The sequence below is a fragment of the Cronobacter sakazakii genome (assembly GCF_000982825.1).
Lineage (GTDB): Bacteria > Pseudomonadota > Gammaproteobacteria > Enterobacterales > Enterobacteriaceae > Cronobacter > Cronobacter sakazakii.
Window position 1 is genome coordinate 3,869,836 of the sequence record NZ_CP011047.1, and the last position, 57,178, is coordinate 3,927,013.

General features: G+C 58.0%; 53 protein-coding genes (2 of these 53 running past the window's edge). 26 read left to right on the forward strand and 27 right to left on the reverse strand.

Annotated elements, in window-relative coordinates; all coding sequences use genetic code 11:
* Positions 1–2,837 carry the 5' portion of a DNA translocase FtsK gene (gene ftsK / locus CSK29544_RS18425; RefSeq protein ID WP_029038925.1) on the reverse strand. It extends 1,336 nt beyond the left edge of the window, so only the first 2,837 of its 4,173 coding nucleotides appear in the window; it begins with the start codon at positions 2,835–2,837; its stop codon lies off the left edge, out of view.
* Positions 2,838–2,956: 119 nt separating this feature from the next.
* Positions 2,957–3,451, reverse strand: a complete 495-nt coding sequence (gene lrp / locus CSK29544_RS18430; RefSeq protein ID WP_000228469.1) for a leucine-responsive transcriptional regulator Lrp — start codon at positions 3,449–3,451, stop codon at positions 2,957–2,959.
* Positions 3,452–3,920: 469 nt separating this feature from the next.
* On the opposite strand from lrp, the gene trxB reads away from it, so the two are divergent.
* The 5 genes from trxB to infA all read left to right on the forward strand — a co-directional run bounded on the left by trxB (position 3,921) and on the right by infA (position 9,741).
* Positions 3,921–4,889 carry a thioredoxin-disulfide reductase gene (gene trxB / locus CSK29544_RS18435; RefSeq protein ID WP_007888453.1) on the forward strand — a complete coding sequence of 323 codons (969 nt, stop codon included), beginning with the start codon at positions 3,921–3,923 and terminating at the stop codon, positions 4,887–4,889.
* 115 nt (positions 4,890–5,004) lie between these two features.
* On the forward strand, positions 5,005–6,771 hold the full coding sequence (gene cydD / locus CSK29544_RS18440; RefSeq protein ID WP_029038924.1) for a heme ABC transporter permease/ATP-binding protein CydD: 1,767 nt from the start codon (positions 5,005–5,007) through the stop codon (positions 6,769–6,771).
* Positions 6,772–8,505, forward strand: coding sequence for a heme ABC transporter ATP-binding protein/permease CydC (gene cydC / locus CSK29544_RS18445; protein ID WP_007888465.1), 1,734 nt, complete (start codon positions 6,772–6,774; stop codon positions 8,503–8,505).
* Positions 8,506–8,542: 37 nt separating this feature from the next.
* Positions 8,543–9,247: a leucyl/phenylalanyl-tRNA--protein transferase gene (gene aat, locus CSK29544_RS18450; RefSeq protein ID WP_007888468.1), complete on the forward strand. Its 705-nt coding sequence runs from the start codon at positions 8,543–8,545 to the stop codon at positions 9,245–9,247.
* A 275-nt stretch (positions 9,248–9,522) separates the two neighbouring features.
* Positions 9,523–9,741 (forward strand): translation initiation factor IF-1, encoded by a 219-nt coding sequence (gene infA, locus CSK29544_RS18455; protein WP_001040187.1) that lies wholly within the window; start codon positions 9,523–9,525, stop codon positions 9,739–9,741.
* A gap of 167 nt (positions 9,742–9,908) precedes the next feature.
* On the opposite strand, the gene clpA is transcribed toward infA, so the two are convergent.
* Both clpA and clpS read right to left on the reverse strand, forming a co-directional pair.
* Positions 9,909–12,182, reverse strand: a complete 2,274-nt coding sequence (gene clpA / locus CSK29544_RS18460; protein ID WP_004387935.1) for an ATP-dependent Clp protease ATP-binding subunit ClpA — start codon at positions 12,180–12,182, stop codon at positions 9,909–9,911.
* A 28-nt stretch (positions 12,183–12,210) separates the two neighbouring features.
* Positions 12,211–12,531: an ATP-dependent Clp protease adapter ClpS gene (gene clpS / locus CSK29544_RS18465; protein WP_004387936.1), complete on the reverse strand. Its 321-nt coding sequence runs from the start codon at positions 12,529–12,531 to the stop codon at positions 12,211–12,213.
* A 325-nt stretch (positions 12,532–12,856) separates the two neighbouring features.
* On the opposite strand from clpS, the gene cspD reads away from it, so the two are divergent.
* Positions 12,857–13,087, forward strand: a complete 231-nt coding sequence (gene cspD / locus CSK29544_RS18470; protein WP_004387937.1) for a cold shock-like protein CspD — start codon at positions 12,857–12,859, stop codon at positions 13,085–13,087.
* A 64-nt stretch (positions 13,088–13,151) separates the two neighbouring features.
* Here cspD and macB read toward each other — a convergent pair whose 3' ends face one another.
* Positions 13,152–15,095, reverse strand: coding sequence for a macrolide ABC transporter ATP-binding protein/permease MacB (gene macB / locus CSK29544_RS18475; RefSeq protein WP_029038923.1), 1,944 nt, complete (start codon positions 15,093–15,095; stop codon positions 13,152–13,154).
* Positions 15,092–16,204 (reverse strand): macrolide transporter subunit MacA, encoded by a 1,113-nt coding sequence (gene macA / locus CSK29544_RS18480; RefSeq protein WP_007888473.1) that lies wholly within the window; start codon positions 16,202–16,204, stop codon positions 15,092–15,094. The genes macB and macA overlap by 4 nt, the downstream gene beginning before the upstream one ends.
* Positions 16,205–16,364: 160 nt before the next feature.
* Here macA and CSK29544_RS18485 point away from each other — a divergent pair, with 160 nt between their 5' ends.
* Positions 16,365–17,318 (forward strand): VirK/YbjX family protein, encoded by a 954-nt coding sequence (locus CSK29544_RS18485; RefSeq protein WP_029038922.1) that lies wholly within the window; start codon positions 16,365–16,367, stop codon positions 17,316–17,318.
* A 155-nt stretch (positions 17,319–17,473) separates the two neighbouring features.
* On the opposite strand, the gene CSK29544_RS18490 is transcribed toward CSK29544_RS18485, so the two are convergent.
* A complete protein-coding gene (locus CSK29544_RS18490; RefSeq protein WP_007888475.1) occupies positions 17,474–19,132 on the reverse strand; it encodes an ATP-dependent endonuclease in 1,659 nt (552 codons plus the stop codon).
* A 273-nt stretch (positions 19,133–19,405) separates the two neighbouring features.
* Here CSK29544_RS18490 and CSK29544_RS18495 point away from each other — a divergent pair, with 273 nt between their 5' ends.
* The 6 genes from CSK29544_RS18495 (at position 19,406) to CSK29544_RS18520 (ending at position 27,254) form a co-directional block, all read left to right on the forward strand.
* Positions 19,406–20,305 (forward strand): LysO family transporter, encoded by a 900-nt coding sequence (locus tag CSK29544_RS18495; RefSeq protein ID WP_004387940.1) that lies wholly within the window; start codon positions 19,406–19,408, stop codon positions 20,303–20,305.
* A gap of 140 nt (positions 20,306–20,445) precedes the next feature.
* Positions 20,446–22,098 carry a hydroxylamine reductase gene (gene hcp / locus CSK29544_RS18500; protein WP_007888477.1) on the forward strand — a complete coding sequence of 551 codons (1,653 nt, stop codon included), beginning with the start codon at positions 20,446–20,448 and terminating at the stop codon, positions 22,096–22,098.
* A 10-nt stretch (positions 22,099–22,108) separates the two neighbouring features.
* Positions 22,109–23,077 carry an NADH oxidoreductase gene (gene hcr / locus CSK29544_RS18505; protein ID WP_029038921.1) on the forward strand — a complete coding sequence of 323 codons (969 nt, stop codon included), beginning with the start codon at positions 22,109–22,111 and terminating at the stop codon, positions 23,075–23,077.
* Positions 23,078–23,347: 270 nt separating this feature from the next.
* On the forward strand, positions 23,348–25,066 hold the full coding sequence (poxB, locus tag CSK29544_RS18510) for a ubiquinone-dependent pyruvate dehydrogenase (protein WP_007888481.1): 1,719 nt from the start codon (positions 23,348–23,350) through the stop codon (positions 25,064–25,066).
* A 34-nt stretch (positions 25,067–25,100) separates the two neighbouring features.
* Positions 25,101–26,108: a low-specificity L-threonine aldolase gene (gene ltaE / locus CSK29544_RS18515; protein WP_007888482.1), complete on the forward strand. Its 1,008-nt coding sequence runs from the start codon at positions 25,101–25,103 to the stop codon at positions 26,106–26,108.
* A 129-nt stretch (positions 26,109–26,237) separates the two neighbouring features.
* Entirely contained in the window at positions 26,238–27,254 is a 1,017-nt protein-coding gene (locus CSK29544_RS18520; protein WP_007888483.1) for a 3-beta-hydroxysteroid dehydrogenase, read from the forward strand.
* Positions 27,255–27,316: 62 nt separating this feature from the next.
* Here the strand turns inward: CSK29544_RS18520 and CSK29544_RS18525 are convergent, their stop codons facing one another.
* Positions 27,317–28,147, reverse strand: a complete 831-nt coding sequence (locus tag CSK29544_RS18525) for an N-acetylmuramoyl-L-alanine amidase (RefSeq protein ID WP_007888485.1) — start codon at positions 28,145–28,147, stop codon at positions 27,317–27,319.
* The gene (locus CSK29544_RS18530; RefSeq protein WP_004386731.1) at positions 28,144–28,467 is read right to left on the reverse strand and encodes a heavy metal-binding domain-containing protein; all 324 of its coding nucleotides are present in this window, start codon (positions 28,465–28,467) and stop codon (positions 28,144–28,146) included. The genes CSK29544_RS18525 and CSK29544_RS18530 overlap by 4 nt, the downstream gene beginning before the upstream one ends.
* A gap of 128 nt (positions 28,468–28,595) precedes the next feature.
* Here CSK29544_RS18530 and CSK29544_RS18535 point away from each other — a divergent pair, with 128 nt between their 5' ends.
* The 6 genes from CSK29544_RS18535 to artJ all read left to right on the forward strand — a co-directional run bounded on the left by CSK29544_RS18535 (position 28,596) and on the right by artJ (position 33,244).
* The gene (locus tag CSK29544_RS18535; RefSeq protein ID WP_007866400.1) at positions 28,596–29,123 is read left to right on the forward strand and encodes a lipoprotein; all 528 of its coding nucleotides are present in this window, start codon (positions 28,596–28,598) and stop codon (positions 29,121–29,123) included.
* Positions 29,124–29,325: 202 nt separating this feature from the next.
* Positions 29,326–30,054, forward strand: a complete 729-nt coding sequence (artP, locus tag CSK29544_RS18540; protein WP_004388042.1) for an arginine ABC transporter ATP-binding protein ArtP — start codon at positions 29,326–29,328, stop codon at positions 30,052–30,054.
* Positions 30,055–30,074: 20 nt separating this feature from the next.
* Positions 30,075–30,806, forward strand: coding sequence for an arginine ABC transporter substrate-binding protein ArtI (gene artI, locus CSK29544_RS18545; protein WP_004388043.1), 732 nt, complete (start codon positions 30,075–30,077; stop codon positions 30,804–30,806).
* An 8-nt stretch (positions 30,807–30,814) separates the two neighbouring features.
* Entirely contained in the window at positions 30,815–31,531 is a 717-nt protein-coding gene (gene artQ / locus CSK29544_RS18550) for an arginine ABC transporter permease ArtQ (protein ID WP_007888487.1), read from the forward strand.
* Positions 31,531–32,199, forward strand: a complete 669-nt coding sequence (artM, locus tag CSK29544_RS18555) for an arginine ABC transporter permease ArtM (protein ID WP_014729230.1) — start codon at positions 31,531–31,533, stop codon at positions 32,197–32,199. The genes artQ and artM overlap by 1 nt, the downstream gene beginning before the upstream one ends.
* Positions 32,200–32,512: 313 nt before the next feature.
* Positions 32,513–33,244 (forward strand): arginine ABC transporter substrate-binding protein ArtJ, encoded by a 732-nt coding sequence (gene artJ, locus CSK29544_RS18560; RefSeq protein ID WP_004385167.1) that lies wholly within the window; start codon positions 32,513–32,515, stop codon positions 33,242–33,244.
* Positions 33,245–33,640: 396 nt separating this feature from the next.
* Here the strand turns inward: artJ and rlmC are convergent, their stop codons facing one another.
* The 10 genes from rlmC to ybjM form a co-directional block, all read right to left on the reverse strand.
* Positions 33,641–34,768, reverse strand: a complete 1,128-nt coding sequence (gene rlmC / locus CSK29544_RS18565; RefSeq protein WP_007901342.1) for a 23S rRNA (uracil(747)-C(5))-methyltransferase RlmC — start codon at positions 34,766–34,768, stop codon at positions 33,641–33,643.
* A gap of 52 nt (positions 34,769–34,820) precedes the next feature.
* On the reverse strand, positions 34,821–35,255 hold the full coding sequence (locus tag CSK29544_RS18570; RefSeq protein WP_023899071.1) for a YbjO family protein: 435 nt from the start codon (positions 35,253–35,255) through the stop codon (positions 34,821–34,823).
* Positions 35,256–35,368: 113 nt separating this feature from the next.
* The gene (gene potI / locus CSK29544_RS18575) at positions 35,369–36,214 is read right to left on the reverse strand and encodes a putrescine ABC transporter permease PotI (RefSeq protein ID WP_012125239.1); all 846 of its coding nucleotides are present in this window, start codon (positions 36,212–36,214) and stop codon (positions 35,369–35,371) included.
* Positions 36,211–37,170, reverse strand: a complete 960-nt coding sequence (gene potH, locus CSK29544_RS18580) for a putrescine ABC transporter permease PotH (RefSeq protein ID WP_007901346.1) — start codon at positions 37,168–37,170, stop codon at positions 36,211–36,213. Before potH ends, potI begins: the two co-directional genes overlap by 4 nt.
* 10 nt (positions 37,171–37,180) lie before the next feature.
* A complete protein-coding gene (gene potG, locus CSK29544_RS18585; RefSeq protein ID WP_004385776.1) occupies positions 37,181–38,314 on the reverse strand; it encodes a putrescine ABC transporter ATP-binding subunit PotG in 1,134 nt (377 codons plus the stop codon).
* A 139-nt stretch (positions 38,315–38,453) separates the two neighbouring features.
* Complete coding sequence (gene potF, locus CSK29544_RS18590) at positions 38,454–39,566, reverse strand: spermidine/putrescine ABC transporter substrate-binding protein PotF (RefSeq protein WP_007707336.1); 1,113 nt, start codon at positions 39,564–39,566, stop codon at positions 38,454–38,456.
* Between the two features lie 358 nt (positions 39,567–39,924).
* On the reverse strand, positions 39,925–40,404 hold the full coding sequence (locus CSK29544_RS18595) for a type III secretion system chaperone family protein (RefSeq protein ID WP_004385778.1): 480 nt from the start codon (positions 40,402–40,404) through the stop codon (positions 39,925–39,927).
* Between the two features lie 80 nt (positions 40,405–40,484).
* Positions 40,485–41,387: a 30S ribosomal protein S6--L-glutamate ligase gene (gene rimK, locus CSK29544_RS18600; protein WP_007901351.1), complete on the reverse strand. Its 903-nt coding sequence runs from the start codon at positions 41,385–41,387 to the stop codon at positions 40,485–40,487.
* A 77-nt stretch (positions 41,388–41,464) separates the two neighbouring features.
* A complete protein-coding gene (gene nfsA / locus CSK29544_RS18605) occupies positions 41,465–42,187 on the reverse strand; it encodes an oxygen-insensitive NADPH nitroreductase (RefSeq protein ID WP_007848889.1) in 723 nt (240 codons plus the stop codon).
* A 128-nt stretch (positions 42,188–42,315) separates the two neighbouring features.
* Entirely contained in the window at positions 42,316–42,693 is a 378-nt protein-coding gene (ybjM, locus tag CSK29544_RS18610; RefSeq protein WP_007901354.1) for an inner membrane protein YbjM, read from the reverse strand.
* Between the two features lie 292 nt (positions 42,694–42,985).
* Here ybjM and CSK29544_RS18615 point away from each other — a divergent pair, with 292 nt between their 5' ends.
* Positions 42,986–44,668, forward strand: coding sequence for an aspartate:alanine antiporter (locus CSK29544_RS18615; protein WP_007901356.1), 1,683 nt, complete (start codon positions 42,986–42,988; stop codon positions 44,666–44,668).
* A gap of 277 nt (positions 44,669–44,945) precedes the next feature.
* On the opposite strand, the gene CSK29544_RS18620 is transcribed toward CSK29544_RS18615, so the two are convergent.
* The 4 genes from CSK29544_RS18620 to CSK29544_RS18635 form a co-directional block, all read right to left on the reverse strand.
* Positions 44,946–45,371: a hypothetical protein gene (locus CSK29544_RS18620; protein WP_007901359.1), complete on the reverse strand. Its 426-nt coding sequence runs from the start codon at positions 45,369–45,371 to the stop codon at positions 44,946–44,948.
* Entirely contained in the window at positions 45,364–46,068 is a 705-nt protein-coding gene (locus tag CSK29544_RS18625) for a hypothetical protein (RefSeq protein ID WP_029038918.1), read from the reverse strand. The genes CSK29544_RS18620 and CSK29544_RS18625 overlap by 8 nt, the downstream gene beginning before the upstream one ends.
* Before the next feature lie 111 nt (positions 46,069–46,179).
* Positions 46,180–46,512 (reverse strand): DUF1493 family protein, encoded by a 333-nt coding sequence (locus CSK29544_RS18630; RefSeq protein WP_029038917.1) that lies wholly within the window; start codon positions 46,510–46,512, stop codon positions 46,180–46,182.
* 122 nt (positions 46,513–46,634) lie between these two features.
* Entirely contained in the window at positions 46,635–47,180 is a 546-nt protein-coding gene (locus tag CSK29544_RS18635) for a TetR/AcrR family transcriptional regulator (protein ID WP_029038916.1), read from the reverse strand.
* Between the two features lie 103 nt (positions 47,181–47,283).
* Between CSK29544_RS18635 and CSK29544_RS18640 the strand changes: the two genes are divergently transcribed.
* Positions 47,284–48,510, forward strand: coding sequence for an MFS transporter (locus tag CSK29544_RS18640; protein WP_007901364.1), 1,227 nt, complete (start codon positions 47,284–47,286; stop codon positions 48,508–48,510).
* Here CSK29544_RS18640 and CSK29544_RS18645 read toward each other — a convergent pair.
* Positions 48,503–49,954, reverse strand: coding sequence for a flagellin N-terminal helical domain-containing protein (locus CSK29544_RS18645; protein ID WP_007901367.1), 1,452 nt, complete (start codon positions 49,952–49,954; stop codon positions 48,503–48,505). The two genes, CSK29544_RS18640 and CSK29544_RS18645, sit on opposite strands and share 8 nt — an antisense overlap.
* Before the next feature lie 180 nt (positions 49,955–50,134).
* Here CSK29544_RS18645 and CSK29544_RS18650 point away from each other — a divergent pair, with 180 nt between their 5' ends.
* Positions 50,135–50,947 (forward strand): Cof-type HAD-IIB family hydrolase, encoded by an 813-nt coding sequence (locus tag CSK29544_RS18650; protein WP_007901370.1) that lies wholly within the window; start codon positions 50,135–50,137, stop codon positions 50,945–50,947.
* A gap of 33 nt (positions 50,948–50,980) precedes the next feature.
* Here CSK29544_RS18650 and CSK29544_RS18655 read toward each other — a convergent pair whose 3' ends face one another.
* Positions 50,981–52,213 (reverse strand): MFS transporter, encoded by a 1,233-nt coding sequence (locus CSK29544_RS18655; protein WP_029038915.1) that lies wholly within the window; start codon positions 52,211–52,213, stop codon positions 50,981–50,983.
* Positions 52,214–52,379: 166 nt separating this feature from the next.
* Here CSK29544_RS18655 and CSK29544_RS18660 point away from each other — a divergent pair, with 166 nt between their 5' ends.
* The 3 genes from CSK29544_RS18660 (at position 52,380) to deoR (ending at position 54,554) form a co-directional block, all read left to right on the forward strand.
* Entirely contained in the window at positions 52,380–53,120 is a 741-nt protein-coding gene (locus CSK29544_RS18660; RefSeq protein WP_032976349.1) for a phosphatase PAP2 family protein, read from the forward strand.
* Positions 53,117–53,710 (forward strand): undecaprenyl-diphosphate phosphatase, encoded by a 594-nt coding sequence (gene ybjG, locus CSK29544_RS18665; protein ID WP_007901377.1) that lies wholly within the window; start codon positions 53,117–53,119, stop codon positions 53,708–53,710. Before CSK29544_RS18660 ends, ybjG begins: the two co-directional genes overlap by 4 nt.
* 79 nt (positions 53,711–53,789) lie before the next feature.
* A complete protein-coding gene (gene deoR / locus CSK29544_RS18670; RefSeq protein ID WP_007901379.1) occupies positions 53,790–54,554 on the forward strand; it encodes a DNA-binding transcriptional repressor DeoR in 765 nt (254 codons plus the stop codon).
* Positions 54,555–54,581: 27 nt separating this feature from the next.
* On the opposite strand, the gene dacC is transcribed toward deoR, so the two are convergent.
* Entirely contained in the window at positions 54,582–55,793 is a 1,212-nt protein-coding gene (gene dacC, locus CSK29544_RS18675) for a serine-type D-Ala-D-Ala carboxypeptidase (RefSeq protein ID WP_004388116.1), read from the reverse strand.
* Positions 55,794–56,039: 246 nt separating this feature from the next.
* On the opposite strand from dacC, the gene CSK29544_RS18680 reads away from it, so the two are divergent.
* Positions 56,040–56,666, forward strand: coding sequence for a glutathione S-transferase family protein (locus tag CSK29544_RS18680; RefSeq protein WP_004388117.1), 627 nt, complete (start codon positions 56,040–56,042; stop codon positions 56,664–56,666).
* Here CSK29544_RS18680 and CSK29544_RS18685 read toward each other — a convergent pair whose 3' ends face one another.
* Positions 56,667–57,178, reverse strand: partial view of a PQQ-dependent sugar dehydrogenase gene (locus CSK29544_RS18685; RefSeq protein ID WP_007901380.1) — the 3' end only. 601 nt of this gene lie beyond the right edge of the window; only the last 512 of its 1,113 coding nucleotides appear in the window; its start codon lies off the right edge, out of view; the stop codon is at positions 56,667–56,669.

Genomic DNA, 57,178 nt, shown 5'->3' on the forward strand with positions numbered 1-57,178 from the left:
GAGTAGTTCACCACATCCGCTTTAATGCGGAAATCGGCGAGACGCGCCTCCACCAGACGCGCCATTTGCTCCAGAGCAAAGGTATCCACCGGCTCCACTTCCGCTGGCGGTGACGTAAGCAGATCCAGCGACGGCAACGGCGTAGACGGCTTATGCTTCGGCAGCTCTTCGCCATTACGCATCAGCAGCGGATGGAGCAGGCTGTCACGTGGTGATGATGCCGGTGCCGCTGGCTGTTGAGGCTGCACAGGCGCAACCGCAGGCTGAGCCTGATAGCCCTGAGCGGGCGCGGAAGGCGCCTGATAACCCTGAGTCGGTACCACAGACTGCGGTTGCATCTGAGGCTGATGCGTGGCAGCAGGTTGGGCATAGCCCTGCGGTGCCTGAGGCTGCGGCACATAACCTTGCGGCTGCACGTAGCTTTGCGCGGGCGCTGCGGGCTGCGCAACGTGCGTATGCGGCTGTTGCGGCTGCTGATAATGTTGCTGCGGTTGATGTGCAGGGCGATACGGCTCAGGCTCGACAGGCTCTGGCATAAACAGCGGCTCGCTCGGGCCGTCATTAACCAGTGCTTTCATCGGCGAAAGCGCAATGTCATCAGGCATAAACGGCGCAGCGCCAGACGGTTGCGGCGCAGAATAGCGCTGCTGCTGAGACGCGGCAAACTGACGTGCCAGCTCAGCCTGTTCAGCGGCGTCTTCCTCTTCCGGGCTCATCTCTGCCTGATACGTTTCGCCGTAACGCTGCTGCTGGGACGCGGCAAACTGGCGCGCCAGCTCGTCCTGATACATCGCATCGGCTTCTTCTTCAGAAACGCCCTGCTGCTGTTGCGCCATACGACGCTCCGCTTCTTCACGGGCGCGCTCTTCGGCCATTCGCTGGGAAGGCAGTTTGATGCCATAAGAGGCAAGCTCACGACGCGTCGGCACACGAACGCGATTCGGGCGCGGCAGCTGCGGGCCAATGCCCTCTTTCACCTGCGGACGCGGTGCTTCGCTGGCCGCCGGGGTAAAGGCGAGGCCGGCGGTTTGCGCTGCTGCAGACGTTGCCTGCGATGCAGCCTGAGCAGCCGCCGCAGCGACAGTCGCCTGTGCGGCTACGTTCAGGCCAGACGCGGCGGTACCAGCGGTATCAGAAACCGATGCTGAAGGCGCGGCAGGCGCGGGGTCTGGTGCGCGGACTGGCTCTGGTTTACGGGTAAGCTCTTCCGGCTCAGGAATCGGCTGATACCACGCGGCCAGTTGTTCGCGTTCGCGAGCGCGCTGGGCTTCCACTTCTTCGAAATGATACAGCGGCGGACGCGCGGGTTTAACCTCTTCCGGCGGTGCAACGGGCTCTGGCTCGTGCACCGGCGCAGTTTCATGAGCCGGGGCATACGGTTCTGGCGCAGCGTAAGGCGTTTGCGGTGCAGGATTATAAGGTTCGGAGACCGGCGCATACGGTTCTGGCGCAGAGGTATGCGACTCTGGCGCGTACTGACCACCCTGCGGCTGCGCATACGGATCGTGCACTGGATGCTGATATACCTGCGTAGGAGAGGGCTGCGCCTGATACGGCTGCGGCTGATGAGGCTGTTGCGCAGGTTGATAAGCAGGCGTTACCGGCGCGCTGTGCTGCGCGGGTTGCCAGTACTCTTCTTCCTGTACTGGGGGTTGTGCGGCAGGTGGCTGTGACGGCGCATAGTAATCCGGCTCCGGGGCAATCCCCGGATGCGATTGCGGCGCAGAAGGCGCGGAATGCCATTCAATTTCAGGCGCGACGTCCGGTGCCTGAACGCTTACCGCTTCAGACGGCATTGCCGTTTGCGCAGATGCCCAGACCGGCGCGACCGGCGTAGCAGCCGCGGCAACGGCGGCCGGGTCGGCAATCGAATGACCATTCAGCAGCGGGTCGTTTTCATCATAAAACGCGTCCGGTTCAGTGACTTTATGGCCGGAAAACAGCACATCGTCGGCATCAGCCGGCGTGCCGCGCACACTGTATTGCACCTCGTCGGCGTCATCCATCCGCTTGCCCGAAAAGAGCGCGGCGTCGGTTTTACGGGCGACAGGGTTGCTGAATTTGTCCGCCAGCCGTTGACGGCGGGCTAAAGCGCCACGAAGAATACGCGCGCGACGGGATTCTCCTTTCGCTGGCTTCAGCTCACGCTCATCCTCTTCATATTCGTCGTGCTCTTCATCGTCTTCGTAATCGTCTTCATCCTGCCAGGTGTCGTCACGGCGGGTACGGTTGCTGGCGAACGTCAGTACGGTAAGCACCGCGCTACCGATTTTCTCTGCGATGCTGACCCAGGACCAGCCGGTAAAGAGCGTCAGCCCTGCCGCCCAGACGCAGAGCAGCGCGATGGTGCCGCCGCTGCTGTTGAGCATCGGCTGAAGCGCGGTACTGAGCAGGCTGCCAATCACGCCGCCAGAGGCGAAATACCAGATATCGTCGGCGTTAATCGCCGCCAGTCCGCAGGAAGTCAGGATGAGCGCCAGTACGCCTATCAAGCGCAGCGCCACGGCGAAATAGTCGATGTAATCTTCGTTGCCGCGCTGACGCCAGGCAAACCAGCAGCCGCCCACCATGATCACAGGAATGGTGTAAGCCATCACGCCGAAAATAAAGAACAGCGTGTCCGCAAGCCACGCGCCAGGCGCGCCGCCCAGATTATGGATAGGCTCATGCCAGGCCGTTTGTGACCAGCTCGGATCGGAAGGATTAAAGCTTAACAGGGCGGCCATCAGCCAGACGGCAAACAGCACTACAAGGATCAGCAGCGCCTCGAGCAGTCGTCGCCCGCTGCTTAATTTAGTGAGTGTGACTTCTTTGTCTTCGGTGTATTCCTGGCTCAAGACAGGCTCTCCAGGTCCATGAGGTAAAACGGACAGCAGTGGCGAGAAACCCCGCCACTGCTGCTGTATGGATTAACAGGAGTGTAATCAAACTACGCCCGGTTTGCACCTGTTCTGTGTTAGCGGGTTTTAATGACCAGACGATTACTCTGCTTCACTTCTTCCATGACGACGTAAGTACGGGTGTCGTTCACGCCCGGCAGACGTAGCAGGGTCTCGCCCAACAGCTTACGGTACGCGGACATATCCGGCACACGGGTTTTCAACAGGTAGTCGAAATCGCCCGAAACCAGATGGCACTCCTGGATTTCTTCCAGCTTTTGTACAGCAGCATTGAACTGCTCAAACACATCCGGCGCGCCACGATTCAGAGTAATCTCAACAAATACCAGAAGTGAGGCATCCAGATAATGCGGGTTCAGCAGAGCCGTATAGCCCTGAATAAAACCCTGTCGTTCCAGGCGACGAACGCGCTCTAAGCACGGCGTCGGTGAAAGACCCACTCTTTTTGAAAGCTCGACGTTAGAAATGCGCCCATCCTTTTGCAGCTCATTAAGAATGTTACGATCGATACGGTCGAGATCTTTGCCAGGGCGCTTCTTGCTATCTACCATTATTATTGTCTCTCTGTATTCCTTCCCTACACCTGCCATTACCCGTTGCACTTCACTGTTCAGGGCGTCAGTTAGAAGACCGTTGCCCACTGGCAGCTATCGACATTACGTATGGCGTCTGTCCACGCCATGCGTGAATTTCAATAGCCCGGAAATTGGCACAAGCTTGCGCCAGAATGCGCGGCAACCAAAGCCAACCCTTTTTTCTTCCTCGAATGTTTTCGCAAAAGCGCAGGGGATTGTCAAAGCAAAACATCGATTTTTAGTAGAACGTGCCAGAGACTGGTTGCGAGCGGCGATTATTCCTCATTTTACTGCCTTATATGCCGCGCTTTTTAATCAGTAAAAATAATGACGCTATCGGCCGCAGCTATTGCATGAATCGTTAACAAAATTGCCACACTCTTTTTTTAGCCCCGTAAATTCCCTACAATCCAGCCCATTGTCTGCCAACAACAATGAGGATCTCATGGGCACGGCTAAACACAGTAAGCTGTTAATTCTTGGCTCCGGCCCGGCGGGATACACCGCTGCGGTCTACGCGGCGCGCGCCAACCTGAAGCCGGTTCTGATTACCGGGATGGAAAAAGGCGGTCAGTTGACCACCACCACTGAAGTGGAAAACTGGCCGGGCGACCCGCACGATCTGACCGGTCCGCTGTTGATGGAACGCATGCACGAGCATGCCGCGAAGTTTGAAACAGAAATCCTGTTCGACCATATCAATAAGGTCGATCTGCAAAATCGTCCGTTCCGTCTTATCGGCGACAGCGGCGAATACACCTGTGACGCGCTTATCATCGCCACCGGCGCCTCCGCGCGTTATCTGGGCCTGCCGTCTGAAGAAGCTTACAAAGGCCGCGGCGTCTCCGCCTGCGCCACCTGTGACGGGTTCTTCTACCGCAACCAGAAAGTCGCGGTTATCGGCGGCGGCAACACTGCGGTTGAAGAAGCGCTGTATCTGGCGAATATCGCCTCTGAAGTACACCTGATCCACCGCCGCGATACTTTCCGCGCCGAGAAAATCCTGGTGAAACGTCTGATGGATAAAGTGGAAAGCGGCAACATCATGCTGCACACCCACCGCACGCTGGAAGAAGTGACCGGCGACCAGATGGGCGTCAGCGGTCTGCGTCTGCGCGACACCGTGAACCCGGAAAACGTCGAGACGCTGGATGTCGCAGGCCTGTTCGTCGCGATCGGCCACAGCCCGAACACCGCGATTTTTGAAGGCCAGCTGGAGCTTGAGAACGGCTACATCAAAGTGCAATCCGGTATTCACGGTAACGCAACCCAGACCAGCATTCCGGGCGTCTTCGCCGCAGGCGATGTGATGGATCATATTTACCGTCAAGCGATCACCTCCGCCGGCACCGGCTGTATGGCCGCGCTGGATGCCGAACGCTATCTTGACGGTCTTGCTGAAAAGCAGAGCTAATTCCGCACGTTAAACAAGGCGACGAATCAGTCGCCTTTCTTTTATCCCCGTTGTAACATTGCCTGCTATCTCGCCTTGCGGCGAGCACTCTGGATTTTACTGCTCAGTGCATGCAATGAATAAAACCCGTCAACAAGAACTGACCCGCTGGCTTAAACAGCAAAGTGTTATCTCCCGCCGCTGGCTCAGCCTGTCGCGCCTGCTTGGCGTGGTGAGCGGTTTGCTTATCGTCGCGCAGGCTTGGCTGCTGGCCGATCTCCTTAACGATCTGATAATCAAAGGCATCCCGCGCGAGGCGCTGCTGCTGCCGTTTGTGCTGTTGATTTTGGTCTTCGTATTACGGGCCTGGGTGGTGTGGCTGCGCGAAAAAGTTGGGTTTCACGCCGGGCAACATATCCGCGCCCGCATTCGCCAGCAGGTGATGAACCGCCTTCAGGAGGCAGGGCCTGCCTGGATCCAGGGGAAACCCGCCGGTAGCTGGGCGACGCTTATCCTTGAGCAGATTGACGATATGCACGATTTTTACGCCCGCTACCTGCCGCAAATGGCGCTGGCGGCGAGCGTGCCGCTGCTGATTGTGCTGGCTATTTTCCCTTACAACTGGGCGGCGGCGCTGATCCTGCTTGGCACCGCGCCGCTGATCCCGCTGTTTATGGCGATGGTCGGCATGGGTGCCGCCGATGCCAACCGGCGCAATTTCCAGGCGCTGGCGCGCCTGAGCGGCAACTTCCTTGACCGCCTGCGCGGTATGGAAACCCTGCGTCTTTTCAACCGCGGCGCAGCGGAAACGCACAACATTCAGGCCGCCTCGCAGGATTTCCGCCAGCGCACCATGGAAGTATTGCGCCTCGCGTTCCTCTCCTCCGGCGTGCTGGAGTTTTTCACCTCGCTTTCCATTGCACTGGTGGCGGTCTATTTCGGCTTCTCTTATCTGGGCGAGCTGAATTTCGGCCATTACGGCACCGGCGTGACGCTGTTCGCCGGTTTCCTGGCGCTGATTCTGGCACCGGAATTTTTCCAGCCGCTGCGCGATCTCGGCACCTTTTATCATGCCAAAGCGCAGGCTGTCGGCGCGGCGGATAGCCTGAAAACGTTCCTTGAAACCCCGATTCAGCATGCTGAGAAAGGCACACTGGAGCTTCCCGGCTGCGAGCCGATTTCGCTTGAGGCACAGGGCCTGACCATTCTTTCGCCGCAAGGGAAACGTCTCGCCGGGCCGCTGAATTTCACGCTGCCCGCGGGCAAACGCGTGGCGCTGGTGGGGCAAAGCGGCGCGGGGAAAAGCTCGCTTTTAAACCTGCTGGCCGGGTTTCTGCCCTATGAAGGCTCGCTGCGCGTTAACGGTGTTGAACTGCGAGAGCTGGAGCCGGAAAGCTGGCGGCGTCAGTTGAGCTGGGTGGGACAAAACCCGCAGCTGCCTGCCGGAACGCTTAAAGAAAATGTTTTACTGGCCGATCCCGAGGCGAGCGACGCGCAGCTCCATGCGGCGCTGGATAAAGCCTGGGTGAGCGAATTCTTACCGCTACTGGCGCAGGGCGTTGACACGCCGATTGGCGATCAGTCCTCCGGCCTCTCTGTGGGCCAGGCGCAGCGCGTGGCGGTTGCCCGTGCGCTGTTAACGCCGTGCCGTTTGCTGCTGCTGGATGAGCCTTCCGCAAGCCTTGATGCCGGTAGCGAGCGCCGCGTGATGCAGGCGCTGGAGACCGCGTCGCTGGCGCAGACCACGCTTATGGTCACACACCAGATTGATGATATCGCCGCCTGGGATGAAGTCTGGGTAATGCGCGACGGGCGCATCGTGGAGCGCGGCGACGTCGCCACGCTCAGCGAGGCCGATGGCTATTTCGCGGCGCTGCTGGCGCATCGTCAGGAGGAGATTTAAATGCGCGCGTTACTTCCCTATCTGGCGCTCTACAAACGCCATAAATGGCTGCTGTCGCTCGGCGTCGTGCTGGCTATCGTGACGCTGCTCGCCAGCATCGGCCTGCTGACACTCTCCGGCTGGTTCCTCTCCGCCTCTGCGGTCGTAGGCATGGCTGGCCTGTACAGCTTTAACTATATGCTGCCTGCCGCTGGCGTGCGCGGAGCGGCGATTATCCGCACCGCCGGGCGTTATTTCGAGCGTCTGGTGAGCCACGAAGGCACGTTCCGCGTGCTGGAGCACTTACGCGTCTATACCTTCAGCCGCCTGCTGCCGCTTTCTCCGTCCGGGCTCGCGCGTTTTCGTCAGGGCGAACTGTTGAATCGTCTGGTGGCGGATGTCGATACGCTGGATCACCTCTATTTGCGCGTGATTTCACCGCTCATCGGCGCGCTTGCGGTTATCGCGGTCGTGACGCTTGGCTTAAGCCTGTTGGATGTGACGCTGGCGCTGACGCTCGGCGGGATCATGCTAGCGACGCTGCTGCTGCTCCCACCCCTCTTCTATCGTGCCGGTCGACCGGTGGGCGAAGCGCTGACGATGCTTCGCGCCAGCTATCGCCAGCAGCTGACCGGCTGGTTGCAGGGTCAGGCGGAACTGTCGATTTTCGGCGCGGCCGGGCGTTATCGCGAACAGCTGGATACAACCGAACAAGTCTGGCACGAGGCGCAGCGCCGCCAGGCCGGGCTGACAGCGCTTTCGCAGGCGATGATGACGCTGATTAGCGGCATGACGGTCGTACTGATCCTCTGGATGGCCGCAGGCGGCGTTGGTGGCAATAGCACGCCGGGTTCGCTTATCGCGCTGTTTGTCTTCTGCGCGCTGGCCGCCTTTGAAGCGCTCGCGCCAGTCGGCGGCGCGTTCCAGCATCTTGGTCAGGTTATCGCCTCCGCGCGTCGCGTGAGCGACGTCATTGATCAGCCTGCTGACATCACCTTTGCAGAGTCGGGCAAAGATGCGCCGCGTGAGGCCTCGCTGTCGCTGCGTAACGTGAGCTTCAGTTACCCGGGCCAGCCGCAGCCTGCGCTGCGCGATATTACGCTTGACGTCGCACCGGGCGAGCATATCGCGATTCTCGGGCGCACCGGCTGTGGTAAATCGACGCTGTTACAGCTTATTACCCGCGCCTGGGACCCGACTTCCGGCGACGTGATGCTTGATGGCGTCTCCATCACCGGTTACCGCGAAGCCGCGCTGCGCGCCACCATGAGCGTCGTACCGCAGCGCGTGCATCTCTTTAGCGCCACGCTTCGCGACAACCTCCTCCTCGCCGCACCGCAGGCCGATGACGCCGCACTCGGCGCAGTACTCGCTCGCGTGGGGCTTGAAAAACTGCTGGACGATGAAGGACTAAACGCCTGGCTTGGCGAAGGCGGACGCCAGCTCTCCGGCGGTGAGCTGCGCCGTCTCGGCATCGCCCGCGCGTTGCTGCACAACGCGCCGATGCTTTTGCTGGATGAACCGACGGAAGGGCTGGATGCCGAAACCGAGCGTCAGATACTCGCTCTGGTAAAAGAAGTCGCCGTACAAAAAACGCTGCTGATGGTGACCCATCGTCTGCAAGGGCTGACGGCGTTCGATCGCATCATTGTCATGGACAACGGGCAGATTACTGAGCAAGGTAGTCACAAGGAATTACTGGCGCAGCAGGGACGTTATTATCAGTTTCGCGCGCGTTCAGTACACTATCATTGATTGATATTTGACACTGTTGTCATGGAGCGCCGTTGTGATGCGTCTGGTGCAGCTTTCTCGTCATTCGATTGCTTTTCCCTCGCCTGAGGGGGCGTTACGTGAACCCAACGGCTTACTGGCATTAGGCGGGGATCTCAGCCCCGCTCGTCTGATGATGGCCTATCAGCAGGGCATTTTTCCATGGTTCTCGCCGGGAGACCCGATCTTGTGGTGGTCCCCGGACCCCCGCGCGGTGATCTGGCCTGAGCGGTTGCACATCAGCCGCAGCATGAAGCGCTTTCACCGCCGTTCGCCCTATCGCGTGACGCTGAATCACGCGTTTAACGCTGTTATCCAGGGCTGCGCCAGCGACCGTGACGACGGCACCTGGATAACCAACGATGTGGTGATCGCCTGGCAGCGCCTGCATGAACTGGGCCATGCGCACTCTGTTGAAGTCTGGCAGGACGATACGCTCGTGGGCGGCATGTATGGCGTGGCGCAGGGCGCGCTGTTTTGCGGCGAATCGATGTTCAGCCGCCGTGAGAACGCCTCGAAAACCGCGCTGGTGGTGTTTTGCGACTACTTTGTCGCGCAGGGCGGCAGGCTGATTGATTGTCAGGTGCTCAACCCGCACACCGCGTCGCTGGGCGCAGTCGAGATCCCGCGCCGCGATTATTTACAACGCCTGGCGGAGCTTCGCCCGTTGCCGCTCGAAAAACGCTGCTGGGTGCCGCAAACCCTTTTTACGCCCGCAGGATAGCAGAATGTTTTCGGCACATTTTTTGTCAGGGTGTTATACTTACGCACGCAGAAAATGACTGCCATTACCCTGCCGCCGTTTTGGGACCCTCCGTTAACGCAACGCTTTGGATCTCACGCTCCCCGTTACGCTTGCGCTGCCCGCGCGGTTTTGTCGTGGGAGCGGGAAGGCGCAGCGGTACAACGGGCATTTCGCCCGCAAAACTTTACTTAATGGGTGAACTTGGGCATTATCTTGCCGGTTCAAACTATGGTAGTGATACCCCAGAGGATTAGATGGCCAAAGAAGACAATATTGAAATGCAGGGTACCGTTCTTGAAACGTTACCTAACACTATGTTCCGCGTAGAACTGGAAAACGGTCACGTGGTAACTGCCCATATCTCCGGTAAAATGCGCAAAAACTACATCCGCATTCTGACGGGCGACAAAGTGACTGTTGAGCTGACCCCGTACGACCTGAGCAAAGGCCGCATTGTCTTCCGTAGTCGCTAAGTTTGTACAGGCTTCTTAAGCGAAGCCAGGCCGCGCCGCCGTTTGCCGCGCCAGCCTGAAAAAAAGCGCCCTTTTGCGGCGCTTTTTTTATGCGTGTCTTGCCTGAAAAAGCGATAAAAAAACGCCGGATATCGCTATCCGGCGTTGTGTCTTATATACGCATGGCGTTAGTGCGCGGCTTCAGGCTTATGCTTCTGCGCGCTCTGGAAGCTGTACGTCAGTTTATCGCCTTCTTTATCCAGCGCGACGGAGACCTGGCCGCCATCCACCAGCGAACCAAAGAGCAGCTCGTTGGCCAGCGGTTTTTTCAGGTTGTCCTGAATCACGCGGGTCATCGGGCGTGCGCCCATCGCACGGTCGTAGCCTTTCTCCGCCAGCCAGTCACGCGCTTCCTGGCTAACTTCCAGGGAGACGCCTTTCTGGTCAAGCTGCGCCTGCAGTTCAACGATGAACTTGTCGACAACCTGATGAATCACCTCGGTAGAGAGATGGTTGAACCAGATAATGTTGTCGAGACGGTTACGGAACTCCGGCGTAAAGATCTTTTTGATCTCCTCCATCGCGTCGGTGCTGTTGTCCTGACGGATAAGCCCAATCGATTTACGCTCGGTTTCACGCACGCCGGCGTTGGTGGTCATTACCAGAATCACGTTGCGGAAATCCGCTTTACGCCCGTTGTTATCGGTCAGCGTGCCGTTGTCCATCACCTGCAGCAGCAGGTTAAAGACATCCGGGTGCGCTTTTTCGATTTCATCAAGCAGCAGTACCGCATGCGGATGTTTGATGACCGCGTCAGTCAGCAGACCGCCCTGATCAAACCCAACGTAGCCCGGAGGCGCGCCAATCAGACGGCTGACGGTATGACGTTCCATATATTCGGACATATCAAAGCGCAGCAGTTCAATACCCAGCGCTTTGGACAGCTGCACCGTCACCTCGGTTTTCCCGACGCCGGTCGGGCCTGCGAAGAGGAAAGAACCTACCGGTTTACGGTCATGCCCCAGCCCCGCACGGCTCATTTTGATGGCTTCGGTTAAGGCCTCAATGGCTTTATCCTGACCAAACACCAGCATTTTCAGGCGATCGCCCAGGTTTTTGAGCGTATCGCGATCGCTTTGCGACACGCTCTTCTCCGGGATACGCGCGATGCGAGCCACCACGGTTTCGATATCCGCCACATTGACGGTTTTCTTACGCTTGCTGACTGGCATCAGACGCGCACGCGCGCCCGCTTCGTCGATAACGTCGATGGCCTTATCCGGCAGATGACGGTCATTGATATATTTAACCGCCAGCTCCACCGCCGCGCGTACCGCTTTCGCGGTGTAACGGACGTCGTGGTGCGCTTCATATTTCGGCTTCAGGCCGTTAATGATCTGTACGGTTTCCTCAACGCTCGGCTCGGTGATGTCGATTTTCTGGAAGCGACGCGCCAGCGCGCGGTCTTTTTCGAAAATGTTGCTGAACTCCTGATACGTCGTGGAGCCCATGACCCGGATTTTGCCGCTGGAGAGCAGCGGTTTAATCAGGTTTGCCGCATCGACCTGGCCGCCGGAGGCCGCGCCCGCGCCGATGATGGTATGGATTTCGTCGATAAACAGGATGCTGTTGTTATCCTGCTCAAGTTGTTTAAGCAGCGCCTTGAAGCGTTTTTCAAAATCGCCGCGGTATTTAGTGCCCGCCAGCAGCGAGCCGATATCCAGCGCGTAGATAGTGCAGTCGGCCATCACTTCCGGCACGTCGCCCTGCACGATACGCCAGGCGAGCCCTTCGGCGATGGCGGTTTTCCCGACGCCCGATTCACCCACCAGCAGCGGGTTGTTTTTCCGGCGACGGCAGAGCACCTGAATGGCGCGCTCCAGCTCTTTGTCGCGGCCAATCAGCGGATCGATGCCGCCAACGCGGGCAAGCTGATTGAGATTGGTGGTGAAGTTTTCCATACGCTCCTCCCCGCCTGCCTGCTCTTCGTTGACCGGATTGTCATTGCCCGGCGCCTGGCCCGGCTCGTCTTTACGGGTACCGTGGGAGATGAAATTCACCACATCGAGGCGACTGACTTCATGTTTACGCAACAGATAGGCCGCCTGAGACTCCTGTTCGCTGAAGATAGCCACTAAGACATTGGCACCAGTCACTTCGCTACGGCCGGAGGACTGGACGTGGAACACGGCGCGCTGCAACACGCGCTGGAAGCTGAGCGTCGGCTGAGTGTCGCGCTCCTCTTCGCTCGCGGGCAGTACGGGTGTGGTTTGTTCAATGAAGGCTTCGAGTTCCTGACGCAGCGCCACCAGATCCACGGAACAGGCTTCAAGCGCCTCCCGTGCCGATGGGTTACTGAGCAGAGCCAGTAACAGATGCTCGACGGTCATAAACTCATGTCGGTGCTCGCGCGCTCTGGCGAAAGCCATGTTTAAACTGAGTTCCAGTTCCTGGTTGAGCATAGGGCACCCCCTCAATAGTTTGCCTTAATCAGGCTTTTTCCAGCGTACACAACAACGGATGGTCGTTCTCCCTCGCATATTTGTTCACCAGCGCCACTTTGGTTTCCGCCACTTCCGCGGTGAAAACGCCACAGATGGCTTTCCCCTGATAGTGAACCGTGAGCATCAGTTGCGTTGCACGTTCTACATCATAAGAAAAGAACTTTTGTAGCACGTCAATAACAAATTCCATCGGCGTGTAATCGTCGTTCATTAATATAACTTTATACATAGATGGCGGCTTTAGCGCTTCGCGCAGGTCATCTTCCGCCAAATGGTCAAAATCCAGCCAACTTTTGTCTTTACTCATTGCCAGTCGTCATCATGGTTAAACAGTACAGCCAGCGTGTTTTCCGGCGCTCTGGTTGAGTGTAATACGCATCCTGAATCTACCCTAATGTTCAGCAAGCAACCAGCTATCACTGGTATTCGCGAGCTCTGTCACATTAATGAAAATAGCGTTAACTGCTTCAAAATTTTGACTCAATCCCACCTGCCAGACCCCGGTGAACGCTTGACGAAGAGTGCGATTTCTCTAAATTGTACAAGCGTGAGTTGGCGAGGTTTTGAACAGCCCCCCTCACCCACCGGTTCAATCCATCTTACTCAATAAGACTTATGAAGGATGTCGAAGCATGGAGACGGGTACTGTTAAATGGTTCAATAACGCCAAAGGGTTTGGGTTCATCTGCCCTGAAGGCGGCGGCGAAGATATCTTTGCGCACTACTCTACAATCCAGATGGACGGCTACAGAACGCTGAAAGCCGGACAAGTCGTGAGGTTCGATGTGCATCAGGGTCCCAAAGGCAACCATGCCAGCGTCATTGTCCCTCTTGAAGCAGAAGCCGCATCCGCAGTTGCGTAACTCTTCTGTTTCATTGTGTACATCCTGCTCCTGAAATGCCAGTCCCGTGGACTGGCATTTTTATTTATTCACGGGCAAGCGCATCCACAGGATTGAGTCTGGCGGCGTTGCGGGCGGGCAGCCAGCCAAACAACACCCCCGTCGCGCTGGAGCACAAAAATGCGGTCAGCAGCGCCACGGGCGAAAAACCAATCTCCCAGCCTGGTAAAATGAGCTGTAGCGCAAACGCGATCAGCAGTGAGAGACCAATCCCAAGCGCGCCGCCCACCAGACAGACCAGCACAGCCTCAATCAAAAACTGCTGTAGCACATCGCTTTTGCGCGCGCCGACCGCCATACGAATGCCGATTTCCCGGGTGCGCTCGGTCACTGACACCAGCATGATATTCATCACCCCGATGCCGCCCACGACCAGCGAAATCACCGCCACCAGCGTCAGAAACAGTTGAAGAGTACGTGTGGTCTTTTCGGCGGTTTTCAATACGCCGTCCATATTCCAGGTGAAAAAGTCTTTTTTACCGTGACGCAGCGTTAGCAGGCGCGTGAGCTGCTGCTCCGCCTCACTGCTGTCGTAGCCCTCTTTCACCCGCACGGTAATAGAGTTCAGCCACGACTGGCCCATAATCCGCCCGGACATCGTGCTGTAAGGCATCCATACCCGCAAAATTTTGCTGCTGCCAAACATCGACTGTTTCTCTTCCGCCACGCCAATGACGGTCGCGGGCATATTGCCGACCAGCACCACTTCGCCTACTACGTTTGCCTTATTCGGGAAAAGCTGGCGGCGCGCGTTACTGTCGATAACCACCACCTGCGCGCGGCCGCGCAGTTGTTCGTCGTTAAAGGTGTTGCCCTCGCTGAAGGTCATGCCGTAGACGTTGAAATATTGCCCGCTCACGCCGTTAGCGCTGGCGGCGACATCCACATTGCCATAGCGCAGGCGCAGGTTTTGCGACACCGTCGGCGTGGCGGAACTCACCCACAGCTGACGCTGTATCGCCTGCAGGTCGTCATACTGCAACGCCTGCTGGTATTGCGGATCGTCATCGCCAAAATCCTTACCAGGGTAAACATCAATCGTGTTCGTCCCGATGGAACGGATATCCTCCAGCACCATCTGTTTAGCGGCGTCCCCCACCACCACAATAGAAACCACCGACGCAATACCGATGATAATCCCGAGCATCGTCAGCAGCGTGCGCATCTTGTTGGCAGCCATCGCAAGCCAGGCCATCGTCAGCGCCTCACGGAAGCTGTTAATAAACTGCCCGAGCGCTGGCGCGTCCTGCGGTTGCGCAGGCAGCCGGGCTGCGTCGCGTTTCCCGACCGGCGGCGGGTTGCTGATTATCTCCCCGTCGCGAATTTCAATAATGCGCTCAGCCTGTGCGGCGACGTCAGGATCGTGGGTCACGATAATCACCGTATGCCCGCGGTCGCGTAGCTGTTTCAGGGTGGCTATTACCTCTTCGCCGGAGTGGCTGTCGAGCGCGCCGGTCGGTTCGTCGGCCAGGATCACCTGCCCGCCGTTCATCAGCGCGCGGGCGATACTCACGCGCTGCTGCTGCCCGCCGGAAAGTTGCGAGGGCTGATACCCGACACGCGCCTCAAGGCCAAGCCGCGCCAGTAATTCTCGCGCCCGCGCCTGACGCGCGGCGCGCCCGGTGCCGGCATAAATGGCGGGGACTTCGACATTCTGCGCGGCGGTCAGGTGTGAAAGCAGATGGTAGCGCTGAAAAATAAAACCGAAATGCTCGCGCCGCAGGCGGGCAAGCGCGTCGTCATTAAGCGTTGCCACATCCACGCCCGCGACCTTATAGCTACCGCTGCTGGGCTTATCGAGACAGCCGAGAATATTCATCAGCGTCGATTTACCGGAGCCGGACGCGCCAACAATCGCCACCATTTCACCGGCGTTAATGGTTAGCGTGACGCCTTTTAGCACCTCGACATCCGTTTCACCCGACGGATAGCTGCGGCGAATAGCACGCAGCTCAAGCAGCGCCGTCATTGCTCGCTCCCGCTCGCGCGGCCAATCACCACTTCATCACCCTCTTCAAGGCCCTTAACCACTTCTACCTGCGTGTCGTTACGCGCGCCGATGGTGACTTCGCGCTCGCGGGTTTCGCCGTTGCGCAGCAGCGTGACGTTATAGCGATTATCGCCGACCGGCTCGCCGAGCGCCGCCAGCGGAATAGTCAGCACATCGTCGACCCCGCCGAGCTGAATATGCACCTGCGCGGTCATATCGAGGCGCAGCACGCCCTGCGGGTTCGGCACTTCAAAACGCGCGTAGTAAAAAATGGCGTCGTTGATTTTCTCGGGTGTGGGAAGAATATCTTTAAGCCGCCCTTTGTAGCGGGTCAGCGGATCGCCAAGCACCGTAAACCAGGCTTTCAGCCCCGGTTTGAGATGAATCACGTCGGCTTCAGAGACCTGCGCTTTCACCAGCATCGTGCTGAGATCGGCAAGCGTGAGAATATTCGGTGCCTGCTGCGCGGCGATGACCGTCTGGCCCTGCAGCGTAGTTATCTGCGTCACCTCACCGGCAATCGGCGCGGTAATACGGGTGTAATCCAGGTTGGTTTTGGCCGTGCTGAGCGAGGCCTGATTACGCTTAATTTGCGCGTCGATCGTGCCAAGCTGCGCCTCTTTGACGGCAAGCTCGGTGGCCGCCGTATCGAGATCCTGGCGCGAAATGGCCTGCGTACGGGCAAGCTGCTGCTGGCGGGAGAGCGTAACGCGGGCGAGTTTCATCTCCGCCTCGGCCTGGCGGCGCTGGGCGCGCAGCTCCATCAGCGTCGCTTCCACTTCTTTGATCTGGTTTTCAGCCTGCTCAGGATCGATAACACCAAGCAGCTGATCTTTTTTCACTTTATCGCCGATATTGACCGACAGCGTTTTCAGCTGGCCACTCACCTGCGCGCCGACATCGACTTTACGCAGCGCGTCGAGCTTACCGGTCGCAAGTACGCTCTGCTGCAGGTCCCCTTTACGCACCAGCATGGTCTGATAACGGGGCAGCGGCGCGTTCAGTGTCTTCCACAGCCATACCGCGCCGATGATGATAACCAGAGCCAGCACCACGTAGCGCTTCTTAATCCTTCCCTTAAGCTTCATATCTTTCCTGACATTTCGGACGAATAAACAGAGTGTGCTCTCCCATTCTAAACGCAATCTCAACCAAACCCTATGCAGCTCGTAAATAAACCACGGCGTTGATATTGCGTTGAGTGATGATTTGTTTCCATAACCTCAGACTTCATTACGAGACCAGGTTATGTCCGCACTTGCCGAAATTTCCATACAGCCGCCAGCCCATAGCGCCTGGCAACTCTTTCGCCTGCTTGCGACAGGCCAGAAAACGCCGGGGCTCGCATGGGAGAACCCCGCCTATCGGCGGAAATTCATGCTGCGCTCGCTGGCAACGCCCTTCGCCACCCGACGCTGGCTTTCAGTGCTCGCCCGTCAGCCGATGCTTGACGCCTTGCTGCATGCCCAGCCGGGCCTGCCGTGCCGTCTGCACAGGCCCTGGCTGTCGGTCAATGTGTCGCGAAAAGCGGCGCTGGCCGCGCTGGAATATCATTACCAGCATATCGAGCGTCTTTTGCCCGACACGCTGATGCAAGGGCACCTGACGCGACAGGGCAGCACGCTTGCCACGCTTAGCGGAAAAAACGACGCGCAGTATCGTCTCGACCTTGCCGCCATCGCCGACCTCGACAAAGAAGGCGAAACGACGGTGATTTTCCGTGACGCTAACGGCGTCGTACTTGCCGAAATGACCTTTACGCTTTGCGAAGTCGACGGCCAATCTGCACTGTTTATTGGCGGCTTACAGGGTGCCAAAGCCTGGGTTGAACACGATCAGATCCAGCTGGCGACCAAAGCCTGCCACGGCCTGTTTCCTAAACGCCTGCTGCTTGAGGCGGTCTGCCTGCTGGCGCAGCACTTTGGTGTAAGCCAGATACTCGCGGTCAGTAACGAGACACATATCTACCGTAGCTGGCGCTATGCGAAGAAGAAAAAGGATAAACTGCACGCCGATTATGACAGCTTCTGGGAATCGCTCGGCGGTGAAAAGGACGCCCGGGGGCTTTACCACATGCCGTTGCAGATAACCCGTAAATCGCTTGAGGAGATAGCCAGCAAAAAACGCGCGGAATATCGTCGTCGTTATGAGTTGCTGGAGAGTATGACGGCGCAAATCGCCGCGCGGTTTAACGAGCGGTAATCGGCGGGCGGGTGCGCGCGTTTACCTGCCTTACAATGTTATTCGTCACCTCACGCGGCGAGTGCGCTTCGCTTACCCGTCCTACAAATCATCGCCAACCGCTGGCGGGTACGCTTCGCTTACCCGCCCTACCAGATGTACTCATTGCCAAAAAGCTAATCCGCGCGACCGCGGGCGAGCCACAGCACGCGCGAGAACATTTTGCGCAGCAGCGGTGGCACCGCATCCATCCCGCGACGGGCGGCTTCCATCGCCACTTCAATCGCCAGATCGGGTTTCGACGAGCGGTGAATGGCTTTAACAATCACCCGCCGCATATTCATATGCACCGTTTCCGGCACCTGCGCGACGCGGTAAAACACGGCGTCAAAGCCTTCGCGATACATAAAATGTTCCATATCCGGCGCGGGAAGCTCGGTCAGATGCTGACGCACCTGTTCACCGTCGTTATTCACGATACTTTTTACCGTCGCAGAATATTTGCGCCCGGCATCGTCGCCATCCACCAGTACATGCCACTCAATGCCCATACGTCGGGCAAATTTGATAAGTGGTTTTAAGCCCGACTGGGCGAACTCAATAACTTTGATGCCTTCGGCCTCGAAGTGGTAACCGCACTGGCGCGCCAGCTCGTTCATCATCCAGACTTCCGTTTCCCCTTCCACCAGCAGCCAGCAGCGCGCGAACAACGCTGATGGCCGGTTAAAGCGGATATGAAACGCGATGCGGCGGCTATCTTCGGCATTCATGCCGCCAGGCCCCAGCCGCCACGCCGCCACCTTGCCCGACGCACGCACCAGCCGGCAGACATGCTCAACCGGGGTCATCGACAGCAGCTCGCCGGAGTTGGTGGTGGTGAGCTTTTGCAGCGGCAGCAGGTTCAGCAACTGCCAGGCTACGGAGAGCATAATGGGGTGTAGCCGTGTTTCAGGATCTTCCACCAGCAGCAGCGGCCGGGCGTATTTATCGAGCCGAACGTTGCCTTTGGCCTGCAACAACGTGGCGAACAGCCCCAGCAGGATAACCCGGTAAGCCCGCCCGCCGGGCTTATCAATCATGCGGTTGATGATATCGAGATAACGCCAGCTGCGCTGTTCGTCGTGCGAATGACGACGCATCAGGCGGTAGCGCGGGCCTGCGGTGCCCTGCTCGGAAAAGTAGTGCTCCAGCAGTTGCACCATCGCCGACAGCCCCTGACGAATCTGTTCATCCGTGAGGTTTTGCGGGCGGGAGACCAGCTCGCGTGTGAGAAATTCCAGCTCGCGCGCCGTCACTTCCACCTGGGGCGTATGGGCAATGGTGTTGTCGTGCAGACGACGCATAAAACGGGCGTCACGCAACCGCAGTACCGGATTCAGACGGATAAGCTGCCGCGCCAGCGCATCGATATCGTCCAGCGCGAGCGGTTCACCCTCGGCGTTAAGAAAGCTACGTAGCGTGAGCACGCTGTTATCGTCGTTAAGCTCGCCTTCCAGCCGGTAGAAAATCCGCTCAAAGCCATCGCCGCCCGGCGTCATTAATGGGCGTAAACCGCGAAAACGGCGGCGCTGAAAATCCCCCGGCTCGGTTTCGCGAAAAATAAGAATGACATGCAGATGTCGTTCGCGTCCGTGAATATCTCCCGGTGGAAACCAGAAGTCGTTGCGCGTAAAGGAGTAGAGCGTTTCACCCGGATTCAGCAGCAGCGTCAGCGCATCCAGCAGGCTTGATTTCCCCCACGCGTTTTCGCCAATCAGCACATTATTATGTTCAAGCGTTAACGATAAGCGGTTAATTCCACGAAACCCGGCGATTTCCACGCGTTCAAGAAACATCTCTCCTCCGGCTGCATCTGCATGGCTGCGTGTCGGCAGTATAGCTATTCAATCAGTGCCTTAACAGAGAAAGACGGGGCGTAAACGCCGCATTGCGAGGCGTCTCGAAATAATAAAAGCGTGATAATCAAGCCGGTAATAAATAGCTTTCATCATGCGCTAACGCAATGAAATACGGCTAATAACCGCCGCTTTACTCGCCTGGATGAATTCTGTAGGGTGTGGCGGCACGCTTATTCCCGCACTTACGTTATCTCAGGGACCGCTCACCTCATGTTGTCAGGACTGTTAATTATCTTAGTGCCGCTGATTCTCGGCTACCTTATTCCCCTGCGTAAAGCAGGCGCGCTGCGGCTTATCAATCAGCTGTTAAGCTGGCTGGTGTACATTATTCTTTTCTTTATGGGCATCAGCCTGGCCTTTCTCGATAATCTGTCGGCGAATCTGCTGGCGATCCTGCATTATTCTGCCGTCAGCATTACCGTCATCATGCTGTGTAATATCGCAGCCCTCCTGTGGCTTGAACGGGCCATTCCGTGGCGTCATCAGCACCGCCAGGAAAAGCTGCCGTCGCGCCTCGCGATGGCGCTGGAATCTCTGAAACTGTGCGGCGTGGTTGTGCTTGGTTTCCTGCTGGGGCTGACCGGCCTTGCGTTTCTTAAACACGCCACTGAAGCCAGCGAATACACCTTAATTTTTCTGCTGTTCCTGATTGGTATTCAGCTTCGCAACAACGGCATGACGCTAAAACAGATTGTGCTGAACCGCCGCGGCATGATGGTCGCCATTGTGGTGCTGGGTAGCTCGCTTATTGCAGGTGCCGTGAATGCGCTGCTGCTCGATTTACCGCTTCGCACGGGATTTGCAATGGCGTCCGGTTTTGGCTGGTATTCGCTCTCCGGCATTCTGATGACGGAATCCTTCGGCCCGGTGATTGGCAGCGCCGCGTTTTTTAACGATCTGGGCCGTGAGCTCATCGCGATTATGCTGATCCCGGCGCTGGTGCGCCGCAGCCGCTCTGCCGCGCTTGGCATCTGCGGGGCGACGTCGATGGATTTCACGCTGCCGGTGCTGCAACGCAGCGGTGGCCTGGAGCTGGTGCCTGCCGCCATCGTCCACGGGTTTATTCTGAGCCTGTTAGTGCCGTTGCTGATGGCGTTTTTCGCTGCCTGATACTCCTTTGGCGGTAGTTCTCTGCCGCCAAAATTGCGTTAAATCAATCTCTCTTCAGGTTCCTGAAAAATCCCTTTTCACCCTGCGCGCCGAAGCCTAACCTTAAACATGTATATTAAATATAACTTTAAGGTGTCATCATGTTTTGCGTGCAATGTGAACAAACGATTCGTACTCCGGCAGGTAACGGCTGCGCGTATGCGCAAGGGATGTGCGGGAAAACCGCTGAAACCTCCGACCTTCAGGATCTGCTGATTGCGGCTTTGCAGGGGCTTTCCGCCTGGGCGGTAAAAGCACGCGAGCTTGGCATCATCGATCATCAGGTAGATAGCTTCGCGCCCCGCGCGTTTTTCTCAACCCTTACTAACGTTAACTTCGACTCGCCGCGCATCGTGGGTTACGCCCGTGAGGCTATCGCCCTGCGCGAGGCGCTGAAAATCCAATGCCAGGCCGTTGATAAAAGCGCGCAGGTGGATAACCCGATGGCCTCGCTGACGCTTTCAAGCGACGATCTGGGCGATTTACAGCGTCAGGCCGCCGCGTTCGCGCCGAATATCGATAAGGCCTTGATTGGCGAGAATATTCTCGGTCTGCGCCTGCTTTGTCTCTACGGCCTGAAAGGCGCGGCGGCCTATATGGAGCACGCGCATGTGCTCGGGCAGTACGACAACGCCATTTATGGTCAATATCACAAGATGATGGCGTGGCTCGGCACCTGGCCTGCGGACATGAACGCGCTGCTGGAGTGCGCGATGGAAATCGGCCAGATGAACTTTAACGTCATGCGTATTCTGGACGCCGGTGAAACCAGCAAATATGGCCACCCGACGCCGACGCAGGTTAACGTCAAAGCGGTGGCGGGCAAATGCATTCTGATTTCCGGCCACGATCTGAACGATCTCTATAACCTGCTGGAACAGACGGAAGGCACCGGCGTGAATGTTTACACCCACGGCGAAATGCTGCCTGCGCACGGCTACCCGGAACTGCGTAAATTTAAGCATCTGGTCGGCAACTACGGCAGCGGCTGGCAGAACCAGCAGGTTGAATTCGCCCGCTTCCCCGGCCCGATTGTGATGACCTCCAACTGCATTATCGACCCGACCGTCGGCAGTTATGACGATCGCATCTGGACCCGCAGCATCGTCGGCTGGCCGGGCGTGAGTCATCTTGAAGGCGACGACTTCGGGCCGGTGATCGCCCAGGCGCAGCAGATGGCGGGCTTCCCGTATAGCGAAATCGAACATCTCATCACCGTCGGCTTCGGGCGTCAGACGCTGCTTGCTGCCGCCGACACTCTGATCGATCTGGTGAGCCGCGAAAAACTGCGCCACATCTTCCTGGTCGGCGGCTGCGATGGCGCGCGCGGTGAGCGCAGTTATTTCACCGATTTCGCCACCCAGGTGCCGAGCGATTGCCTGATCCTGACGCTCGCCTGCGGCAAGTACCGCTTTAACAAGCTCGATTTCGGCGCGATCGAAGGCCTGCCGCGTCTGGTGGACGCAGGCCAGTGTAACGACGCCTACTCCGCCATTATTCTCGCCGTAACGCTTGCTGAAAAACTGGGCTGCGGCGTGAATGATTTGCCGCTGTCGCTGGTGCTGTCATGGTTTGAACAAAAAGCGATTGTGATCCTGCTGACGCTGCTGTCGCTCGGCGTGACCAATATCGTCACCGGCCCGACCGCGCCAGGTTTCCTGACGCCGGATCTGCTGGCGGTGCTGAATGAGAAATTTGGTCTGCGCCAGGTGACTACTGTTGAGCAGGATATGCGCGCGCTGTTAGGCGCGTAAGGAGGAAAGAATGACAATGCCGACCCCACAATGTCCGTGGCGAATGCAGGTCCACCATATCCGGCAGGAGACGCCGGATGTCTGGACGCTCTCGCTGCTGTGCCACGATTTCTATCCGTATCAGGCCGGGCAGTATGCGCTGGTGAGCATTCGCAACAGCGCCGAGACCCTGCGCGCGTATACGATTTCTTCAACGCCCGGCGTTAGCCCGTTGATTACGCTGACGGTGCGCCGCATCGACAATGGCGAAGGCTCCGGCTGGCTGACGCGCGAGGTTAAACGCGGCGATTATCTGTGGCTGTCTGACGCGCAGGGCGATTTTACCTGCGCCGACAAAACCGAAGATCGCTTCCTGCTGCTGGCGGGCGGCTGCGGCGTAACGCCGATCATGTCGATGCGCCGCTGGCTTGCGGCATATCGCCCGCAGGCGGATGTTCAGGTGATTTATAACGTGCGCACGCCGCAGGATGTGATTTTCGCCGACGAGTGGCGCGATTACCCGGTGACGCTGGTGGCGGAAAGCGGCGACGCGCCGGGTTTTGTACACGGGCGTCTCACTCGCGAGATGCTGATGGCGGTGCCGGATCTTACCCGCCGTACCATAATGGTGTGCGGCCCCGCGCCGTATATGGATTTTGTAGAGCAGGAAGTGAAAGCGCTTGGCGTGGCGCGTTTTTATAAAGAGCAGTTTTTCACGCCGGTGTCCGAGGCCGCGACCAGCGGGATTAAGTTCACCACGCTTACGCCCGCCCGCGAGTTTTATGGCGCGGTCGGCACCACGCTGCTGGCGGCGCTTGAGAGCAATCACGTGCCGGTGAATGCCGCATGCCGTGCGGGCGTATGCGGCTGCTGTAAAACGCGGGTGCTGTCTGGCGAGTACAGCGTGACGAGCACCATGACGCTGACGGAGCAGGAGATTGCCGACGGCTACGTGCTGGCGTGTTCGTGTCATCCGGCAGGCGATCTGGTTCTGGCGTGATGTGATTTTTGCGTGGCGGGTTTGTGTGGCGGCGGGTGCGCTACGCTTACCCGCCCTACGTAAAATCAACGCGATAAATTCTGTAGGGTGGGTAAGCGAAGCGCACCCACCATAACCATAAAACCAATCCAACGCCCCCTGTAGGGTGGGTAAGCGCAGCGCACCCACCATGCCCGTAAAACTCACCCAACTCACGGCTACGTCCCTTCCTGCCTGCGATTTTGAACTACGCTTGTAACCGTTATCACTACTTCTCACTAAGGAGGGAGCATGAAACAGACCGTCGCGTCATATATCGCTAAAACCCTGGAGCAGGCGGGCGTGAAACGCATCTGGGGCGTAACGGGTGATTCGCTCAATGGCCTCAGCGACAGCTTAAACCGCATGGGCACTATCGAGTGGATGTCCACCCGCCATGAAGAGGTCGCGGCGTTCGCGGCGGGTGCCGAAGCGCAACTGACCGGTGAGCTGGCGGTCTGCGCGGGCTCCTGTGGGCCTGGCAACCTGCACCTCATCAACGGCCTGTTTGACTGCCACCGCAACAATGTCCCCGTGCTGGCCATCGCCGCGCATATTCCCTCCAGTGAAATCGGCAGCGGCTATTTCCAGGAGACGCACCCGCAGGAACTGTTTCGCGAATGCAGCCACTATTGCGAGCTGGTCTCAAGCCCGGAGCAGATCCCGCAGGTGCTGGCCATCGCGCTGCGTAAAGCGGTGCTGGAGCGCGGCGTCTCGGTGATTGTTCTGCCTGGCGACGTGGCGCTGAAACCTGCGCCGGAAGAGGTCAGCCCCGGCTGGTATCACGCGCCGCAGCCGGTCATCGTGCCGCCGCATGACGAACTCAAAAAGCTCGCCCAGCTGCTGCGTTACTCCGATAACATCGCGCTGATGTGCGGCAGCGGCTGCGCGGGCGCGCATCAGGAGCTGCTGGAATTCGCCCGCACGCTGAAAGCGCCCATCGTCCACGCCCTGCGCGGCAAAGAGCATGTCGAGTATGACAACCCGTATGACGTGGGTATGACCGGGCTTATCGGCTTCTCGTCCGGCTATCACACTATGATGAACGCCGACACGCTGATCCTCCTCGGCACCCGCTTCCCCTACCGCGCGTTCTACCCTACCCACGCCAAAATCATTCAGATTGATATCAACCCCGGCAGCATCGGCGCGCACAGCAAAGTGGACATGGCGCTGGTGGGCGATGTGAAAGCAACGCTCGCCGCCCTTCTGCCGCTGCTGGAAGAGAAAACCGACCGGCACTTCCTGGACAAAGCGCTGGAAGATTACCGCGACGCGCGCAAGGGGCTGGATGACCTGGCGCAGCCGAGCGAGAAAGCGCTGCATCCGCAATATCTGGCCCGCCAGATAAGCCATTTCGCCGCGCCGGACGCCATTTTCACCTGCGATGTCGGCACGCCGACGGTATGGGCCGCGCGTTATCTGGAGATGAATGGCCAACGCCGCCTGCTCGGTTCGTTTAACCACGGTTCGATGGCGAACGCGATGCCGCAGGCGATAGGCGCTCAGGCGAGCGCGCCGGGGCGTCAGGTGGTGGCGATGTGCGGCGACGGCGGTTTCAGTATGCTGATGGGCGATCTGCTTTCGCTGGTGCAGCTCAAGCTGCCGGTGAAAGTCATCGTCTTTAATAACAGCGTGCTGGGCTTTGTGGCGATGGAGATGAAAGCGGGCGGCTATCTGACCGACGGCACCGATCTGCACGCCACCAACTATGCGCGCATCGCCGAAGCCTGCGGCATTCCGGGCATTCGCGTTGAGAAAGCGAGCGAACTGGACGACGCCCTTTCGCGCGCCTTCAGCACCGACGGCCCGGTGGTGGTGGACGTTACCGTCGCCAAAGAGGAGCTGGCGATGCCGCCGCAAATCAAAATGGAGCAGGCCAAAGGCTTCAGCCTCTATATGCTGCGCGCCATCATTAACGGCCGCGGGGATGAGGTTATCGATCTGGCGAAAACCAACTGGTTCCGGTAAAAGAGTCTTTTCTGTTCACTGAAAAGGATATGCCGTGATCGATTTACGCAGCGATACCGTCACGCGCCCGGGCAAAGCGATGCTGGAGCGCATGATGGCGGCCCCCACCGGGGATGATGTTTATGGCGACGACCCAACCGTCAACGCGCTTCAGGACTATGCCGCGCGTTTAAGCGGTAAAGAGGCGGCGCTGTTTCTGCCAACAGGCACCCTGGCCAACCTGGTGGCGCTGCTGAGCCACTGCGAGCGCGGCGAGGAGTATATCGTCGGCCAGCTCGCGCATAATTATCTGTATGAAGCAGGCGGCGCGGCGGTGCTCGGCAGCATTCAGCCGCAGCCGATTGAGGCCGACGGTGACGGTACGCTGCCGCTGGACAAAGTGGCGGCCAAAATCAAACCCGACGACATTCATTTCGCCCGCACCCGACTGCTGAGCCTGGAGAATACCCATAACGGCAAAGTGCTGCCGCGTGACTATCTCCAGCAGGCGTGGGACTTCACCCGCGAGCGCGGTCTCGCGCTGCACGTGGATGGCGCGCGCATCTTTAACGCGGTGGTGGCGTATGGCTGCGAGCTGAAAGAGATCGCGCAGTATTGCGACACCTTCACTATCTGCCTCTCGAAAGGGCTTGGCGCGCCGGTGGGCTCGCTGCTGGTCGGCAGCCATGACTATATTAAGCGCGCGAAACGCTGGCGGAAAATGACCGGCGGCGGTATGCGTCAGGCAGGTATTCTCGCCGCAGCCGGCCTGTATGCGCTGGAGCATAACGTCGCGCGTCTGAAAGAGGACCACGACAACGCGGCCTGGCTTGCCGCGGCGCTGCGCGACGCGGGTGCAGAAGTGCGCCGTCACGACACCAATATGCTGTTTGTCAGCGTGCCGCAGGCGCAGGTCGCCGCGCTGGGCGCGTTTATGAAATCGCGCAATGTGCTGATTAGCGCCGCGCCGGTGACGCGTCTGGTGACGCACCTTGATGTCAACCGCGAGCAGCTTGAAACCGTCGTGGCGTACTGGCGGGAATTTTTACAGCAAACGGCATAACGCGTTTACAGCGCTGCGGCGAGGGGAATATTCAGCTGCGCTAAAGCGCATTGTTACGTTGTTCCCATTGCATCAGCGCTGATTTCACGGAAGAATGCGCGGCTAAACGTTACAGCACAGTGGATCGATATGAAGGTACTGGTCACGGGCGCCACCAGCGGTTTAGGCCGAAACGCGGTCGAATATTTACGTCATCAGGGCGTCCAGGTCAGAGCCACCGGGCGCAACGAGGCGATGGGCAGACTGCTTGAGAAAATGGGCGCGGAGTTTATTCACGCCAATTTAACCGAACTGGTTTCATCGCAGGCGAAAGCGATGCTGGCCGGTATCGATACGCTCTGGCACTGTTCCAGCTTTACCTCTCCCTGGGGCCCGCAGGAGGCGTTCGATCTCGCGAACGTGCGCGCCACCCGCCGCCTCGGCGAATGGGCCGTCGCCTGGGGCGTGCGCAATTTCGTGCATATCTCCTCGCCCGCGCTCTATTTCGATTACCACCACCATCGCGATATCCGCGAAGATTTCCGCCCGCACCGGCTGGCTAACGCTTTTGCACGCAGCAAAGCCGCCAGCGAAGAGGTCATTCAGCTGCTGGCGCAGGCCAACCCGCAGACGCGCTTTACCATTCTGCGTCCGCAAAGCCTGTTCGGGCCGCACGATAAAGTCTTTTTCCCGCGCCTGGTGCAGATGATGCGCCATTACGGCAGCGTGTTGCTGCCGCGCGGCGGCGAGGCGATGGTCGATATGACCTATCACGAAAACGCGGTTCATGCGATGTGGCTTGCAAGCAGCAGCGCCTGCGACGCCCTGCCGTCAGGCCGCGCTTATAACATCACCAACGGCGAAGCGCGCCCGCTGAAAAGCATCGTGCAGAAGCTGATTGATGAACTGGGGATGTCGTGCCGTATCCGCTCGGTGCCCTACCCGATGCTGGATATGATGGCGAGAAGTCTGGAGCGGCTCGGCAAGCATTCCCATAAAGAGCCAGCGCTGACCCATTACGGCGTCTCCAAGCTGAACTTCGATTTCACGCTGGATATCAGCCGCGCTGAAAATGAGCTCGGCTATAAGCCGGTGGTGTCGCTGGATGAAGGCATCGAGCGCACCGCGTACTGGCTGCGCGATCACGGCACGCTGCACCGCGGATAACACCCATCACCAGTAAAAAAACGCCGCATTGCGCGGCGTTTTTTATTTCGGGCTGTGGAATCTCACCCCTGACCATATTTCTCCAGCAGCGCCCCGGCGATGGCCTCGCTTTGCGCGTCCGGCAGGCCATCGTAGCGTGCGGGGCGAAAGTGCATCTGAAACGCCTGAATCACACGTTTGCGCTGCGCCTCGCTCATCTGCGGCGTCACTTCATAGCCGTAGCGCGCCAGCAGATCCAGCAGCGTTGCTTCATCCACCGGCGCGTAAGGGTTACGCCCGGCGAGATAAAACGCCACGCGCGATTCATCCGGCCATGCCCCGATCCCTTGTGCCGCCAGCGCCTGCCACGGAAAGAGCGGCCCCGGATCGTCTTTGCGCTGCGGCGCGATATCCGCATGCGCCACGACGTTTTGCGGGGCAATCTGGTAGCGCTGAATGATGTCGCGCGCAAGCTTGCTGAGCACGGCTATCTGCGGCGGGCTGAACGGGAAGTACTGCTTCTGACCGTCGATTTTCCGGTAGCCGTAGTTTTCCAGCTCAATGCCCACGGAGGTATCGTTCAGGCGCGTGGCTCCACGCCAGAAACTGATGCCCGCATGCCACGCCAGCTCGCGCTCCGGCACCAGCTGCCAGATAACCGGTTTGCCGCCTTTTTGCGGCGGGTTCGCCGGGATCAGATAGTGCGAGCTGACGTGCCGGTCGGTCAGCGTGGCAAGCGAGGTGTCAAAATCATCGGCGGTGTAGTGAATAACTAGCACTTTGATGCGCGGATACGCCGCCTGCGCCGCGCGGCGCGTATCCACTCTATAGTCGCCGCGATCGACAATCCCTTTTTCGCCCGCGCAGCCCGCGAGCAGTGCCGCCAGTAACAGCGGCCAGCCACGCAGCTTCATCGACGGGTTTTCACCGCCGTACCGGAAACGCTCACCATCAGCATGCTGCCGTCTTTGCCGACGGTTTCATAATCGATATCGATCCCGACAACCGCATCGGCCCCCAGCGACGCCGCCTGGTCGCCCAGCTCGCGAAACGCGATTTCACGCGCCTTGCGCAGCTCTTTTTCATACGCGCCGGAGCGGCCGCCGACGATGTCGCGGATGCCTGCGAAGAAGTCGCGAAAGATATTCGCGCCGAGGATCGCCTCGCCGGTGACGACGCCGCAATACTCAACAATGACTTGTCCTTCCAGGGTTGGGGTGGTGGAAAACTGCATGGTTCTCTCCTTTTGGCTATCAATGCGTTAGCTGACGATACCAGACGCAATTCGGTCGCGATACGCTATGCTAAAAAAGTCCTGTGACAAGAAACGTAGTCCTGCTTACCGGAATAAGGAAATAAAAAATGCGCCATTCAGTTCTGACTCTGGCTCTTCCGTGCGCCCTGCTGCTGAGCGCCTGTACGACCGTGACGCCCGCCTTTAAGGATATCGGCTCGCGAAGCGGTCCGTGTGTGGAAGGCGGCCCTGATACCGTGGCGGAACAGTTCTACCAGCATCGCATCGAACAGCGCAGCCAGGGGCTGACGAACCTGACGTCTCTGCGTCCCTATTTAAGCGATTCGCTCTATCAGTTGCTGGATAAATCGAACCGTGAGAACCATGCCGGGAACGGCTTCTTGCGTACCGATCCGTTCTCCAGCCGCACCGAAACGCCTGAGCGCGTGCGCGTCGCCAGCGCCTCGCGTATCCCGAACACCGACGCACGCAATATTCCGCTGCGTGTGGAGCAGCAGCGCGGCGAGACAAAATGGCTTGATGAAGTGCTGATGGTGCGCGAAGGCCAGTGCTGGACGGTGGACGATGTGCGCTATCTGGGCGGCACCGTACATGCGCCAGCGGGCACGCTGCGCCAGTCGCTGGAGCGTCGCTAAGCGCGCTGGGGGTGGCGTGCGATAAACCGTCTGGCTTAGCGCCATCTGGCCGACATTTATTCTTGCCCCACCCCCACCCCGCTATTTCGTGCTGGTTTTGTACCGTAAATGTGGAGAATATTAAGTTTTAACGCACTAATATTGCATAACTATTCTGCCAACGGTACTATTCGCGGTCTCAATTGCTATTCAACTGCTACGCATGAGTATTCAACTAAACGGCATAAACTGCTTCTACGGCGCGCATCAGGCGCTGTTTGACATCACGCTCAGCTGCCCCGAGGGCGAAACGCTGGTGTTGCTTGGCCCAAGCGGCGCGGGTAAAAGCTCGCTGCTGCGGGTACTCAATTTGCTGGAGATGCCGCGTTCCGGGCAGCTCAGCATTGCGGGCAACCAGTTTGATTTCGCGAAGGCGCCGGGCGACAAAGCGATTCGCGAACTGCGCCGCAACGTCGGCATGGTCTTCCAGCAGTACAATCTGTGGCCGCACCTGACGGTGCTGGATAATCTTATCGAGGCCCCGTGCCGGGTGCTCGGGCTCAGCAAAGAGGCCGCGCGTAAGCGTGCCGATAAACTGCTGGAACGCCTGCGCCTGACGCCGTATGTCGATCGTTATCCGCTGCACCTTTCCGGTGGTCAGCAGCAGCGCGTGGCGATTGCGCGCGCGCTGATGATGGAGCCGCAGGTGCTGCTGTTCGACGAACCGACGGCCGCGCTCGACCCGGAAATCACCGCGCAGATAGTCAGCATCATCCGCGAGCTCTCCCAGACCGGGATCACGCAGGTGATTGTGACGCATGAAGTGGAAGTGGCGCGTAAAACCGCCAGCCGGGTAGTCTATATGGAAAATGGACATATTATCGAGCAGGGCGACGCGAGCTGCTTTAGCGCCCCTGCGACCGAGGCGTTTAAAAACTATCTTTCCCACTGAAGATGACCGGAATAATGACAATGAAAAACGTATTGATTGCCGCGCTTCTCGCAAGCGTTAGCCTTTCCGCCGCCGCAGCACAAACTATTCGTTTCGCAACCGAAGCCTCTTACCCTCCGTTTGAGTCCATGGATGCGGGCAACAAAATCGTCGGTTTCGACGTCGATCTGGCCAACGCGCTCTGTAAAGAGATCGATGCGACCTGCACCTTCACCAACCAGGCGTTCGACAGCCTGATCCCGGCGCTGAAATTCAAGCGTGTGGACGCGGTCATGGCTGGCATGGATATCACGCCTGAGCGCGAAAAACAGGTGCTGTTTACTACGCCGTACTACGACAACTCCGCGCTGTTCGTGGGTTTACAGGGTAAAAACAGCAGCATCGAACAGCTGAAAGGCAAGCGCGTGGGCGTGCAGAACGGCACCACTCACCAGAAATACATCACCGACAAACACCCGGAAATCACCACGGTGCCGTATGACAGCTACCAGACCGCGCGCCTGGATCTGCAAAACGGCCGTATCGACGCCGTATTCGGCGACACTGCCGTTGTGACCGAGTGGCTGAAAACCAACCCGAAACTGGCCGCCGTTGGCGATAAAGTGACGGACAAAGACTATTTCGGCACCGGCCTTGGCATCGCGGTTCGTCAGGGCAACACCGAGCTTCAGCAGAAATTCAACACTGCGCTGGAGAAAGTGAAGAAAGACGGCACTTACAAGGCCATCTACGACAAATGGTTCCAGAAGTAATCGCCTGAATGAACGATATGTTACCTTTAGCAAGCGCCGCCGGGATGACCGTCGGCCTTGCCGTTTGCGCGCTTGGCCTGGGGCTGGTGCTGGCGATGCTGTTCGCCGTGCTGGAATCGGCGAAGTGGCGGCCGGTCGGCTGGCTTGCCACGGCGCTGGTTACCCTTCTGCGCGGCCTGCCGGAAATTCTGGTGGTGCTGTTTATCTATTTCGGCTCCTCGCAACTGCTGCTCACCCTCTCGGACGGCTTTACGATCCCGCTTGGTTTCACGTCCATTCCGGTACAAGTGCAGATCGATAATTTCGACGTCAGCCCGTTCCTGTGCGGTGTGATTGCCCTCGCCCTGCTCTATTCCGCCTATGCCTCGCAGACGCTGCGCGGCGCGCTGAAAGCGGTGCCGCACGGCCAGTGGGAATCGGGCCAGGCGCTGGGCCTGTCGAAATCGGCGATTTTCTTTCGTCTCGTGATGCCGCAGATGTGGCGCCACGCGCTGCCGGGGCTTGGCAACCAGTGGCTGGTGCTGCTGAAAGACACCGCGCTGGTGTCGCTGATTAGCGTGAACGATTTGATGCTGCAAACCAAAAGTATTGCCACCCGCACCCAGGAGCCGTTTACCTGGTACATTATCGCGGCGGCGATTTATCTGGTGATCACCCTGATAAGCCAGTACATCCTTAAGCGTATCGACCTGCGCGCCACGCGCTTTGAGCGGAGGCCGGGCTGATGCTGGATTACTTACCAGAGCTGTTAAAAGGGCTGCACACCAGCCTGACGCTCACCGCGGCGTCGATAGCCGTAGCACTGGTGCTGTCGGTGATTTTCACGATTATCCTGACGCTGAAAACGCCGGTGCTGGTCTGGATTGTGCGCGGCTACATTACGCTCTTTACCGGTACGCCGCTGCTGGTGCAGATCTTCCTGATTTACTACGGGCCGGGGCAGTTCCCGTCACTGCAGAATTTTCCGTGGCTGTGGCATGTGCTCTCCGAGCCGTGGCTGTGCGCGCTGGTGGCGCTGTCGCTGAACTCGGCGGCGTATACCACGCAGCTCTTTTACGGGGCTATCCGGGCGATCCCGGAGGGCCAGTGGCAGTCCTGCGGGGCGCTGGGCATGAGCCGTAAAGATACGCTGGCGATCCTGCTGCCGTATGCGTTCAAGCGCGCGCTGTCGTCCTATTCCAACGAAGTGGTGCTGGTGTTCAAGAGTACGTCGCTTGCCTACACCATTACGCTGATGGAAGTGATGGGCTACGGGCAACTGCTGTATGGCCGCACCTATGATGTGATGGTGTTTGGCGCGGCGGGCGTGATTTATCTTATCGTCAACGGCCTGCTGACGCTTCTGATGCGTTTGATCGAGCGCCGCGCGCTGGCGTTTGAGCGCCGCAGTTAGTTCTCTCTGCCCTCTCCCTTTATGGGAGAGGGTTTTCTGTTTGTTTTATGGCGGGTGCGCTGCGCTTACCCGCCCTACGCAAATCTGAATCTTCTTTTGTAGGGTGGGTAAGCGACGCGCACCCGCCAGTCTGAAAACCTGAATATTCTTTGTAGGGCGGGTAAGCGCAGCGCACCCGCCATCTCCCCTCACCCGCACAACCAAATAAAATACTTATACGTTTTTATTGCATATAAATTCACATAATGGCATGGTGTCAACACGCCGGGTAAACGGTGACATAAAATAAGATTGACAGACGGGAGCTTCACGCATGAAAAAAATCATTCTGGCCGCCATGCTCGCTGGCGTCGCATTCCACGCCGCGGCAGCGGATAAAATCAGCTTCGGTTCTTCGGCAACCTACCCACCTTTTGAGTCGCTCGACGCCAGCAATCAGATCGTCGGTTTCGACATCGATCTCGCCAAAGCGTTATGCAAACAAATGCAGGCGGAATGCACCTTCACCAACCATGCTTTCGACAGCCTGATCCCGGCGCTGAAATTTAAAAAATATGATGCCGTTATCTCTGGCATGGATATCACGCCGGAGCGCCAGAAACAGGTCGCCTTTACCGCGCCGTATTACGCCAACTCTGCCATCGTTATCGCTAAAAAAGGCGCATATAAATCTTTCGATGATCTGAAAGGCAAACGTATCGGTATGGAAAACGGCACCACGCACCAGAAATATCTCCAGGATAAACACCCGGAAGTGAAAACCGTGGCGTATGACAGCTACCAGAACGCGATTATCGACCTGAAAAATGGCCGTATCGACGGCGTCTTCGGCGATACCGCCGTGGTGAACGAATGGCTGAAGAACAATCCGCAGCTCGGCACCGCGTCAGAAAAAGTCACCGACCCGCAATACTTCGGCACCGGCCTTGGCATTGCGGTACGCCCGGATAACGTTGCGCTGCTGAAAAAACTTAACGACGCGCTGGCGGCCATTAAAGCCGATGGCACTTATCAGAAAATCAGCGACCAGTGGTTCCCGCAGTAAACGCCGCATTTACCTTTCAAGGCCCGCCACGCGGGCCTTCATTTTTTATATGGCGCGTAAATGGATGTGAAGATAAGTGACGGGTGTTATGCAGGCCCAGGCGGCGGGTGCGCTGCGCTTACCCGCCCTACGACTCCGAATAAGCCTTACCATCTTGCATAGGGTGGGTAAGCATCAGCGCACCCACCTTTGCGTTCTGGCGGGTGCGCTTTGCTTACCCGCCCTACAACCCCGAATGAGCCTTACCATCTTGCGTAGGGTGGGTAAGCGTCAGCGCACCCACCTTTGCGTTCTGGCGGGTGCGTTTGCTTACCCGCCCTACAACTTCAATGAGCCTTACCATCTTGCGTAGGGTGTGTAAGCGTTAGCGCACCCACCACTCAAAAAAACCGGTGTTTACTCCCGCACCAGCAGCGTCAACACCTCGTAATGCGCCGTATGCGGGAACATATCGAATAACTGCACGCGGGCGATGCGATAACCCGGCAACTCGCCGATGTCTTTCGCCATCGTCTGCGCGTTACAGCTGGAATAGATAATATAGCGCGGGGCCATATGGCTCAGATATTCACACAACGCCTTCCCGATACCGCGCCGCGGCGGGTTAACGAGAACGAGGTCAGGCACCGCCTGCTGGCCGGTCGCGAAATCGGTCGAATCCAGCGCCTGAAAATGCACGTTGCGAAGCCCCAGTGCCTGCGCCGACGCACGAGCGCTGGCAATCGCTTCCGGCGCGATTTCGATGCCGGTCAGCGTCATCTCCGGCGTGGCGCAGTGCAGCCCGAAGCCCCCGACGCCGCAAAACAGATCCCACATATGATTCACCGGTAGCGCGCGCACCCAGTCGCGCGCCGTGGCGTACAGGGCGCTCGCGACTGTCGGGTTGGTCTGGAAAAAGCTCTGCGGACGGATCCACAGCGGCACGCCGTTGAAGCTTTCCGCGAGCGCCTGCTGTTGCGTCAGCCAAATCTCCTCGTCGCCTTCCATAATCGCCATATGCACCGGCTGAATATTGGCGGTCACGACCTTAAGCTGCGGCAATTCCGCCAACAGCCCAGGCAGCGCGGCGCGCAGTTGCTCAAGTTTCTCCTTCGAGCGCAGCACAAAACGCAGCATCAGCCCGCCGTCGAGCGTACTTTGCGTCAGCAACAGATATTTCAGCTCGCCGCGTTTGCGGGCGACGTTGTACGGCGTCAGCCCCGCGCGGGCGATAAAGGGCTTCAGCGCCGCAAACACGGCGTAAAACGACGCCGGATAGAGCGGGCATTCGGTCAAATCCACCGGCGTGCCGTCGCGATGCAGCATGCCGAGCAGCGGTTTTTCCACGCTCCCGCTCACTACCATTTTCGCTTTATTGCGAAACGCCTGCTCCGGCCCGCTTACCGGCGCGCCCCACTCGCCCACGTGCAGCGCTGCCAGCAGCGTTCGCAGGTCGGTCATTTTGGCGGCAAGTTGGGTGTCGAGGGGCTGTTCAATCCACTGACAGGAGCGGCAGCGCCCGGCGTCATAGAGTGCGCAGTGCATAGCTAAAAACCTTAAGAAAAACGCGGACCGGCGATTCTATCACGCCGCAGGATTACTGTAGCCGGAAAAAGCGTCGGCTGCGGGCAGGAATAAACAGCAGCGCCAGCACCAGCAGATCCGGCAGCTTTTGCATCACCAGCGAATGGAAAATTTCGCGCCGCGAGCCGCCTGCGATACTGAACAGCTCCGGGTATCCCCAGCCAAGAGAGGCCGCCCACAGATAGCCGGTCGCGATAATCTGGGTAAGCAGAAAGACCCAGCGGCCCCAGGCGCGGCCCTTGAGGATCACAAACGCGCAGCGGAATTCGATACAGAGTAAAACGAGGCTTGCGAAGAAAATCAGCGTCAGGCTCCAGGTCTGCACGCTGCGGTGGATAAAATCCATCACGCCGCGCACGCCCAGCAGATTGAAAATCATCAGCAGATCCAGACAGCGCGTAGAAATAATGCCTATCGCCGCCACCTGTACCAGCGTAGGAGCGTTCATTCGGGCGTGTGATTGTCGCGCTTTGCTGAAAATGTCCAAATCTCGCCTTCCCTGTGAAACAGCGCCGCGTCGTGCGCGGCGCCGGGTGCACATGATTGCAGATTTTAGGCGGTTCAGCTACGCCTTGCACGCTGGACATCGCGCAGTCGCTGCTTTTCTGCCCGCGCCATAAAAAACCAGGCGATCAGACCGATAACACCAACCACGCCAAGGATAATCGACGCCAGCGCGTTGATCTCCGGGTTGACGCCCATACGAACGCTGGAGAAGACCAGCATCGGCAGCGTCGTGGCCCCTGGGCCCGACACAAAGCTTGCGATAACAAGGTCATCAAGCGAGAGCGTAAAGGCGAGCAGCCAGCCGGAAACCACGGCAGGCATGATCATCGGCAGCGTTATGACAAAAAACACTTTCAGCGGCGTTGCCCCGAGATCCATCGCCGCCTCTTCTATCGATCGGTCCAGCTCACGCAGGCGCGAGCTTATCACCACCGACACATAAGCGGTACAGAACGTGACGTGCGCCAGCCAGATGGTGAGCATCCCGCGATCGGACGGCCAGCCGATCGCATGGCCGAGCGCCACAAAGAGCAGCAGCAGCGACAGGCCGGTTATCACATCCGGCATGACCAGCGGCGCGGTCAGCATGAACGCGAAACCATTGGAGCCGCGAAAGCGCCCGAAACGCACCATCACCACCGCCGCGATGGTGCCCAGAACCACTGCCATCGTCGCCGCGCAGGCGGCAATCGTCAGGCTCAGCCCCACGGCGTTAATCATCGCCGAATCGTGAAACAGCTCGCCGTACCAGCGGGTCGACCAGCCCGCCCACACCGTCACCAGTTTCGAACTGTTAAACGAATAGACCACCAGCATCAGCATCGGCGCGTAGAGAAACGTAAAACCGAGAATCAAAATCAGAATGCGCCACGGGGAGCGCACCACAGGCAGATTATTCATGCATGGTCTCCCATCGTTTTGTTCTGATATTTGTGGAACCACATGATGGGCACAATCAGCACCACTAGCATGGTGATCGCCACCGCCGAGGCCACCGGCCAGTCGCGGTTATTAAAGAACTCCTGCCAGAGCACGCGGCCTATCATGATGCTGTCCGGCCCGCCGAGCAGTTCCGGGATAACGAACTCCCCTACCGCCGGGATAAACACCAGCATCGAGCCCGCGATGATCCCGCCTTTGGTGAGCGGCACGATGATGCTGAAGAAGGTTTTCAGCGGACGCGCGCCCAGATCGAGCGACGCCTCGACCAGCGAGTAGTCGATGCGGGTTAGCGCGGTGTAGATTGGCAGCACCATAAACGGCAGATACGCGTACACAATCCCGATGTAAACCGCGAGATTGGTATGCAGGATGGTGAGCGGCTGATCGATAACCCCGAGCCTCAACAGCACGTTATTCAGCACGCCGTTCTCTTTAAGGATGCCCATCCAGGCGTAAACGCGGATAAGAAACGACGTCCACGACGGCAGGATCACCAGCAGCAGCAGGATGTTGCGCGTCGACGGCTTGCTGTGCGCCACCGCCCAGGCGAGCGGATAGCCGAGCAGCAGACAGAACAGCGTTGAGATAGCCGCCACCTGTAACGACTGCAAATACGCCTCGAAATAGAGCGGATCGTCGGTCAGTTGCAGGAAGTTGCCGATATTCAGCGTCACCGATAATTGATCGTCCGCCCAGCTCACCAGATCGGTATACGGCGGGATCGCGCGCGCCATCTCTGCAAGGCTTATCTTGAAGACGATTAAAAACGGCAGCATAAACAGCAGGATCAGCCACAGATAAGGCAGCGCGACCACAAGCTTACGGCCATGCGCCATTTGCAGGCGCGCGAGCCAGAGCCGGAAACCGCCGGGCGCGGCAGACGGCGACTCGCTTTGACGTTCAATAGTGCTCATCTGTCGCTCCTTACACCGTCAGCACAACGCAGCTGTCCGCGTCCCAGCACAGGCGGACTTCATCACCCCAGGTGGGCGCGCCTTTGCGGTAGCGGTGCGCGTTCTGCAACTGCGCGCTGATCATCTGCCCGCTGTGCAGCCGCACGTGGTAGATAGAGAGATCGCCAAGATAGGCAATATGCACCACTTCACCCACGCCAAAGTTAAAGCCATCGGCGGGCGGCTCGTCGCAGAGCATCACTTTCTCCGGGCGCAGCGCCACGTGAACCGGCACGCCGTCCACCACCGAGGCGTCCGGATCCACTTTCAGCGGATGCACCAGCCCCGGCGCGTCGATGATTAATCCGTCGTCGCGACGTTCACGCAGCAGCCCGTCGAAGACGTTCACCGAGCCGATAAACTCCGCGCTGTAGCGGGTGGTGGGATGCTCGTAAATCTCTTCCGGCTCACCGATTTGCACAAACTTGCCGCGGTTCATGATGGCGATGCGGCCTGCCATCGTCATCGCCTCTTCCTGATCGTGCGTCACCATCACGCAGGTCACGCCGACGCGCTCAAGAATATCGACGACTTCAAGCTGCATACGGTCGCGCAGCTTTTTATCGAGCGCGCCCATCGGCTCGTCGAGCAGCAGCAGTTTCGGGCGTTTGGCGAGGCTGCGGGCCAGCGCCACGCGCTGCCGCTGGCCGCCGGAAAGCTGGTGCGGCTTACGCTTCGCGAACTCCTGCATATGCACCAGGCCGAGCATCTCTTCGACGCGGCCTGCTATCTCCGCCTTCGGCAGTTTGTCCTGTTTCAGGCCGAAAGCGATATTCTGCTCAACCGTCATATGCGGAAAGAGCGCGTAGGACTGGAACATCATATTGATGGGGCGCTGGTAGGGCGGCACGTGGGAGAGATCCACGCCATCCAGCACAATCTGCCCGGCGGTGGGAATTTCAAAGCCCGCGAGCATACGCAGAAGCGTTGATTTTCCGCACCCGGAGGCACCGAGCAGCGCGAAAATTTCGCCTTTATAGATGGTCAGGCTGACGTCATCGACGGCGTGCTGGCCGTCGAACGATTTGGTCAGGTTACGGATTTCCAGCAGCGGGGTCAGCGCCTTGCGGGGTTTCGCCTGTGGGCGGGGAATAGCGTCGTTCACTACATTGCTCTCCGGCAAAAAGCAAAAGTACCTGTGCGGCCCGGTTGCCGCACAAATGGCAGAACAGAGGCGCGTGTCCTCTGTTCTGTTATGGGGCAGTTGCACCGCCCCGATGCACACCATTTACGGCAAAACGGCCTTATTTACCGCTTTTCACTTTGGTCCAGGCGCGGGTTCTGACGCGATCCAGCTTCGGCTCCTGCACTTTGAGGGTGAAGAGTTTGGCCATCACGTCCGGCGGCGGGTAGATGCCCGGATTGTCGCGCACCTCTTTGCTCACCAGCGGCGTGGAAGCTTTGTTGCCGCTCGCGTAGTAGACGTGGTCGCTGATGTGTGCCATGACGTCCGGGCGCATCAGGTAGTTGAGGAACTGGTACGCTTCGTCTTTGTTTTTGGCGTCCGCCGGCATCGCGAAGACGTCAAAGAACGCCAGCGCGCCTTCTTTCGGAATGGTGTAAGAGATATTGACGCCGTTCTTCGCCTCTTTCGCGCGGTTCGCCGCCTGCCACACATCGCCCGCCCAGCCGATGGCCACACAGATGTCGCCGTTCGCCAGATCGTTGATGTACTGGGAGGAGTGGAAGTAACGGATATTCGGACGCAGCTTCAGCAGCAGATCGGTCGCCGCACCGCTGTAGTCATCCGCTTTGCTGCTGTTCGGATCTTTGCCGAGGTAATTCAGCACGGTCGCGAAAATTTCTTCCGGGGCATCCAGGAAGGAGACACCGCAGCTTTTGAGTTTTTCGAGATTTTCCGGTTTCAGCACCAGATCCCAGCTATTCAGCGGGGCATCGGTGCCGAGCGCGGCTTTCACTTTGTCCACGTTATAGCCGATGCCGGTGGTCGCCCACAGGTAAGGCATCGCGTATTTGTTATCAGGGTCGTGCTTTGCCACCAGCTTGAGGATTTCCGGATCGAGATTTTTCCAGTTCGGCAGTTTGCTCTTATCAAGCGGCTGGAACACGCCGGCGGTGAGCTGGCGCTCAAGGAAGCTTGCGGACGGCACGACGAGGTCAAAACCGGTGCTGCCCGCCATCAGTTTGCCTTCCAGCACTTCGTTGGAATCGAACACGTCATAGACGACTTTAATGCCGGTCTCTTTAGTGAAATTCGCGATCGTGTCCGGGGCAATATAGTCTGACCAGTTATACACATGCAGCGTTTTCTGTTCAGCCGCCAGGGTCGTCGCAGAAACGGCCATCAACGCACCGGCAACCACACCCGATAACCATTTTTTACTCTGGGTGGACATATCTGTTTTCCTTCTGAATAAAGGGTAAAAGTCCGCGTCGGCGCGAACTAAATTTACGCAATTAAACATATGCAATATTCATGCATAGATGGTCATTCTGCACAGAAAAAAGAGCGCGGCTCTCCGGCAGACATTGCACGCTGTATGCAGCTTCGCAAGGATAACTGTAGCCTGACCCCGAGGCTATAGCCCGGAATAAAAAACTCCATTTAACAATTTTTTAGCCAGATTTGGTCTATGTGATAAGCCAAAATAGCGATGTGAGCGGTGATTTATGCTATCGCAACAGTTTATTTACAGGATAAAAACGGGAAATACGCAGCCGCCCTGGTGGCGACTGCGCTAAAAGCAGGCGGGATCAGTGAAGAAAATGGTTATTCACTTCGGGTTCCCCTTTTTCATCCTCTTCGGGGGTATAAATCAGGTGATGCGCGCGCGCTTCCATAAGCACCATCGAGGTCTGCTGTTCGCTCTGGCGGTAAAACGCTTCGAACTGTGCCACCGTCACGCCCATTTCCACGAGCAGCGTCTGACACACCACCAGCTTCGGCAGGTTATCATCCTGGATATCGAGAAAAGCCTTTAAGGTCAACGAACCGGCATTAATGGCTGAGAGATCGGCGGCGACCGTCAGCAGCGCCGAGGGCTTGATTTCCGCCATCGCGGAAAACATCACCACGTTGTCCACCAGATCTATCTTGGCGTCGAATACGCCTTCGAAATTCTGCATATGGGGAAGATGGAGCGCCTGGCAGGTATCACACTCGAAAAAGCTCACGCCGAGGTTATCGAGCCAGCGGCGCAGGGTGTCCAGCGTCGGGACGACGAGTGAATCCATAAAACCTGTAGCCTCTTAGTCAACAAACATGTCAATCGGATAGCTTACGCAAAAAACGGGCGTTATACCATGATGCCAGGTTAACCACCGGTTTTGAGGCAGTAGTCTGGGCGCGCGTGGCGTTCGATCCAGTTGATCATCTGCCCGGCGATATCCATACCGGTGGTTTTCTCAATGCCTTCCAGGCCCGGCGAGGCGTTGACTTCCATCACCAGCGGGCCGCGGTCAGCGCGCAGAATATCGACGCCTGCAACATCAAGCCCGAGCGTGGCGGCGGCTTTAATCGCGATGTCGCGCTCGCGCTCGCTAATCTCCGCAATACGTGCCACGCCGCCGCGGTGCAGGTTCGAGCGGAAATCGCCCTCTTTCGCCTGGCGCTCAATGGCCGCGACCACGCGGTCGCCCACCACCAGGCAGCGGATATCGCGCCCTCTGGCTTCTTTAATATACTCCTGCACGAGAATATGCGCGTTGAGCCCGCGAAAGGCGTCAATCACGCTTTCGGCCGCCTGGCGGGTTTCGGCCAGCACCACGCCGATGCCCTGCGTGCCTTCCACCAGTTTCACCACCAGCGGCGCGCCGCCCACCATATCGATAAGATCGCTGGTGTCGTCCGGCGAATGGGCAATGCCGGTGATGGGCAAATCGATGCCCTGACGCGCCAGCAGCTGCAGCGAGCGCAGCTTATCGCGCGCGCGGGTAATGGCGACCGATTCATTCAGCGGATAACTGCCAAGCATTTCGAACTGGCGCAGCGCGGCGGTACCGTAAAAGGTGATGGCAGAGCCAATGCGCGGGATCACCGCATCGAAATGCGGCAGCTGACGGCCTTTATAATGCACGCAGGACGCCGCAGGGTTGATGGTCATATAACAGGAAAGCGGATCGAGAATTTCCACCTGATGGCCGCGCCGCGTGGCGGCTTCGCGCAGGCGTTTACAAGAATAGAGCGTACCGTCCCGGGACAAAATGGCGATTTTCACCCTGCACCTCTCTGAACACGTCGTGAAAACCGGCCTATCATACACGCCCCCGCGCGGGCGGGGGAGTGTAAAAAGGCTTAGCGTGTCGCCCAGCCCTGCTTGTGCAGATAGTCGAGAATAAACGGACGGTTCTCTTTAATGATGGTGCGGCGGATCTGATCGCTCCAGGTGTCGCGGCGGGCGTTGCTGTCGCGATGCAGGTAGTAGTCGGCTATCTCTTCGTCATATTCAGCAAGCAGTTCACGGTCGACCGGCTGGTAGCGGTTTTCGTGCACCATCAGGCCCGCAGGCATACGCGGTTTCACCTGCGGATTGTCCGCCGGCCAGCCGAGGCACAGGCCAAACAGCGGCAGCACATGTTTCGGCAGGCCCAGCAGTTCTGTGACCGCTTCAATGCTGTTACGAATACCGCCGATGTAAACCCCGCCGAGGCCAAGCGATTCCGCCGCGACCAGCGCGTTTTGTCCGAGCATCGCGGTATCTACCACGCCAAGCAAAAGCTGTTCAGCCAGCCCCAGTTGCGCATCCGGGCAGATTTGCAGATGACGGTTGAAATCGGCGCAGAAAACCCAGAACTCGGCGGCTTTCGCGACGTGCGGCTGACCGCCGGTCAGCGTCACCAGTTGCTCACGCATCGCGCGGTCGGTTACACGAATAATGGAGCTGCACTGCAGGAAACTGGAGCTGGAGGCGGACTGCGCCGCGTGGATAATCGCTTCACGCTGGGCGTCGCTGATGGGCTCATCGGTATAGTGGCGAATGGAACGGTGCGAGCAAAGCAGCTCAATCGTTGGCGTCATCACGTTTTCCTTATTCCTGGTGTGTTGAAAAGCAAGCGAAAGCTTGCCCAAACACATCAGTATAATCGTAATGCGCCGGATGGCGGTTAACGGAACGTTGCGTTAAGAAACGAAAATGAAACCGGCCGTTACAGCCGGCGTCTGCTATCCCCGCGATGGCGCAGCGTAAGCAGGAACAGCCAGCAGAGCGAGCCGATAGAGCACCAGAACAGCGCGCTGAAAATCCACGCCAGCTCCTGCCAGAAGGAGCGCGCTTCCCCGCCCCACAGATGCAAAAGCACCAGGCAGAGCGGCGCGGCGATAAGCGCGCCTGCCAGCGGCTTAAGTTCACGGCCCCGTCTGGCGCAAACACCCGCCACAGCGCCAGGCAGCATAAAAGATAAAATCCCCAGATCCATCGTTCCGGCACCTGGCGCGAACGTACCCGGCACCATTTTTTGTGCCATGAATACCGCCAGAAACAGAATAAAACAGCAGGCGGTCGCAGCCCGGCTATGACGTCGCATCAACAAATATCCCCCTGATAGTGCCTGTATCAACCTGATCTCCTCTCCGCCGGTGCGGATGTTTAGTCAGATAAAGCATGGCGGCAGTCCGTGCCTCATAATTAACTGCGGGTAATAGAATATTCTTGCTGGCCGATACTATTCATAACGATTAAACTAGCGGCGGCTAAAAGCTTATGCAGACGAAATAATGGCTCCGGAAAAAGCGAACTTCCGGTAAAACATAAGCAAAATCCTAGCCCAGAAGCCTCTCCTTTTCAACAACTTACTGGTAAACAAGAAGTTAGCCTCCGTGAATATAAACGTCGCAGATTTGTTAAACGGGAATTACATCCTGTTATTATTTGTGGTGCTGGCGCTCGGCCTGTGTCTTGGTAAATTACGCCTGGGTTCTGTGCAACTGGGTAATTCCATTGGCGTTTTAGTCGTTTCATTATTATTAGGCCAGCAGCATTTTTCGATTAACACCGACGCGCTTAACCTCGGCTTTATGCTGTTTATTTTTTGCGTCGGTGTCGAAGCCGGCCCTAACTTTTTTTCTATTTTCTTTCGCGACGGTAAGAATTATCTGATGCTGGCGCTGGTCATGGTCGGCAGCGCTCTGCTCATTGCGCTCGGGCTTGGCCGCGCGTTCGGCTGGGATATCGGCCTGACCGCCGGGATGCTGGCGGGTTCAATGACCTCCACCCCCGTGCTGGTGGGCGCGGGCGACACATTACGCCACGCTGGTATGGAAGGCGCACAGCTTGCCCAGGCGCTGGATCACCTGAGCCTCGGCTATGCGCTGACGTACCTTATCGGGCTGGTAAGCCTGATTTTCGGGGCGCGCTACCTGCCGAAACTCCAGCACCAGGATCTGCAAACCAGCGCCCAGCAAATTGCGCGCGAGCGCGGTCTCGATACCGACGCCAACCGCAAAGTCTATCTGCCGGTTATCCGCGCCTATCGCGTGGGGCCGGAGCTGGTCGCCTGGGCCGACGGCAAAAACCTGCGCGAGCTTGGCATCTATCGCCAGACCGGCTGTTACATCGAGCGTATTCGCCGCAACGGCATTCTTGCGAGCCCGGACGGCGACGCGGTCTTGCAGATGGGCGATGAGATTGCGCTGGTAGGCTACCCGGACGCCCACGCGCGCCTCGACCCGAGCTTTCGCAACGGTAAAGAGGTGTTCGACCGCGATCTGCTCGACATGCGCATCGTCACTGAAGAGATCGTGGTGAAAAACCACAACGTGGTGGGCCGCCGTCTCGGCCAGCTCAAGCTCACCGACCACGGCTGCTTCTTAAACCGCGTCATCCGTAGCCAGATTGAGATGCCGATTGACGACAACATCGTCCTTAACAAAGGCGACGTCTTACAGGTGAGCGGCGACGCACGACGCGTGAAAACCATCGCCGACCGTATCGGGTTTATCTCCATCCACAGCCAGGTAACGGACCTTCTCGCCTTCTGCGCCTTCTTTATTGTCGGCCTGATGATCGGGATGATCACTTTCCAGTTCAGCTCGTTCAGCTTCGGTATCGGTAACGCCGCCGGTCTGCTGTTCGCCGGGATCATGCTCGGCTTCCTGCGCGCCAACCACCCGACGTTCGGCTATATCCCGCAGGGCGCGCTGATGATGGTGAAAGAGTTTGGCCTGATGGTGTTTATGGCGGGCGTGGGCCTGAGCGCGGGCAGCGGCATCGGCCACGGCCTCGGCGCTGTGGGCGGCCAGATGCTGTTTGCGGGTTTGATAGTGAGCCTGCTGCCGGTGGTGATTTGCTTCCTGTTCGGCGCGTATGTGCTGCGCATGAACCGCGCGCTGCTGTTTGGCGCGATGATGGGCGCACGCACCTGCGCACCTGCGATGGAGATCATCAGCGATACCGCGCGCAGCAATATCCCGGCGCTCGGCTACGCGGGCACCTATGCGATAGCCAACGTGCTGTTGACGCTTGCCGGTACGTTTATCGTCATCATCTGGCCCGGCACATAAAAAAACGAGAAATTTTGCAGATGGCGCGAACTTTTCGAAAAAGCATCAGTCTCAATTAGTGCCACTGCTTTTCTTTGATGTCCCCATTTTGTGGAGCCCATCAACCCCGCCATCTTGGTTCAAGGTTGATGGGTTTTTTGTTGTCCGGGGTTTGGTATTGCCGCTTATGCACTTATGTCTCAGTGACCAAACATGGCCTCGGATGCCACTCAAGGGTCTTTCGGTTCTTACCACCCGTTCAAAAACTATTTTCCTGGTAAAAAAACCGTTTTACTGTCTATGTAAAATCAATAACGACCTGAACCATGACCATATTTTTGTCCTTGAAAGTTCCAACATAGAGCGTTTCTTGTGGATCACTGCCGCGCCAGCAAGTTGCCTCGATATCGCAGGTTGCCTGTTTTTTATAGCCTTTAGAGGTGAGGTAACGGTCCACCTGCCTGGTATCAGATGTCCCATAGAATTTGACCACATGCACCTGAGAAGCAGGCCCGCTAACATTGATAAAGCTAAATTCGTATTTTTCAGAAATCCGTGGCATTTCCTGTAAGATTTGGGGCGTGAAGAAGCGATACTCCCTTTCATCTTTTTCGGTATAGTAAGCACTTTCTGTAAATTCCATTTTGATATACGGAATAGCACAGCCGAATGCACCAGCCAAAAGCACAACCAGACCAATAAAGACTTTTGTCTTCTTACGCATAAGGTAGCGAACCTCCTTTAGCCCTATCGATATAATTCCCGTTCATAGTGTTAATTTTAACAATGCCAGAGCGGAAGTCATGCCATGGAGTGACAGTTCGCATAAAATAAGGCAGATATCCCTTACGCGGTTTTGCGTTAGGAAACCGTTCTGGGTCAGGAAAAAGCCATGGTCTGAAATCATCACTCTTCCAGTTACCAATTTTACCGTAGTAGTCCCAGCGAGTTAAAGCATCCTCTCTACTGACTGGCCGCAACAAGTCGAAAGGATTATATATAGCGACTACACGATAAAAGCCCAACAAATCTGAAATCAAATCTTCACCACTAAATCCACTGTCTGTAAATAAACGGATAAAAAATGAACTTTGTAATCCTTCAAACTTTCCGGCCAGAATCATCATCATGGCTAAGGCGATGCTCAATTGCTCGTTATAAGTACGTCCGCGTTTGATAGTCCAGGTAAGGAACTTTCCCATTTTTATAGACCTTGTGGGATCAACCATCGATTGCGAGTAAGACACGTTGTATTCTTTTTTGCCAGATGACTCCCCGACTGCAAAATCCCTTAATAATTTCCTTATATCGTTACCCTGTGCGTGGCCTAAATCAATCCAGCCCAGAACCTCAGTATAGACAAGCCCATATTTAAGACCAGAACTCAACTTCCCATCTACAATATCTTCACGCTTACTCATCCTTAATAAACCTCACTTATCACATTTGCAAAAAATGTGATTTAAAAAAGGATGGATTTTCGTGCGCATTCCTGCATTTTTAATAATAGCTAACGCTGAATCAGATTATAACTACTCCATACAATTCCCATCCAACCATCGTCCCGCCTTCACCGACTCCACAAACATCCTGATTGTCAACGGCGGTTTATCTTGTATCACTGGCTTGCGTGAAAACAGGCGTGGAATTTTCCATGGATAATAAACGGTGAGATCAAAGCGGCTGTGCTCTGTACGGAAGTGACTAAAAAGCGCCTGTGCCATCTCGGCGATATCCTCAGCGTCAAACGTTTCCTGCAAAGGGCTGTCGATATCATGCTGTTGTGTTTTAAGTGTAAAAGACGTCACCAGTGGCAATTCTTTTAAGATCATTGCCTGAATCTCTTTATCAGATACCGTCCTCATCCGTTTCTGTCCTTTTTATACCCGTGTATTAAAGTGATATTCCGCTTAAGAGATTTTGCATTTTTTTAATTAGCCTTAATTGACCAGAAGTATCTTTCCTGGTTTCGTGTATCCAGTTCCTGTCACCCCTCCCCCACAATTCTCCCGACCATACTGCGGATGGTTTCGCGGTTCAGCGGCTCGCGGTCAACGACGTAGTGCAGCGTCATCCCTTCGACAAACGCATCAAGCGCGCGGGCGGTCGCCGGGTCGAACCAGGTTTCGAGCGTCTGCTGGCTGCGGCGCATCCAGTCCTGCATGATGATTTTAAGTTGCGGCTGGCGGCTCGCGTAGGCGTAGAGCTGGTACATCAGCTCCATATTTTCAGGCGTCGTCACCTGCGCGCCGCAAATCAGCGCCGTTAATGCCTCGCAGGCTTCCTCGCGGCTCTGCGCCTGCGCCATCAGCGCCTGATACTGGCGCGACATGCTCTCGGCGAAACGCGTAAACGCCTCCGCCAGCAATGCCTCCAGCGAAGTGAAATAGTAGGTGACGGAGCCCAGCGGCACGCCTGCCTCAAGGGCGATTTTGCGGTGCGTAATATGATGAAAGCCGTGAGTGGCGATGCAGGCGAGCGTCGCTTCCAGAATGCGCTCGCGGCGTTGCGGGTCGTTTTGTCGTGTCGCCATAGGGTGTCGAATTCTCAGCCGGAAAGCATTTTCTGTATGTGTACAAATGTACACAACCTTGCTACGTTTTAAAGGTTTCTTTTTCACTCCAGGCGAATGGGCTATGTCATCCGACGTGAATCACTCTTCCGCGCTGCGTCACCGGACGTGGGCGCTGTTTCTGTTTTTCTTTCTGCCGGGCCTGTTGATGGCCTCCTGGGCGACCCGCACGCCGTCCATTCGTGATGTGCTGGCGGTCTCCACCGCCGGGATGGGCATCGTGTTGTTCGGGCTTTCCGTTGGCTCCATGAGCGGTATTCTCTGCTCCGGCTGGCTGGTGAAGCGCCTCGGCACGCATACGGTTATCCGCAACGGCATGGCGCTTGGGGTTATCGGCATGTTGCTGATGGCGCTCGCGCTGTGGTTCGCCTCGCCGCTGCTGTTCGCCTGCGGGCTGGCGGTGCTGGGCGCGGGGATGGGCTCCGCCGAAGTGGCGCTCAATGTGGAAGGCGCGACGGTCGAGCAGTTACAGAACAAAACCGTGCTGCCGATGATGCACGGCTTTTACAGTCTCGGCACGCTGATTGGCGCAGGCATCGGCCTGAGCCTGACGGCGTTCCATTTCCGCGCCGATCTGCATTTGACTATCGCCACGCTGGTGACGGTCATCCCGATTATTATCGGGCTGCGGGCTATTCCACACGGCGTCGGTAAAGAGGCGAAAGAAGCGCGCCAGCAGCGCCCTGCCGGTCATATCCCGTTCTGGAAAGATACCCAGTTGCTGCTGATTGGCCTGATTGTGCTGGCGATGGCGTTTGCCGAAGGCTCCGCCAACGACTGGCTGCCGTTATTGATGGTGGACGGTCACGGTTTTAGCCCCACTTCCGGCTCGCTGATCTACGCCGGTTTCACGCTCGGCATGACGCTTGGGCGCTTCTTTGGCGGCTGGTTTATCGACCGCTATAGCCGCGTTAACGTGGTGCGCGCCAGCGCCATGATGGGCGCGCTCGGCATCGGGCTGATTATCTTTGTTGATAACCCGATTATCGCGAGCGTGTCGGTGCTGCTGTGGGGGCTGGGCGCGTCGCTCGGCTTCCCGCTGACCATTTCGGCGGCGAGCGATACCGGGCCGGATGCGCCGGTGCGCGTGAGCGTGGTGGCAACGGCAGGCTATGTCGCCTTCCTGGTGGGCCCGCCGTTACTCGGCTTCCTGGGGGAACATTACGGATTACGCAGCGCGATGCTGGTGGTATTAACGCTGGTGGTGCTGGCGGCTCTGGTGGCCCGCGCGGTGGCGAAACCCGCCACGCCGGTTGAGTCAGCGTCCGGGCAGGCGCGTGACGTTATTTAAGAAGCGAGAGCACGCTCTCCGCCTGCTGGTTCGCCTGAGCCAGCACGGCGTTCCCGGCCTGTTGCAGGATCTGCGTCCGGCTGAGGTTGCTCGCCTCCTGCGCGAAATCCGCGTCTTCGATGCGGCTGCGCGCGGCGGTCGTGGCGACGGTCTTCTGCGCCATCGCCTCTTTCGCCGAGTCAAACGTGTTCACCAGGCTACCGTAAGTGCCGCGATACGCGCTTACGGTATCGATCGCATGATCGATAGCATCTATCGCCTGCGACGCGCTCTGCTGATTATCAAGCCGCGCGGTATCAAGGCCGAGCGTTTTGGTGTCCGAAGGCGTGCCGGGAATGGTTTTATACTGCACCGCCTCGCCGTAGTCGGCGCTCATCACAATATCCGTATCGGTGCTGACCGGCCCGTTATCCGGCGGATCGGTTGGCTTCGGCAGTTTGGTCCAGGTCATCTCGCCGTAAAACGAGCCGTTGCCCACCACCATGATGATCACATCTTCCGTCACCTTATCAATGGACAACCGCTCAAGATAGTTGCCCGGCGACACCGTACCGTTGTTGGCCCAGCCCGTCGCGGGCGTCTCGTAGCGGTCGCCGTCGCCACTATAGGTGATGGTCATGCCGTTGTACTGCTTCACCGCGCCGCCGCTCACGTTGTAAGTGGGCGGCCCCTGTGTCAGGTTCGCGTCGCTGTAGCTGGCACCCGGCAAAAAACCGTTATCGGTGGAGATGATTTTGGTATTCGCCGTCGCGGTGCTGTTCACGCCGTTATTCGTCCAGGTGAAGTCGCGCGTGGGGCCATTCACCGGCGTACCGACGAGATGGCTGCCATCACGGCTGAACAGTTGGATATCGTCATCCATCCAGCCCGAGTTAATCGTCAGCGTAATGTCAGTTGCGCCAGCGGGAATATAGGCCAGCGGCACCAGTCCGGAAGTAAAGGTGTATTGCTGGCCCGGCACCGGGAAGCGCTGGTTGATAGACGGAATATTACCGAGCTGCGACGCGGGCGGTGGCGGGGATGCCGCGGGCGCCAGCGGATATTTGCCGAAAATCGTCGTCCCTGTGGAAATGGCGTCTATCTGCGCTTTGATCTCGCTGAATTCAGCGGAAATCGCCGCGCGATCGCTTGCATCCAGCGTGCCGGTTGCGGACTGCACCGCCAGCGATTTTGCGCGCGTCAGCAGATCGGTGACTTCAGAGAGCGCACCCTCGGCCGTCTGCGAGAGGCTTATCCCGTCGTTCATGCTGCGCGAGGCCACGTCATTCGCCCTGAGCGTGGCAGACATACGGTTGGCAATAGCCTGCCCGGCAGCGTCGTCCTTCGCGCTGTTAATGCGCATGCCGGATGAGAGCCGCTCGATGGACTGGCTTAAGCTAGCGGCCGTTTTTTTCTGCTGCGTCAGGACATTGCCGGACATCAGGTTGTTGAAGATAGTCGCCATAGGGTTGCCGTTTCGCACATCGGAGAGTCGTTAACAAGGCTACTATCGGCCCCCAGGCAGTTTAGCTTTAGGTGTAAATTTGAATTAAGTGAAAATCCTTTTAATAACCACAGCTTATGTTAACAGGCCATTATCCGCACTTTTACCGCGTCCGGCCTGGTAAATCCTTAAGGAGCGTTTATGACAGTTAAGTTAATCGCCGTGGATATGGACGGCACGTTTTTACGCGACGACAAAACCTATCACCGTGAGCGTTTTCTTAAGCAGTACGCCGAAATGAAAGCGCGCGGCATCCGTTTTGTGGTGGCGAGCGGCAACCAATACTACCAACTGACGTCGTTTTTTCCGGACATCGCCGACGACATCGCCTTCGTGGCGGAAAACGGCGCGTGGGTGGTATGCGAAGGCGAAGATGTCTTTAACGGCGAGTTGAGTGATGACGAGTATCGTCACGTCATTGACCACCTGATGACGCTCGACGATTTAGAGATTATCGCCTGCGGAAAAAACAGCGGCTACACGCTTAAGCGCTACGATGAGCGCTTCAAAAACATGGCGGCGCGCTACTATCACCGCCTGGATTTTGTCGACGACCTGCACGACGCGCGGGACATTTTCTTTAAATTCGCGCTCAACCTGCCGGATATCCAGTTGCTAAAAAGAATGGACGAACTGACCGAGGCGTTTGAAGGCATTGTGGTGCCGGTCTCCAGCGGCCACGGCTCTATCGATCTCATCATTCCGGGGCTTCACAAAGCCAACGGCATTCAGATGCTGCAACAGCGCTGGGGCATTGCGGATAGCGAGGTCGTGACGTTTGGCGACGGCGGCAATGACGTCGAGATGCTGCGCCACGCGGGGTTTGGGTTCGCGATGGACAACGCGCCGGAGGCGATTCACAAGGTCGCGCGCTATCGTGCGCCAGCCAATAATCAGGATGGTGTACTGGATGTTATCGACAAGGTGCTGAACGGCGAAGCGCCGTTCGCCTGAGACGACGGCCCAGGTGGGCCGTCGCGTTTTGCGTTACGCTTCCGGGCGGGTGCCGACGGTTTTGTCCTTCAGGAAAATCACCATCAGGCCCAGCCACAGGAGGCCGCTTGCGAAGTTAAACAGGTTAAACAGCGCGTTGCCGCCGCCAAGCCAGGCGTGTTTACTGATTTCGATACCCACCGTGAAAATGGTCATCTGCAACATGCCCATCGCCGCCGAGACGGTGCCTTTGCTGATGTCGCTGGCAAAGAGCGTCAGGCGCACCAGGCCCGCGTTAGCAATGCCGATGCCGAAAGCGTAGATGCTGAGCCCCGTCGTCATCCAGAGGTACGCGTGCGATGAAATCACCGTGGCGAGCGCCGCCAGCGCCAGCCCGAACATCATCGGCCAGCCGCCCATCACAATCAGCGAGCGCACGGAGCGCCGGGCGGTGAGCTTCGCCAGCACCAGGTTGCCGATGATCAGCGCGCCGAAAATCGGCACCTGCAACAGGCCATATTCATAGGTGCTCATCTGCTCGCCGCTGATGATAATGACCGGCGACTGCGCAATCCACGCCAGCAGCGGCAGGCTGACAAAACCTATCGCCAGCGCCCCGGACACAAAGCGCAGGTTTTTCAGCACGGCTTTATAGTCACGGCCCAGTTCACGCAGCGACAGCTTCTCGCCAAGCCGCGTGGCCGTCTCCGGCATGGCGCGCCACAGGCCAAAGAACGAGATGGCCGCCAGCGCGGCGAAGAGTACAAACATCATCTCCCAGGGCGCGGCGTGTACCCATGCGGCCCCGACGAGTGGCCCCAGCAGCGGCGCGATAAGCGCGACGTTCGCCATTAACGCGGTGATTTTGATACACACCGCCTCTTCAAACGACTCCTGAATCGCGGCATAACCCACCGCGCCGATAAAGCACAGGCTGATGCCCTGCAAAAAGCGCAGCACGGTGAACTGTTCAATGTCCCGGGCGAGCAACGTGGCAAGACAGGTGACGATAAACCACGCCACGCCCGCCAGCATCACCGGGCGTCTGCCGATACGGTCAGAGAGCGGGCCGAGCAGCCACTGTAAAAACATGCCGCCCGCGAGATAGGCGGTCATAGAGGTGGGCACCCATTCGACGCCCGCCTGATACTGTTCGACGACCGCGAGCATGCCCGGCTGGATCATGTCGTTGCCGATATAAGTCGAGAATTCGTAGAGCACCAGGCAGAGCGGGAACAGCAGCGCCTGGCGTCCGAGACGTCCGGTTCGGTTTGCGTGAGTTTGCATGAGTCATCCATCAATAAAATCGCGCAAAGTGTAATGAATTGCCGCGCCGCGCGATAGTGAATTATGTGCGACAAACCGGCGTGGCGCGCCTTTCGCCCGATTGTTTAAGGTTTTCTTAAGTTAGCCGCTTTATGCTGGCCCTTTTCAGCTTCCGGATGACGCCGCGATGCGTACTTTATCTCCGCTTTTCTGGCCCGCCAGGCCCCGGATAAATAAGACAATCTCCCTTTATTCCCTTCCCGTGCGCTTTTATGTTGGTCAGCTTGCGCTGTTAACGGCGCTGGGCGTGCTGTTCACCTGGCTTTCACGCACCGAAACGCTGGACCGCTGGCTGACGCAGATGTGGTTTGACGCCGCCGCAGGGAATTTTCCCTGGCAGGACAACCACTGGCTTGATCTGCTCAACCACCGGCTCGCCAAATATTGCGCCATCGCGGTCGCGGTCGGGAGCCTGCTGTATGGCGTGATTCGTCGCCATCCGCGCTGGATGATGGTCGCGGTGCTGATGGGTCTTGGCGCTGCCGTCGTCGGCATCCTGAAGGCCACCAGCCATCACAGCTGTCCGTGGGATCTTGTTGAGTATGGCGGAAAGGCGCTCTCCTATCCGCTTTTTGGCGCGGTACCGGACGGCAGCGGCCCGGGTCGGTGTTTCCCTGGCGGCCACGCCTCCAGCGGCTTTATGGTGATGGGCCTCTGGTTCGGCCTTAAGCGTGAGCATCCGGGATACGCCCGGCTGGCGCTGGCGGCGGGCATTGCGCTCGGGCTCGCGATGGGCTTCGGCCAGGTGATGCGCGGCGCGCATTTCTTCACCCATAACCTGTGGGCAGGCTGGTGGGTGTGGCTCACGCAGGTGGTGACGTGGGGCGTGACTACCACATTGATGAATAAGGAACCCGCAACCCTATGATGGAAGCGTTGAATCAATTTCTGTTTTTGCAAATTAACGCGACGCCCGCGTCGCCGGGCTGGCTTATCGCGCTGGCGACCTTTATCGCGCGCGATCTTATCTCGATTGTGCCGCTGCTGCCGGTGGTACTGTGGCTCTGGCGTCCGACCGAGCGCAGGCTGGTGGTGAAGTTCGCGCTGGCGCTGCTCATCAGCCTCGCCGTCTCCTGGCTTGCGGGCCATCTGTTTCCGCATCCGCGCCCGTTTGTGGTCGGCCTCGGTCATCAGTTCCTGCCGCACGCGCCTGACGACTCCTATCCCAGCGATCACGGCACCGTGATTTTCACCTTCGCGCTGGCGTTTCTCTTCTGGCACCGCGTCTGGTCTGGCGCGCTGTTAATGGCCGTCGCCTGCGCGATTGCCTGGTCGCGCGTCTATCTGGGCGTCCACTGGCCACTCGATATGGCGGGCGGTCTGCTGGTGGCGATGCTCGCCTGCCTGAGCGCGCAGATCCTCTGGGCACCGCTTGGCGAACCGCTCTACCGCACGCTGCGCCAGCTCTATCGTCTCTGCTTCGCACTGCCCATCCGTAAAGGCTGGGTGCGTGACTAACCGCAGGTCCACAGGTAAGATTGCACGACTTTTCAGGCACCGCGCGACGGGCGTGGTGCCGGGTTGAGCAAGAGGAACTATGGAAACGCGGCGTGACGAGCGACTGGCGCAACTGCTACAGGCACTAAAGCGACAGGATAAAATGCATCTCAAAGAGGCGGCGGCGCTGCTTGGCGTCTCGGAGATGACGATTCGCCGCGACCTGCAGGGTAATGACGCGCCGGTCACGCTGCTTGGCGGCTATATTGTGCTGGAGCCGCGCGGCGTGGCGGTAAGCCGCTACCTGTTAAGCGATGAGCAGACCCGGCTGGTGGAGGAGAAACGCCACGCGGCCGCGCTCGCGGCGTCGCTTGCCCGCCCGCACCAGACGCTTTTTTTCGACTGTGGCACCACCACGCCGTGGGTCATCGACGCGCTGGACGACGCCCTGCCCTTCACCGGCATCTGCTATTCGCTCAACACCTTTCTGGCGCTCCAGGAGAAACCGCACTGTCGCGTTATCCTTTGCGGCGGCGAATTCCACGCGAGCAACGCGATTTTCAAGCCGCTCAATTTCCAGGAGACGCTGCGCAATCTCTGCCCCGATATCGCGTTTTTTTCGGCGGCGGGGCTGCATCCGCAATATGGCGCGACCTGTTTTAATCTCGACGAACTGCCGGTGAAACACTGGGCGCTGGAGATGGCCCAGCGTCATGTGATCGTGGCGGACCACAGCAAATTTGGACAGGTGCGGCCCGCCTGTATGGGGCCGCTTGAGGCGTTTGATACCATCACGACCGACCGGATGCCCGACGACGCGTTTATCGCCTGGGCGCAGGCGGCGAACGTCAGCGTGATGTGGTAAACGCTCCCGTAAACCGGGAGCGCACGGTTACGAGAACCAGCTACCGAACCACTGATGGAATTTCATCAGCACGAAATCCCACATCCGGCTGAAGAAGCCGCCTTCATTTACCGCTTCCATGACCACCAGCGGGCGCTGCTCGATGCTCTTGCCGTTCAGCTGGAAATCGATAGTGCCCACCACCTGGCCCTGTTTCAGCGGCGCGGTAAGCTGCGGCGAATTGAGCGTATAGGTGGCTTTGAGGTTTTTCAGCTGGCCTTTGGGGATCGTCACCGAACCCGCCTCGCCCGCGCCGAGTTTCACTTCGCTGCTGTCGCCAAACCAGACGCGCTGGTTAACGAACGCGGCATCCGGCTTAATCGGCGTGACGGTTTCAAAAAAGCGGAAGCCCCAGGTCAGCAGCTTTTCCGATTCGCGAAAGCGAATGCCGTCGGTTTTCGCGCCCAGCACAACCGAGATCAGGCGCATATCGCCCTGCGTCGCCGAGGCGACCAGGTTATAGCCCGCGCCCGCTGTAGTGCCGGTTTTCATTCCGTCGACGTTCATGCTGCTGCTCCACAACAGCCGGTTGCGGTTAGGCTGGCGAATTTTATTGAACGTAAATTCTTTCTCTTTATGGATGGCGTATTCATCCGGCACGTCGTGGATCAGCGCCTTGCCGAGCAGCGCCATATCGCGCGCGGTGCTGAACTGCCCCGGCGCATCGAGGCCGTGGACCGTTTTAAAGGTCGTGTTAGTCAGCCCCAGGCGTTTGGCGTAGCCGTTCATCAGGCTGACAAACGCGTCCTGGCTGCCCGCCACATAATCGGCGATAGCAATACTGGCGTCATTGCCGGACTGAATAATCACGCCTTTGTTGAGATCGGCCACCGACACCTGATCGCCGGGTTTTAAGAACATCAGCGACGAGCCGCGCAGCGCCGGGTTGCCGGTCGCCCAGGCGTCTTTGCCGACGGTCACTTTATCATCGAGATGAATTTTCCCCGCCTTGAGCGCCTGGCCGACCACATAGCTGGTCATCAGTTTGGTGAGGCTTGCCGGATCGAGTTTTTCATCCGCGTTGCCTTCTGCCAGCACTTTGCCGCTGTGATAGTCCATCAGGATCCAGGCGCGGGCGTCGACCTCTGGCGCGGCGGGCGCAATCGGGTCGGCCGCGTGGGCGGTGGAGAGAGAAATCAATAGAAACGCGCCTGAGAGAGCCAGCACGCGACGAGCGCCGGAGCGTGAGAATGAGGTCATAAGAGCCACCTGAATATCCATTCCAGAAACTACTACAAATCAACCGTATCGGTGAAAAGATGAGTAATAACGCACAAACGCCATCAATGAAACAGCACGGGGGTAAAGTTTTTAAAGTTTCACTTTCCGGTCACAAAGTGACACGGCATTTTCAGGCAGTTGCGAAAGCGCGGGGATTATTCCACCATGGAATATCTTCGTGGCGCGCCGTCGCCGCGGCATCGTTCATCTGCAAAGGAGCAAGATATGATTACCGTATGGGGTCGAGAAAATTCCACTAACGTGAAGAAGGTGCTGTGGTGTCTGGAAGAGCTGGAGCTGCCGTACAACCGCATTCCGGCGGGCGGCAAATATGGCATTAACCACGACGCGGATTATCTGGAGATGAACCCGAACGGGCTGGTGCCTTGCCTGCGCGACGATGAAACCGGCCTGGTGCTGTGGGAATCCAACACCATTGTGCGTTATCTGGCAGCGCAGTATGGCCAGGGCCGTCTGTGGCTGGAAAGCCCCGTTGAGCGCGCCCGCGGCGAAAAGTGGATGGACTGGGCCATCAGCACGCTGCCTGCGCCGCATCGCGGCGTCGTCTTCAGCCTGGTGCGCACGCCGCCCGAGCAGCGCGACCCGGCGCTGATTGAAGAGAGCAAAAAGCAGTGCGATGCGCTGTTCGCCATTCTTGACGCCGAACTGGCGAAAACCCCGTGGCTCTCCGGCGACGCGTTCGGCATCGCCGATATGGCCCCTGCCCCGCACATCTATAATCTCTTTAACGTTGGCATCGAGTGGACGCCGCGCCCGCACCTGGAGCGCTGGTATCAGCAGCTCACCGAACGCCCGGCGTTTCGCAATATCGTGATGATCCCGGTGAGCTGATCACGACGCCGGGCTGACTTTCAGCAGCTGACCGTCGGTTTCGTCGGTCAGCACATACAGAAAGCCGTCCGGCCCGACGCGCACGTCGCGAATGCGTTTATTCTCTTTCTCCAGCAGTCGGCCATCTTCCGTCACTTGATTGCCGTTCACCGACAGCTGGATCAGGTTCTGCTCCTTGAGCGCGCCGATAAACAGCTTATTTTTCCACTGCGGAAATTTATCGGCGTTATAAAACGCCATGCCGCTCACCGCGGGCGAGACTTTCCAGTAGAACAGCGGCTGTTCGGTGCCCGGCGCTTTACCGCCTTTGGCCTCCGGAATTGGCTCGCCGTTGTAATTGATGCCCCAGGTGGCAAGCGGCCAGCCGTAGTTTTTGCCCGCTTCGGGAATATTGATTTCATCACCGCCTTTCGGGCCGTGCTCGTTAAGCCATATCGTCTGGCTCCACGGGTTGAGCGCCAGCCCCTGCGGGTTGCGAATGCCGTAAGACCAGATCTCCGGGCGCACGCCCT

Coding starts and splice junctions, on each gene's coding strand:
- potH (WP_007901346.1), bottom strand. CDS start 37,170: ATGAGCACTATTGAACGTCAAAGCGAGTCGCCGTCTGCCGCGCCCGGC.
- clpS (WP_004387936.1), bottom strand. CDS start 12,531: ATGAGTAAAGACAAAAGTTGGCTGGATTTTGACCATTTGGCGGAAGAT.
- poxB (WP_007888481.1), top strand. CDS start 23,348: ATGAAACAGACCGTCGCGTCATATATCGCTAAAACCCTGGAGCAGGCG.
- potI (WP_012125239.1), bottom strand. CDS start 36,214: ATGAATAATCTGCCTGTGGTGCGCTCCCCGTGGCGCATTCTGATTTTG.
- ybjG (WP_007901377.1), top strand. CDS start 53,117: ATGATGGAAGCGTTGAATCAATTTCTGTTTTTGCAAATTAACGCGACG.
- CSK29544_RS18520 (WP_007888483.1), top strand. CDS start 26,238: ATGAAGGTACTGGTCACGGGCGCCACCAGCGGTTTAGGCCGAAACGCG.
- CSK29544_RS18530 (WP_004386731.1), bottom strand. CDS start 28,467: ATGCAGTTTTCCACCACCCCAACCCTGGAAGGACAAGTCATTGTTGAG.
- macA (WP_007888473.1), bottom strand. CDS start 16,204: ATGAAGCTTAAGGGAAGGATTAAGAAGCGCTACGTGGTGCTGGCTCTG.
- CSK29544_RS18625 (WP_029038918.1), bottom strand. CDS start 46,068: ATGAGTAAGCGTGAAGATATTGTAGATGGGAAGTTGAGTTCTGGTCTT.
- CSK29544_RS18680 (WP_004388117.1), top strand. CDS start 56,040: ATGATTACCGTATGGGGTCGAGAAAATTCCACTAACGTGAAGAAGGTG.
- aat (WP_007888468.1), top strand. CDS start 8,543: ATGCGTCTGGTGCAGCTTTCTCGTCATTCGATTGCTTTTCCCTCGCCT.
- CSK29544_RS18630 (WP_029038917.1), bottom strand. CDS start 46,512: ATGAGGACGGTATCTGATAAAGAGATTCAGGCAATGATCTTAAAAGAA.
- rlmC (WP_007901342.1), bottom strand. CDS start 34,768: ATGCACTGCGCACTCTATGACGCCGGGCGCTGCCGCTCCTGTCAGTGG.
- lrp (WP_000228469.1), bottom strand. CDS start 3,451: ATGGTAGATAGCAAGAAGCGCCCTGGCAAAGATCTCGACCGTATCGAT.
- artP (WP_004388042.1), top strand. CDS start 29,326: ATGAGTATTCAACTAAACGGCATAAACTGCTTCTACGGCGCGCATCAG.
- cydD (WP_029038924.1), top strand. CDS start 5,005: ATGAATAAAACCCGTCAACAAGAACTGACCCGCTGGCTTAAACAGCAA.
- CSK29544_RS18655 (WP_029038915.1), bottom strand. CDS start 52,213: ATGCAAACTCACGCAAACCGAACCGGACGTCTCGGACGCCAGGCGCTG.
- CSK29544_RS18495 (WP_004387940.1), top strand. CDS start 19,406: ATGTTGTCAGGACTGTTAATTATCTTAGTGCCGCTGATTCTCGGCTAC.
- infA (WP_001040187.1), top strand. CDS start 9,523: ATGGCCAAAGAAGACAATATTGAAATGCAGGGTACCGTTCTTGAAACG.
- cydC (WP_007888465.1), top strand. CDS start 6,772: ATGCGCGCGTTACTTCCCTATCTGGCGCTCTACAAACGCCATAAATGG.
- CSK29544_RS18595 (WP_004385778.1), bottom strand. CDS start 40,404: ATGGATTCACTCGTCGTCCCGACGCTGGACACCCTGCGCCGCTGGCTC.
- macB (WP_029038923.1), bottom strand. CDS start 15,095: ATGACGGCGCTGCTTGAGCTGCGTGCTATTCGCCGCAGCTATCCGTCG.
- CSK29544_RS18645 (WP_007901367.1), bottom strand. CDS start 49,954: ATGGCGACTATCTTCAACAACCTGATGTCCGGCAATGTCCTGACGCAG.
- dacC (WP_004388116.1), bottom strand. CDS start 55,793: ATGACCTCATTCTCACGCTCCGGCGCTCGTCGCGTGCTGGCTCTCTCA.
- hcp (WP_007888477.1), top strand. CDS start 20,446: ATGTTTTGCGTGCAATGTGAACAAACGATTCGTACTCCGGCAGGTAAC.
- ybjM (WP_007901354.1), bottom strand. CDS start 42,693: ATGCGACGTCATAGCCGGGCTGCGACCGCCTGCTGTTTTATTCTGTTT.
- CSK29544_RS18525 (WP_007888485.1), bottom strand. CDS start 28,147: ATGAAGCTGCGTGGCTGGCCGCTGTTACTGGCGGCACTGCTCGCGGGC.
- artI (WP_004388043.1), top strand. CDS start 30,075: ATGAAAAACGTATTGATTGCCGCGCTTCTCGCAAGCGTTAGCCTTTCC.
- CSK29544_RS18640 (WP_007901364.1), top strand. CDS start 47,284: ATGTCATCCGACGTGAATCACTCTTCCGCGCTGCGTCACCGGACGTGG.
- hcr (WP_029038921.1), top strand. CDS start 22,109: ATGACAATGCCGACCCCACAATGTCCGTGGCGAATGCAGGTCCACCAT.
- cspD (WP_004387937.1), top strand. CDS start 12,857: ATGGAGACGGGTACTGTTAAATGGTTCAATAACGCCAAAGGGTTTGGG.
- potF (WP_007707336.1), bottom strand. CDS start 39,566: ATGTCCACCCAGAGTAAAAAATGGTTATCGGGTGTGGTTGCCGGTGCG.
- CSK29544_RS18570 (WP_023899071.1), bottom strand. CDS start 35,255: ATGAACGCTCCTACGCTGGTACAGGTGGCGGCGATAGGCATTATTTCT.
- nfsA (WP_007848889.1), bottom strand. CDS start 42,187: ATGACGCCAACGATTGAGCTGCTTTGCTCGCACCGTTCCATTCGCCAC.
- CSK29544_RS18490 (WP_007888475.1), bottom strand. CDS start 19,132: ATGTTTCTTGAACGCGTGGAAATCGCCGGGTTTCGTGGAATTAACCGC.
- deoR (WP_007901379.1), top strand. CDS start 53,790: ATGGAAACGCGGCGTGACGAGCGACTGGCGCAACTGCTACAGGCACTA.
- CSK29544_RS18535 (WP_007866400.1), top strand. CDS start 28,596: ATGCGCCATTCAGTTCTGACTCTGGCTCTTCCGTGCGCCCTGCTGCTG.
- CSK29544_RS18635 (WP_029038916.1), bottom strand. CDS start 47,180: ATGGCGACACGACAAAACGACCCGCAACGCCGCGAGCGCATTCTGGAA.
- trxB (WP_007888453.1), top strand. CDS start 3,921: ATGGGCACGGCTAAACACAGTAAGCTGTTAATTCTTGGCTCCGGCCCG.
- CSK29544_RS18650 (WP_007901370.1), top strand. CDS start 50,135: ATGACAGTTAAGTTAATCGCCGTGGATATGGACGGCACGTTTTTACGC.
- CSK29544_RS18660 (WP_032976349.1), top strand. CDS start 52,380: ATGCGTACTTTATCTCCGCTTTTCTGGCCCGCCAGGCCCCGGATAAAT.
- clpA (WP_004387935.1), bottom strand. CDS start 12,182: ATGCTCAACCAGGAACTGGAACTCAGTTTAAACATGGCTTTCGCCAGA.
- artQ (WP_007888487.1), top strand. CDS start 30,815: ATGAACGATATGTTACCTTTAGCAAGCGCCGCCGGGATGACCGTCGGC.
- artJ (WP_004385167.1), top strand. CDS start 32,513: ATGAAAAAAATCATTCTGGCCGCCATGCTCGCTGGCGTCGCATTCCAC.
- CSK29544_RS18620 (WP_007901359.1), bottom strand. CDS start 45,371: ATGCGTAAGAAGACAAAAGTCTTTATTGGTCTGGTTGTGCTTTTGGCT.
- CSK29544_RS18485 (WP_029038922.1), top strand. CDS start 16,365: ATGTCCGCACTTGCCGAAATTTCCATACAGCCGCCAGCCCATAGCGCC.
- artM (WP_014729230.1), top strand. CDS start 31,531: ATGCTGGATTACTTACCAGAGCTGTTAAAAGGGCTGCACACCAGCCTG.